51 protein-coding genes and 1 pseudogene are annotated in these 57,145 nt (G+C 61.4%); 30 read left to right on the forward strand and 22 right to left on the reverse strand.

The window, feature by feature from the left end:
* Positions 1 to 997 precede the first annotated feature (997 nt).
* Both JQ629_RS25540 and JQ629_RS25545 read right to left on the reverse strand, forming a co-directional pair.
* Entirely contained in the window at positions 998 to 1,804 is an 807-nt protein-coding gene (locus JQ629_RS25540; protein ID WP_212414976.1) for a lytic murein transglycosylase, read from the reverse strand.
* Between the two features lie 226 nt (positions 1,805 to 2,030).
* Positions 2,031 to 2,834, reverse strand: a complete 804-nt coding sequence (locus JQ629_RS25545) for a lytic murein transglycosylase (protein ID WP_212414977.1) — start codon at positions 2,832 to 2,834, stop codon at positions 2,031 to 2,033.
* Between the two features lie 149 nt (positions 2,835 to 2,983).
* Here JQ629_RS25545 and JQ629_RS25550 point away from each other — a divergent pair, with 149 nt between their 5' ends.
* Positions 2,984 to 3,904, forward strand: coding sequence for an OmpA family protein (locus JQ629_RS25550; RefSeq protein WP_502753319.1), 921 nt, complete (start codon positions 2,984 to 2,986; stop codon positions 3,902 to 3,904).
* Positions 3,905 to 4,058: 154 nt separating this feature from the next.
* Here JQ629_RS25550 and JQ629_RS25555 read toward each other — a convergent pair whose 3' ends face one another.
* On the reverse strand, positions 4,059 to 5,018 hold the full coding sequence (locus JQ629_RS25555) for a DUF817 domain-containing protein (RefSeq protein ID WP_212414979.1): 960 nt from the start codon (positions 5,016 to 5,018) through the stop codon (positions 4,059 to 4,061).
* Between the two features lie 129 nt (positions 5,019 to 5,147).
* Here JQ629_RS25555 and JQ629_RS25560 point away from each other — a divergent pair, with 129 nt between their 5' ends.
* Complete coding sequence (locus tag JQ629_RS25560; protein WP_192736715.1) at positions 5,148 to 5,384, forward strand: hypothetical protein; 237 nt, start codon at positions 5,148 to 5,150, stop codon at positions 5,382 to 5,384.
* A 327-nt stretch (positions 5,385 to 5,711) separates the two neighbouring features.
* On the opposite strand, the gene rpoD is transcribed toward JQ629_RS25560, so the two are convergent.
* The 3 genes and pseudogenes from rpoD to dnaG all read right to left on the reverse strand — a co-directional run bounded on the left by rpoD (position 5,712) and on the right by dnaG (position 10,475).
* Positions 5,712 to 7,841: an RNA polymerase sigma factor RpoD gene (gene rpoD, locus JQ629_RS25565; RefSeq protein ID WP_212207706.1), complete on the reverse strand. Its 2,130-nt coding sequence runs from the start codon at positions 7,839 to 7,841 to the stop codon at positions 5,712 to 5,714.
* A 255-nt stretch (positions 7,842 to 8,096) separates the two neighbouring features.
* Positions 8,097 to 8,441 (reverse strand): annotated as a pseudogene (locus JQ629_RS25570) (DNA primase); the annotation flags it as partial.
* Between the two features lie 39 nt (positions 8,442 to 8,480).
* Positions 8,481 to 10,475: a DNA primase gene (gene dnaG, locus JQ629_RS25575; protein WP_212414980.1), complete on the reverse strand. Its 1,995-nt coding sequence runs from the start codon at positions 10,473 to 10,475 to the stop codon at positions 8,481 to 8,483.
* A gap of 275 nt (positions 10,476 to 10,750) precedes the next feature.
* Between dnaG and JQ629_RS25580 the strand changes: the two genes are divergently transcribed.
* Complete coding sequence (locus JQ629_RS25580; protein WP_212414981.1) at positions 10,751 to 11,317, forward strand: chlorite dismutase family protein; 567 nt, start codon at positions 10,751 to 10,753, stop codon at positions 11,315 to 11,317.
* A gap of 53 nt (positions 11,318 to 11,370) precedes the next feature.
* On the opposite strand, the gene JQ629_RS25585 is transcribed toward JQ629_RS25580, so the two are convergent.
* From JQ629_RS25585 to JQ629_RS25595, 3 genes are all read right to left on the reverse strand, one after another.
* On the reverse strand, positions 11,371 to 11,769 hold the full coding sequence (locus JQ629_RS25585) for a gamma-glutamylcyclotransferase family protein (protein WP_212415020.1): 399 nt from the start codon (positions 11,767 to 11,769) through the stop codon (positions 11,371 to 11,373).
* Positions 11,770 to 11,874: 105 nt separating this feature from the next.
* Positions 11,875 to 12,687 (reverse strand): transglutaminase-like domain-containing protein, encoded by an 813-nt coding sequence (locus JQ629_RS25590; protein ID WP_212263102.1) that lies wholly within the window; start codon positions 12,685 to 12,687, stop codon positions 11,875 to 11,877.
* Positions 12,688 to 12,689: 2 nt separating this feature from the next.
* A complete protein-coding gene (locus JQ629_RS25595; RefSeq protein ID WP_212263103.1) occupies positions 12,690 to 13,589 on the reverse strand; it encodes a transglutaminase family protein in 900 nt (299 codons plus the stop codon).
* 99 nt (positions 13,590 to 13,688) lie between these two features.
* Here JQ629_RS25595 and JQ629_RS25600 point away from each other — a divergent pair, with 99 nt between their 5' ends.
* Entirely contained in the window at positions 13,689 to 14,492 is an 804-nt protein-coding gene (locus JQ629_RS25600; RefSeq protein ID WP_212414982.1) for an N-formylglutamate amidohydrolase, read from the forward strand.
* A gap of 240 nt (positions 14,493 to 14,732) precedes the next feature.
* Here JQ629_RS25600 and JQ629_RS25605 read toward each other — a convergent pair whose 3' ends face one another.
* From JQ629_RS25605 to JQ629_RS25615, 3 genes are all read right to left on the reverse strand, one after another.
* Positions 14,733 to 15,488 (reverse strand): tetratricopeptide repeat protein, encoded by a 756-nt coding sequence (locus JQ629_RS25605; protein WP_212414983.1) that lies wholly within the window; start codon positions 15,486 to 15,488, stop codon positions 14,733 to 14,735.
* Positions 15,489 to 15,571: 83 nt separating this feature from the next.
* Positions 15,572 to 16,546 (reverse strand): DUF3592 domain-containing protein, encoded by a 975-nt coding sequence (locus tag JQ629_RS25610; protein WP_349631323.1) that lies wholly within the window; start codon positions 16,544 to 16,546, stop codon positions 15,572 to 15,574.
* 67 nt (positions 16,547 to 16,613) lie between these two features.
* Positions 16,614 to 17,231: a LysE family translocator gene (locus JQ629_RS25615; protein ID WP_212414984.1), complete on the reverse strand. Its 618-nt coding sequence runs from the start codon at positions 17,229 to 17,231 to the stop codon at positions 16,614 to 16,616.
* 353 nt (positions 17,232 to 17,584) lie between these two features.
* Between JQ629_RS25615 and JQ629_RS25620 the strand changes: the two genes are divergently transcribed.
* The 3 genes from JQ629_RS25620 (at position 17,585) to JQ629_RS25630 (ending at position 21,106) form a co-directional block, all read left to right on the forward strand.
* On the forward strand, positions 17,585 to 17,899 hold the full coding sequence (locus JQ629_RS25620; protein WP_212415022.1) for an ArsR/SmtB family transcription factor: 315 nt from the start codon (positions 17,585 to 17,587) through the stop codon (positions 17,897 to 17,899).
* Positions 17,900 to 17,938: 39 nt separating this feature from the next.
* Entirely contained in the window at positions 17,939 to 18,451 is a 513-nt protein-coding gene (locus JQ629_RS25625; protein ID WP_212414985.1) for an SRPBCC family protein, read from the forward strand.
* Positions 18,452 to 18,880: 429 nt separating this feature from the next.
* Positions 18,881 to 21,106: an ATP-binding protein gene (locus JQ629_RS25630; protein WP_212414986.1), complete on the forward strand. Its 2,226-nt coding sequence runs from the start codon at positions 18,881 to 18,883 to the stop codon at positions 21,104 to 21,106.
* A gap of 130 nt (positions 21,107 to 21,236) precedes the next feature.
* Here the strand turns inward: JQ629_RS25630 and JQ629_RS25635 are convergent, their stop codons facing one another.
* The 6 genes from JQ629_RS25635 to JQ629_RS25660 form a co-directional block, all read right to left on the reverse strand.
* Positions 21,237 to 21,674: a hypothetical protein gene (locus tag JQ629_RS25635; RefSeq protein ID WP_212414987.1), complete on the reverse strand. Its 438-nt coding sequence runs from the start codon at positions 21,672 to 21,674 to the stop codon at positions 21,237 to 21,239.
* A gap of 19 nt (positions 21,675 to 21,693) precedes the next feature.
* Positions 21,694 to 22,047, reverse strand: coding sequence for a nuclear transport factor 2 family protein (locus JQ629_RS25640; protein ID WP_212415023.1), 354 nt, complete (start codon positions 22,045 to 22,047; stop codon positions 21,694 to 21,696).
* Between the two features lie 94 nt (positions 22,048 to 22,141).
* Complete coding sequence (locus tag JQ629_RS25645) at positions 22,142 to 22,612, reverse strand: MarR family winged helix-turn-helix transcriptional regulator (protein ID WP_212414988.1); 471 nt, start codon at positions 22,610 to 22,612, stop codon at positions 22,142 to 22,144.
* 32 nt (positions 22,613 to 22,644) lie between these two features.
* Positions 22,645 to 24,255: an acyl-CoA synthetase gene (locus JQ629_RS25650; protein WP_212414989.1), complete on the reverse strand. Its 1,611-nt coding sequence runs from the start codon at positions 24,253 to 24,255 to the stop codon at positions 22,645 to 22,647.
* Positions 24,256 to 24,413: 158 nt separating this feature from the next.
* A complete protein-coding gene (locus JQ629_RS25655; RefSeq protein WP_212414990.1) occupies positions 24,414 to 24,869 on the reverse strand; it encodes a GatB/YqeY domain-containing protein in 456 nt (151 codons plus the stop codon).
* Between the two features lie 57 nt (positions 24,870 to 24,926).
* A complete protein-coding gene (locus JQ629_RS25660; protein ID WP_212414991.1) occupies positions 24,927 to 25,628 on the reverse strand; it encodes an alpha/beta fold hydrolase in 702 nt (233 codons plus the stop codon).
* A 222-nt stretch (positions 25,629 to 25,850) separates the two neighbouring features.
* Here JQ629_RS25660 and carA point away from each other — a divergent pair, with 222 nt between their 5' ends.
* From carA to JQ629_RS25680, 4 genes are all read left to right on the forward strand, one after another.
* Positions 25,851 to 27,041 (forward strand): glutamine-hydrolyzing carbamoyl-phosphate synthase small subunit, encoded by a 1,191-nt coding sequence (gene carA / locus JQ629_RS25665; RefSeq protein WP_212414992.1) that lies wholly within the window; start codon positions 25,851 to 25,853, stop codon positions 27,039 to 27,041.
* A gap of 290 nt (positions 27,042 to 27,331) precedes the next feature.
* Entirely contained in the window at positions 27,332 to 27,826 is a 495-nt protein-coding gene (locus JQ629_RS25670; protein ID WP_212414993.1) for a PaaI family thioesterase, read from the forward strand.
* Positions 27,827 to 27,894: 68 nt separating this feature from the next.
* Positions 27,895 to 28,422, forward strand: a complete 528-nt coding sequence (locus JQ629_RS25675) for a hypothetical protein (RefSeq protein ID WP_212414994.1) — start codon at positions 27,895 to 27,897, stop codon at positions 28,420 to 28,422.
* Between the two features lie 533 nt (positions 28,423 to 28,955).
* A complete protein-coding gene (locus JQ629_RS25680) occupies positions 28,956 to 30,410 on the forward strand; it encodes a DUF1254 domain-containing protein (protein WP_212414995.1) in 1,455 nt (484 codons plus the stop codon).
* Positions 30,411 to 30,459: 49 nt separating this feature from the next.
* Here the strand turns inward: JQ629_RS25680 and JQ629_RS25685 are convergent, their stop codons facing one another.
* Positions 30,460 to 31,569, reverse strand: coding sequence for an HlyD family secretion protein (locus tag JQ629_RS25685; RefSeq protein ID WP_212414996.1), 1,110 nt, complete (start codon positions 31,567 to 31,569; stop codon positions 30,460 to 30,462).
* Positions 31,570 to 32,319: 750 nt separating this feature from the next.
* On the opposite strand from JQ629_RS25685, the gene JQ629_RS25690 reads away from it, so the two are divergent.
* From JQ629_RS25690 to JQ629_RS25720, 7 genes are all read left to right on the forward strand, one after another.
* On the forward strand, positions 32,320 to 33,021 hold the full coding sequence (locus tag JQ629_RS25690) for a hypothetical protein (RefSeq protein WP_212414997.1): 702 nt from the start codon (positions 32,320 to 32,322) through the stop codon (positions 33,019 to 33,021).
* 140 nt (positions 33,022 to 33,161) lie between these two features.
* Complete coding sequence (locus JQ629_RS25695; RefSeq protein WP_502753310.1) at positions 33,162 to 34,784, forward strand: DUF1254 domain-containing protein; 1,623 nt, start codon at positions 33,162 to 33,164, stop codon at positions 34,782 to 34,784.
* 103 nt (positions 34,785 to 34,887) lie between these two features.
* On the forward strand, positions 34,888 to 35,877 hold the full coding sequence (locus JQ629_RS25700; RefSeq protein ID WP_249135271.1) for a formylglycine-generating enzyme family protein: 990 nt from the start codon (positions 34,888 to 34,890) through the stop codon (positions 35,875 to 35,877).
* Positions 35,878 to 35,911: 34 nt separating this feature from the next.
* Positions 35,912 to 38,383, forward strand: a complete 2,472-nt coding sequence (locus JQ629_RS25705) for an arylsulfatase (RefSeq protein ID WP_212415026.1) — start codon at positions 35,912 to 35,914, stop codon at positions 38,381 to 38,383.
* 168 nt (positions 38,384 to 38,551) lie between these two features.
* Complete coding sequence (locus JQ629_RS25710; protein ID WP_212415027.1) at positions 38,552 to 40,123, forward strand: arylsulfatase; 1,572 nt, start codon at positions 38,552 to 38,554, stop codon at positions 40,121 to 40,123.
* Positions 40,124 to 40,213: 90 nt separating this feature from the next.
* A complete protein-coding gene (locus JQ629_RS25715; RefSeq protein WP_502753311.1) occupies positions 40,214 to 41,257 on the forward strand; it encodes an HAD family hydrolase in 1,044 nt (347 codons plus the stop codon).
* Between the two features lie 266 nt (positions 41,258 to 41,523).
* On the forward strand, positions 41,524 to 42,516 hold the full coding sequence (locus JQ629_RS25720; protein WP_249135273.1) for a SphA family protein: 993 nt from the start codon (positions 41,524 to 41,526) through the stop codon (positions 42,514 to 42,516).
* Between the two features lie 4 nt (positions 42,517 to 42,520).
* On the opposite strand, the gene JQ629_RS25725 is transcribed toward JQ629_RS25720, so the two are convergent.
* A complete protein-coding gene (locus tag JQ629_RS25725) occupies positions 42,521 to 42,823 on the reverse strand; it encodes a hypothetical protein (RefSeq protein ID WP_212414999.1) in 303 nt (100 codons plus the stop codon).
* Positions 42,824 to 43,103: 280 nt separating this feature from the next.
* On the opposite strand from JQ629_RS25725, the gene JQ629_RS25730 reads away from it, so the two are divergent.
* Positions 43,104 to 44,201 carry a mandelate racemase/muconate lactonizing enzyme family protein gene (locus tag JQ629_RS25730; protein ID WP_212415000.1) on the forward strand — a complete coding sequence of 366 codons (1,098 nt, stop codon included), beginning with the start codon at positions 43,104 to 43,106 and terminating at the stop codon, positions 44,199 to 44,201.
* A gap of 101 nt (positions 44,202 to 44,302) precedes the next feature.
* Here the strand turns inward: JQ629_RS25730 and JQ629_RS25735 are convergent, their stop codons facing one another.
* Positions 44,303 to 44,833, reverse strand: a complete 531-nt coding sequence (locus tag JQ629_RS25735; protein ID WP_212415001.1) for a Dps family protein — start codon at positions 44,831 to 44,833, stop codon at positions 44,303 to 44,305.
* A gap of 125 nt (positions 44,834 to 44,958) precedes the next feature.
* Between JQ629_RS25735 and JQ629_RS25740 the strand changes: the two genes are divergently transcribed.
* The 6 genes from JQ629_RS25740 to JQ629_RS25765 all read left to right on the forward strand — a co-directional run bounded on the left by JQ629_RS25740 (position 44,959) and on the right by JQ629_RS25765 (position 51,807).
* The gene (locus tag JQ629_RS25740; protein WP_212415029.1) at positions 44,959 to 45,660 is read left to right on the forward strand and encodes a class I SAM-dependent methyltransferase; all 702 of its coding nucleotides are present in this window, start codon (positions 44,959 to 44,961) and stop codon (positions 45,658 to 45,660) included.
* 460 nt (positions 45,661 to 46,120) lie between these two features.
* On the forward strand, positions 46,121 to 49,585 hold the full coding sequence (gene carB, locus JQ629_RS25745) for a carbamoyl-phosphate synthase large subunit (protein WP_212415002.1): 3,465 nt from the start codon (positions 46,121 to 46,123) through the stop codon (positions 49,583 to 49,585).
* A gap of 222 nt (positions 49,586 to 49,807) precedes the next feature.
* Positions 49,808 to 50,281, forward strand: coding sequence for a transcription elongation factor GreA (gene greA / locus JQ629_RS25750; protein ID WP_192736743.1), 474 nt, complete (start codon positions 49,808 to 49,810; stop codon positions 50,279 to 50,281).
* A 130-nt stretch (positions 50,282 to 50,411) separates the two neighbouring features.
* Positions 50,412 to 50,693 carry a hypothetical protein gene (locus tag JQ629_RS25755; RefSeq protein WP_212415003.1) on the forward strand — a complete coding sequence of 94 codons (282 nt, stop codon included), beginning with the start codon at positions 50,412 to 50,414 and terminating at the stop codon, positions 50,691 to 50,693.
* 299 nt (positions 50,694 to 50,992) lie between these two features.
* The gene (locus JQ629_RS25760) at positions 50,993 to 51,388 is read left to right on the forward strand and encodes a DoxX family protein (protein WP_212265653.1); all 396 of its coding nucleotides are present in this window, start codon (positions 50,993 to 50,995) and stop codon (positions 51,386 to 51,388) included.
* An 11-nt stretch (positions 51,389 to 51,399) separates the two neighbouring features.
* Positions 51,400 to 51,807: a DoxX family protein gene (locus JQ629_RS25765; protein ID WP_249133632.1), complete on the forward strand. Its 408-nt coding sequence runs from the start codon at positions 51,400 to 51,402 to the stop codon at positions 51,805 to 51,807.
* Positions 51,808 to 51,945: 138 nt separating this feature from the next.
* On the opposite strand, the gene JQ629_RS25770 is transcribed toward JQ629_RS25765, so the two are convergent.
* Positions 51,946 to 52,425 carry an Lrp/AsnC family transcriptional regulator gene (locus JQ629_RS25770; protein ID WP_192736745.1) on the reverse strand — a complete coding sequence of 160 codons (480 nt, stop codon included), beginning with the start codon at positions 52,423 to 52,425 and terminating at the stop codon, positions 51,946 to 51,948.
* 311 nt (positions 52,426 to 52,736) lie between these two features.
* On the opposite strand from JQ629_RS25770, the gene trxB reads away from it, so the two are divergent.
* The 5 genes from trxB to JQ629_RS37585 all read left to right on the forward strand — a co-directional run bounded on the left by trxB (position 52,737) and on the right by JQ629_RS37585 (position 57,052).
* Positions 52,737 to 53,702 (forward strand): thioredoxin-disulfide reductase, encoded by a 966-nt coding sequence (gene trxB / locus JQ629_RS25775; protein WP_212415004.1) that lies wholly within the window; start codon positions 52,737 to 52,739, stop codon positions 53,700 to 53,702.
* A gap of 32 nt (positions 53,703 to 53,734) precedes the next feature.
* Positions 53,735 to 54,628, forward strand: coding sequence for a LysR family transcriptional regulator (locus JQ629_RS25780; RefSeq protein ID WP_212032642.1), 894 nt, complete (start codon positions 53,735 to 53,737; stop codon positions 54,626 to 54,628).
* Between the two features lie 704 nt (positions 54,629 to 55,332).
* Positions 55,333 to 56,253, forward strand: coding sequence for a 4-hydroxy-tetrahydrodipicolinate synthase (gene dapA / locus JQ629_RS25785; RefSeq protein WP_212415005.1), 921 nt, complete (start codon positions 55,333 to 55,335; stop codon positions 56,251 to 56,253).
* A gap of 381 nt (positions 56,254 to 56,634) precedes the next feature.
* Positions 56,635 to 56,784 (forward strand): hypothetical protein, encoded by a 150-nt coding sequence (locus JQ629_RS25790; protein WP_212415006.1) that lies wholly within the window; start codon positions 56,635 to 56,637, stop codon positions 56,782 to 56,784.
* A 133-nt stretch (positions 56,785 to 56,917) separates the two neighbouring features.
* Complete coding sequence (locus JQ629_RS37585) at positions 56,918 to 57,052, forward strand: hypothetical protein (RefSeq protein WP_283813432.1); 135 nt, start codon at positions 56,918 to 56,920, stop codon at positions 57,050 to 57,052.
* The last annotated feature ends 93 nt before the right edge of the window (positions 57,053 to 57,145 follow it).

The raw sequence follows: 57,145 nt of genomic DNA on the forward strand, positions 1-57,145 counted from the left end.
CGCTCTCGCCGAGAGGCCGCGGCGTATGGGTCCCGGATCGCGCTTCGCTTGTCCGGGACGACGAAGACAATTTTGCGATTCGGTTTTCATCCTTGCTCCGCGTCGTCCCGGCGAAGGCCGGGACCCATACTCCGCGGCAGTTGTTGTTGCTCAAGGTCTCTAACGCCAGCGCTCTCACCGACGGGGCCGCGGCGTATGGGTCCCGGATCGCGCTTCGCTTGTCCGGGACGACGACTAAGAACACACCTTCGCGATCTCGCGGCGCGATGCGCCCGAGGTTTGCAAGAAACTCTTCCGCCCTCAAAAATCCAGAGGGCGCAGGGAATGCCGGATGCGCGCTGCACCCGCGGTCTCGCGTGCGATTGTGCATAAGAATGCTGCACACGAGCATACAGGGCAGCGGAGAACATCCGACATTCCCTGCGCAATGGCTTTACGGCTTATAACGCGCTCTCCCCGGTGAGACGGCCTCTATTGCCACCGTCGCCCCTCGAAAGCGTTAGCTCCCGAAAGACTTGACGCCGTTACGGGCGCCAGGACCACACGCTTTTGCCGTACGCTTCAGCCGCGACCGTCAATCGCAACGTCAACGTCCACCGCGACCCGCCCCTCGTCATGACGACGGCCGACGCCCCTCTGAGTGGGACGGGATGGGCATAGATGTGCAGGTGATTTGGGGTCGAAGGGAAGGAAAATATTTTTGATTTTCGGAAATTTTGGACTTGACATGATTTCTGGAAAGCGGAACTGATTTGCCCGTCGGGTTGTTTTGTCGCAGCCGCCGTCATTGCGAGCGGAGCGAAGCAATCCATGCCTCGGCTTGGCGCAATATGGATTGCTTCGCTGCGCTCGCAATGACGGGGAGAGGACGGCGTCCCACATCAAGCCGTCATTCCGGGGCGATGCGTAGCATCGAGCCCGGAATCCATTGGGCGGCAGCGCATGCGGGGTAATGGATTCCGGGTTCGCGCCGCGCGCGCCCCGGAATGACGGAGACCTACCGCCCCGCCAGCTGATCCGCAAAGTACCCGATCGTCTTGCGATAGATCGTGGCTCTGTTCCACTCGCGCATCGCTTCGAAATTCGGCGTGCCTTCGCTGTAGGGCGCGCCGGGCTTGAAGCCGGAGACGTGCAGCAGGTTGGCGGTGGAGGCGAGCACGTCGGGGACGCTGTGGCGCAGGTCGACGTGGCCGTTGCCGTCGAAATCGACGCCGTATTTGATGTAGGACGACGGCAAAAATTGCGTCTGGCCGATTTCGCCGGCGAAGGCGCCGATCATGTCGCGTAGCGGCAGGTCGCCGCGTTGCACGATCTTGAGCGCGGCGATCAGCTCACCCTGGAACAGTTCGGTGCGGCGGCAATCATGCGCCATGGTGGCGAGCGTGCGGACGACCGGCATCTTGCCGACGTCGCCCTTGCCGAAATCGGATTCCAGTCCCCAGATCGCGACGATGATCTCCGGCGGCACGCCGTACTGCTTCTCGATCCGCGACAGCAGCGAGGCGTGCTTCAGCAGCATCTGCCGTCCCATCTTGATCCGCCCGGGCCCGACGCGGGTCGAGACATATTGCTCGAAGGTTTTGTTGAAGGTGCCGCGCTGGCGCCGGTCGAAGGCCAGCACCGCCGGATCCTGCGTCACACCGGACAGCGCCTGCGAAATCACGCCCTGCGAAACGCCGGCGGCAGCGGCCTCCTGCGATATCGCCGCCACGAAGGCATTGAAATCGCCGCCGCAGCGGGCGGCGTGAGCGGGGCTGGCGGCGATGACGGCGCCGAACAATACGGCCAAACAAAGCTTGAGCATGCGAATCCCTTGTGACGTGCAGGTTGTGTCGATCATGCCATGAGATGGGGGTGCGGAGGAGATGTCTTATTGTCGTCCCGGCGAAGGCCGGGACCCATACGCCGCGGCCTTCGTTGTTAGTAAAGGAAGATAACGATCAGCGTGTAACCCAATTGCCGCCTGTGGTTATGGGTCCCGGCCTTCGCCGGGACGACAGCTTTATTTGTGGTTCACACCACGCCACCCCTCACTCACTCCCCCCATCAATCTGCCGGCCCATCAGCGCAATCGCCTTTTGATAGACGCCGGCGGCGTTCCAGGCCTGGATGGCGGCGAAGTTGGGTTCGCCGGGCTGGTAGCCGGCGCCGGCGCGCCAGCCATGGGCTTTGAGGAAATTCGCGGCCGAGCTCAGCGCGTTGGCGGAGTTTTCCAGATTACCGGTGCCGTAGGCCAGAATGGCTTTTGGCATGAACTGGGTCTGGCCGACTTCGCCGTGCATGGAGCCGCGCTGGTTTGGCGACAGCACGCCGCGATCGATCAATTGCAGCGCCGCGTAAAGGTGCTCGGTGAAGTAGGCCGTGCGCCGGCAGTCATAGGCCAGCGTCGTGATCGAGGAGAGCATGTTCTGGTTGCCGCGCACGGCGCCGAAACCGGTTTCCATGCCCCAGATCGCGAGCAGCGGCCCCGGCGGCACGCCGTAGCGCTGCTGAATGGAGGAAAACAGCGCGGCCTGCGAATTCTTCAACTGCCGTCCCTTGGCGACGATTGCGTTGGCGCCGCGCTTGGCGAGGAATTGATCGAGCGACAGCTGAAAACTGCGCTGGCCGCGATCGGCGTTGATGGTCGCCTGCGCGTAATTCGTCGCCATCATGGCCTGGATGGTCGCGGCGCTGATGCCCTTGGCACGTGCCTCGCCGGCGAACGACTGCTTCCAGGCGTCGAAGCCGGCGGCAGAGTTGCCGCATTGCGCGGCATTGGCCTGCGAGAGGGGCGCGAAGAAAACGGCGAGAACAAGGGAGCAGAAGGCAAAGGCATGGCGAAAGAAGTACATGGGGAAACCATCTTCAGTGTGGGTGCCGGAATATCAGGCCTGCTTCTAGCACGTCTGCCGCCGCGCTTCGAGCGTTGCGGCAGGGCCGCTTGGCCGGTATCTTTCCCAAAAATGCAGAGATTTTCCGAATGGCCCTTCCCCACGCGATCATGAAGCTGCTCCTCGTCTTGCTCGCCTTTTCGCTCGCGCCGGCCGCGGCCCTGGCACAGACCCGCGATGTCGCGGGCTCAAAGGATTTTCCCGGCATCGGCCGTTTCTCCGGCAGCGTGATCTCAGGACACCAAGTGAAGAATTTCGATGTCGCGCGGATGCAGGCAGCCGTCTTCAAGGACGGCAAGCCATCGGATACGCCGCGCCTCGAAGGCCGCATCACCCGCATCGCCTATCGCACCAGTCCCGGCCCCTCGATTGTAGAAGTCTCGCGGAATTTCGAGACGCAACTGACAAAAGCCGGATTCGAGACGCTGCTGAGCTGCGACACTGACGCCTGCGGCGGCATTCCCTTCACCGAGGCGATCGAGGCGCTGCCGATCCCGCAGATGTGGGTGGACGGCTTCAACTACCATTACTTTTCGGCGCGCAAGAGCGAGAACGGGCGCGAGACCTATGCCAGCGTCGTCGTCAGCGAGAACAACCGCGATATCTACGCGCAGCTCACGATCGCAGAACTCGGCGCGATCGAGAACAAGATGGTGGATGCCACCGTCATGGAAAAGGGCCTGCGCGAGACCGGCCGCGTCGCGCTCTACGGCATCTACTTCGACACCGACAAGGCGATCATCCGGCCCGAGAGCCGCCCCACCCTCGAACAGATCGCGAAGCTGATGGCTTCGCAAGTGGCGCTCAATGTCTTCATCGTCGGCCACACCGACAGCCAGGGCCCCTACACCTACAACCTCGACCTGTCGCGCCGCCGCGCCGAGGCAATCGCCGAAGAACTGGTGAAGACGTATCACATCGGCGCGCCGCGGCTGCGCACGGCGGGCGTCGCGCATCTGTCGCCGGTGGGGTCGAATGCGAGTGAGGCGGGACGGGCGTTGAATAGACGGGTGGAGTTGGTGGCGCCGTAGGGACGCCAGCGCCACGTTGAAGATCTTTGGTAACGAAAGTATCCGACCAACGAAACGCTCTGACCCGCACGATGGATTGGTGAGGAGGCCGGCGCGCGCTAGCTTTGCGCAAGGGCGCCGTAAAGCGGGACGTCAACAGGGCGAAGAGGAAGCGTCAGGCGGATGCCTTGATAACCGCACTTGCCGCACCTGTCTGACGTGAATCCACCTTGCTTTGAGTAGCGATCATCGCCCTTGGCGCATTGATCAAACTCACCAGCGTGTAGCTGATGATCAGCAGCAGGAACCAGGAGCCGAGCTTGTCGATGGAGACCATCGACCAGCCGTGCCGTTGCGACGGATAGAGCCAGATTTTCGTGAACGTCCCGATGTTTTCCGATAGCCAGATGAACACGGACACTAGCAGGAGGCCGAGCAGCAGCGGCATCGCGCGGCTGATGTGCCAGACCCTGAAATGGATCGTGGTGCGGCCGAACAGCCACGCGGATGCTGCGAACAACAGCCAACGCAGATCGACGATGAAATGATGGGTGAAGAAGTTGAGATAGGCGGCAATGCTGAGCGCGATCAGGCTGCGCGGCCGCGGGTGGTTCGAAAAGGTGAAATCGAACAGGCGCCAGGCGCGGCAGAGATAGCTGCCGATGCAGGAATACATGAAGCCGGTGAACAGCGGTACGCCACCCATGCGGAACAAACTCGGCTCCGGGTAAATCCAGGAGCCCACGGAAGTCTTGAAGACCTCCATCGCGGTGCCGACCACGTGATAGATCAGGATGATCTTTGCCTCGTCTGATGTCTCCAGCCGGCCTGCGAGCAGTGCTGCCTGGACGGCGATCATGCACAGAAGCAGGAAGTCGTAACGCGGAACTACTGCATCCGCCGGATAGTAGCGCCAGGTCGCGATCATCAGCGCCACCGCGATGCCGCCGAACAGGCAGGCCCAGCCCTGCTTCAGCCCGAAGCGCAGGAACTCGTAAAGCCATGCCGTCCACCGCCGCTGCGCCATGAAGCGGCCAAGGCGCCGCTCGCCCGAGATGAACGGACGAAGCGGCGGCCAGATCGCGGCGGCGCTCAGCTCTGGCGTGTCGGGGGTTTGATCGGGGTCGCGATGCATGCCATCGACGGTGGCGGCGGAAGGCGGTGCAAAGTAGGCGAATATTTGCAGATTTCGCTCAGTTTGCGCGCCGTCTATGCGTCCCTCATTTTTCTTTGACAGCGGCGTCCTTATCGAGGACAAGCCCGCATGGCCAAGAAACCCGGGACCAATCCCAAAGGCGAGTTTGCCTTTTTCAATGTCGTCTATGAGGACGACTCGCAGCGCTCCAACCGGCGCGTGCCTGCCGAATTGCTCGGCGGGCTCGACGGCGACGAGCCGGCGCGTGCTTTCATCCTCGAGCAGGACCGCGAAATCGCCGAGAAATCCGGCCGCACGCCGCTGGAGATCAAGAGCATCAGCCGGGTCGGGGCGAAGAAGAAGTAGGGTTTTCGTCATGGCCGGGCTTGTCCCGGCCATCCACGTCTTTCCTGATTATTTGAAGCCAAGACGTGGATGCCCGGGACAAGCCCGGGCATGACGATTGTGAATGCTGGACGATCCTCGCCCCTGTGACTCAGCGTGACTCGCGGCGGCACCCCCACCCCGCCCTCCCCCGCAAGCGGGAGAGGGAGCGCACCGGCGGCGTGGAGGCAGCGTGATCCGGTCTCATCGCGACGGCAGCTTAATGCAGGCTAGGCCAAGCAAAAACGGCGGGCTTTCGCCCGCCGCTTTGTTTCGATGGATTGCCGGGTCAAGCCCGGCAATGACAAGCTAGTTATCCAGGAAGCTCCGCAGCTTCCGCGACCGCGACGGATGCTTCAGCTTGCGCAGCGCCTTGGCTTCGATCTGACGGATGCGTTCGCGGGTGACCGAGAACTGCTGGCCGACTTCTTCCAGCGTGTGGTCGGTGTTCATGCCGATGCCAAAGCGCATGCGGAGCACGCGTTCTTCGCGGGGCGTCAGCGAGGCCAGCACGCGCGTGGTGGTTTCGCGCAGGTTGGACTGGATCGCTGCGTCGATGGGGAGGATCGCGTTCTTGTCCTCGATGAAATCGCCGAGATGCGAATCTTCCTCGTCGCCGACGGGGGTTTCGAGCGAGAGCGGCTCTTTCGCGATCTTCAGAACTTTCCGCACCTTCTCCAGGGGCATGCCGAGCTTTTCGGCGAGCTCTTCCGGGGTCGGTTCGCGGCCGATCTCGTTCAGCATCTGGCGGCTCGTGCGCACGATCTTGTTGATGGTCTCGATCATGTGCACGGGAATGCGGATGGTGCGCGCCTGGTCGGCGATCGAGCGCGTGATCGCCTGCCGGATCCACCATGTCGCATAGGTCGAGAACTTGTAGCCGCGGCGGTATTCGAACTTATCGACCGCCTTCATCAGGCCGATATTGCCTTCCTGGATCAGGTCGAGGAACTGCAGGCCGCGGTTGGTGTATTTCTTGGCGATCGAAATCACGAGACGCAGATTCGCCTCGACCATTTCCTTCTTGGCCTGGCGCGCTTCGCGCTCGCCCTTCTGCACGCCGTGCACGATCTTGCGGAATTCGCCGATCTCGAGCCCGGTCAATGCTGCCAGCGACTGGATCTCGTGGCGCAAATCCTTGATGCGGTCCTTTTCGTGATGGACGAAATTCTTCCAGCCTTTGGCCGAGAGTTTTGAGACACGGTTGAGCCAGCGCGGATCGAGCTCCGAGCCTTGATAATTGCGCAAAAAGTCTTCGCGCGCGACGCCGTGGCTGTCGCCGAGGCGCAGCAGGCGGCCCTCGAACGAGACCAGGCGCTTGTTGATGTCGTAGAGCTGCTCGACCAGTGAATCGATACGGGCCTGGTTGAGCCGCAGCGACTTCACCTCGACGATGATTTCGTCCTTCAGCTTCTTGTATTTGCGCTCCTGCGAGGGCGACAGCGTCTCGCTCTGCAGCTGGTTGGCGATGTCTTGTTCTTGAAGACGCCGCAGCTTCTTGTACTCGGAAGCGATCTTGTCGAAGGTTTCGACCACCTTCGGCTTCAGCTCGGCCTCGATGGCGGCGAGCGACATCTGGTTTTCGAACTCGTCGTCGTCCATGTCGCCTTCGGCGGCAGCTTCAGCCGGATCCTTTTCCTCGGTGTCGCCACCGGGCGCGGATGCTGGTGCTGCACGGAACGGCGTCGCCGACGGCGGGGCGGCCGGCGGCGCGACATGCGCGGGTGCGCCATTGCCGTTGGCAGCAGCGACCGGCTGGCCGTCGGGGCCAACGGGCGCCGCCAGCATCGCCGGGTTCATGTTGTTCTTGGCGTCGGGGCCGGCATAGGTGGCTTCGAGATCGATGATGTCGCGAAGGAAGATCTTTCCTTCGTTGAGCTCGTCGCGCCAGATGATGATGGCCTGGAAGGTCAGCGGGCTTTCGCAGAGGCCTGCGATCATCGCCTCGCGGCCGGCCTCGATGCGCTTTGCGATCGCGATTTCGCCCTCGCGCGACAGCAGCTCGACCGTGCCCATCTCGCGCAGATACATGCGGACGGGATCGTCGGTGCGCTCGCCGGGCTCGGATTTCTTGACCTCGGTGACGGCCTTCTGCGTGACCTCGACAAGCTCGTTGTCGGTCTCGTCGTCGGCCTCTTCCTTCTCGTCCTCAGAGTCGGCTTCTTCAGCCTCGGACACGTTGATGCCCATGTCCGACAGCATCGACATGATGTCTTCGATCTGTTCGGGCGAGGTGGTGTCGGAAGGCAAAACTTCGTTGAGCTGATCGAAGGTCACGAAGCCGCGCTTCTTGGCCTGCTTGATCATCTTCTTGACGGCGGCATCCGAAAGATCGAGCAACGGCGACGGGGCGTCCGGCGAGTCCTTCTCGGGGGCGTCCGCTGCCTTGTCGTCTTTTTCCTTGTCCTTAACCTGCAGCGTCTTTGCCTTGGTGGCCATTCATCAAGCTCCCGAAACGCGCTCATGCAGGATGCGGCCGCCGCACCTTGCAAAGAAAACAAAAGTTACTCGACGCGGAAAGGGCGGCGCAGACTATCGCCACCCCGAATCCCCGTTTCGCCGGTTATATGTCTACTAGCCGTAAGGCTCTTAAGCTTCGCTTAACCCTGTTTTTGCAGCCAAACCATGGGTTTGGCGAGTCTTTTAACGGCTCCGGCACGAACCGTCCGCATCATTTTTTCATCTGACGCTTAATCAGACGCTTTGCCGGAACCGGCCTGAAAGCTCGCCAAAACCCTCGATCAGGGCTTCGGTGCCGTCCAGCGACTCCAAACGGGCGCTGACGTCCTTTAGCCACGCCAGATGGGCCTCGCTGGGGTCCTCGCCCAGGGCCAGCTCGGCATCCTTCTTTTCCCTAAGTAAGGCGTGTGTTTTCTGATGCAAGGCAACGAGTTGCTGCCAGGTGGAAAGAACGTCTTCCCGGGCGGCGCCGATCTGCACGCCCCAGACCGCCCCGGTCGTGATCGCGCTGCCAACCCTTTGAAGAACTTGCGAAAATCCGCGCGCTTCGAGATCGGCGCGCATTTTTATCATCTGCTGCGATCCTTACGATTCGACCTATCGCGCCAAAAAACTCTGCTACCCAAGGACCACTTCAGCTAAATGCTGCGGTGCAGCAAGCGCGGTTTTCTTGTAATTGGGTACCGCGAATCTTCGAATCTCTGCTGCTTCTTCCGCTAGTTCGGCTCCCTCTACCTCGATGTTAGCATGTTCATTTTGGCGCTCTCGAATCAGGCTCAGCAAGAGATCGAACGCATTGTCGTTATCCCCAGCCGAAGTTTTGGCCCGCTGGATATCGTAATCCAATTCATCGAGATGAACTCTCCGGGCTAGGTGATCCATCGATTTCGAAACAAAATCCAGCGGAGGGGGTGGGGTAATGGCAAGCAGCGGAAACCGAGCAAAAAGCTTATGCCCCCAAGAGCGGCCATCCGGGCTCATACCGTGGATGTCGTGCAGAACATTATAAAAAACATCTCCAAGGCGACTGTAGATTTGCTGCACGGACAATTCCTTTTCCATGACAAGCAATTGATACAGCGCGCTGCAAAATCGGTCTAAATCCGCTGCGAATTTCAATCGCAGAATGGTGTCCTGTTTTTCGTCCAGGAATTGCGGATAGTGCACAAGCATGCCGAGCAAGACTTTTTGCCGACTGTGTTCTCGGTCTTCCAACCCGCTCTTCAACTCAATGGAAACGGGTTGGTCGATTTCAATCTTTGTCTTGCCATCTCTTCTAGCTCTAGCCTTGCCATCTCGCGCAGCGTACGAAACGAAGTCGCTCTTTGGCTTACCTCTCACTGCCTGCCAAAACAACTCCGCGAGTTGCAGGCGAGAAGTGCGGACGTACGCAGTTTGAACGGAAGAATCTCTAATTGTTCGAACAAGTGCGGTTAGTTTCTTTTCTAGTGAAGCCTGACTATCGGGACTCTTGACGTTGACGCCTTCCGTCTCGCGCGACCACAAGACGTCCCAGATAGGCAACGCCCCTGCGAGAACATCTTTGAATGCCTCAACGCCTCTCTCGCGAATAAGATCGTCAGGATCTTTCTCGCCCACCATGAAGGCAAATTGAAATGACTTCCCAACTGTCAACAACGGCAAAATCCGATCAATAGACCGATGAGCCGCCGCAATACCGGCCCGGTCCGCATCGAAACAGACCACCGGCTCAGACGAGAGCCTCCACAACGCCGTGACCTGCTCTTCCGTAAAGGCAGTTCCCATCGTTGCTACAACGCCCTTAATGCCCGCCTGATAGATGGCAATAGCATCCATGTATCCTTCAACGGCAACAACTGACCCTGCCTTGTGGGCAGGCTCGCGAGCGCGATGAAAATTAAAGACGACCGAGCCCTTGTGAAAAATCGACGTTTCAGGAGAGTTCAAATACTTCGGTTGAACCTCGCTCTTAAGCGCACGACCACCGAATCCGATTACACGACCTCGCTGATCGTGGATCGGAATCATCACTCGATCCCGGAAGCGATCGTAAGGAACCGGAATATCATCACCAGCGATGAGCAGACCAGTCTCGATCATGTCTCCGACGGATACTCCCTTCGATCCCAAGAATTCCTTTAGCCCGAACCGATTGGCCGTCGCATAGCCGAGTCGAAACTCAACAGTTGTCGATGGAGTAATTGCGCGATCCGACAAATATCCGCGAGCTTGCGCGCCTACGTTCGAAGCAAGATTCTGTTCGAAGTACTTCGTTGCTAGTTCCATTACGTCGAAGAGGGACTTTGCCCGCTCTTCTCTCTGCTCCTCCTCACGGGAGGTGCGCGGTATCGGGAGGCCTGCCAAAGATGCAAGGCGCTCGACAGCTTCAGGAAAGGAGACGCCCTCCGTCTCCATAACGAAGTCGAAAATGTTGCCGTGCTTGCCCGTTGAGAAGTCGTGATAGAATTGCTTCTGATCATTAACCGTGAAGGACGGCGACTTCTCTTGCTGAAATGGTGACAGGCCTTTCCATTCGCGTCCCGCCTTCTTCAGTTTAACGCGGCGTCCCACGACGTCTGAAACCTGCAGGCGTGCTTTTATCTCGTCTAGAAAACTAGGCGTGAAGCGCATGCGCTATCTCACTCACTTCACAATTTCACTACGATTCGCGGGGAGAGCGTGGCTACGCTCGCTAATCACGCTCGCGAATCGTGAGCAACAACGCCAGTGGGCGAGCGTAATGTTCATTATACGTTCTCGTCAATATCCCCGGACTTCGACTTATCCACAATACCACTTATCGATACCATTTGTTGAGATAATACTACGAATAGTATTGAGACTGTTAATACAAGGCTAATGCGTATCCGCTTGCCCCCCGCCCGGTTCCACGCTTCCATGTCCCGATGTTCACGACCTTCAGAGGCGGGCAAAGCGGGGCCTGGCAGGTGGTGTCGCAGGCCGCGGTCAAGGGCGCGGGGCTGTTGCGCACGCCGGCGCTGTCGATCGTCCATTCCTCCTCGATCGCGCTGCCGATCCTGCCCTCGCAGACCTCCTGGCGGCTCGCCGGGGTCGCGAGCCATGTGCGCTATACCGAGCGCGCCGAGAAAACCCAGCTGGTGGCGGTGCAGGCCGGGCTCGGGCGCCCCGAAGCGACCCGCGCGGCGCTGATCCCGATCAAGAAGAACGCCGCGTGGTGGGACCTGACGCAGGAAGAGCGGCGCGGGATTTTCGAGGACAAGTCGCAGCATATCGCCGCCAGCCTGAAATATCTCCCGGCGATCGCCCGCCAGCTCTATCACTGCCGCGACCTCGGCGAGCCCTTCGATTTCCTGACCTGGTTCGAATACGACCCGGCGAATGCCGCGCTGTTCGATGAACTGGTCGCGACGCTGCGCGCGACCGAGGAATGGACGTATGTCGAGCGTGAAGTAGATGTACGGCTGGAGCAGGAACGGCTGGATGCGGAGTAGCTGGTCCACTCCCTCTTCCGCAAGCGGGAGAGGGTAAGCGCAACACCGGTTGGCTACTGCTCCAGAAACTTCCCCGAAGCGATGCGCGGCAGGCCGCTGACCGGCCAGTTGTAGACATACGTCCACGCCTCGCTTGCGCTGCCGTCGGCGAGCGTGACGTTCAGCATCTGCCGCAAATATTCGGTCGGCGCCCGAAAGCCCGGGCCGCAGGCCTCGTACATGTCGAACTCGCCGAGCAACGCTTCGCGGTCGCGCAGGCGATACAATTCGCCGGACACGATGTCGGCAGGATCGTCCGACAGCACCAATCCCGGATAATGCTTGATGAGATAGAGCCGGCCGCGGCACGTGGCCTCGCCGATGAAATCGGCGCTGCGCGACAGCAGCTTCGCCATCGGATGGTCGAAGCCGCGCATCAGGGTGCCGTAGACGAACAGACGGTCGGAGATCATGGCGCTTTTTGTCATTGCGAGCGCAGCGAAGCAATCCATCTTGCCCTGAAAAAGGAAGAATGGATTGCTTCGCTGCGCTCGCAATGACGGCGGAGAGTGCGCGACCTAAGCCACCACCACCTCGTCGCTGACGACGACGAATTTCACAAGGTCCATCCGCCCAAAACTCGTGGTCAGCGCGACGTCGGCGGCGTCGCGGCCGGTGCCCATCAGGATGCGGCCGATCCGCGGGTGATTGTGCCGGGCGTCGAAGGTGTACCACTGGCCGGACAGGTAGACCTGAAACCAGCCGGAGAAATCCATCGGCGCGGGATCCGGCGGGATGCCGATGTCGCCCATATAACCGGTGCAATAGCGCGCCGGGATGTTCATGCAGCGGCAGAAGGTCAGCGCCAGATGGGCAAAATCGCGGCACACGCCGGCGCCCTGCTCGTAGACGTCGTGCGCCGACTTCATGTGATGCGCATGCTGGTAGCCGAACGTCACATGGTTGTGCACGAACTCGACGATCGCCTGCACCCGCGCCCAGCCCTCGGGCGTGTTGCCGAACAGCGACCAGGCGATATCGGTGAGCTTGTCGGTCTCGCAATAGCGGCTCGGCATCAGATATTGCAGCACCTCGTCCGGCAACTGGTCGATCGGAATCTGTTGCGCGGTCGGCATCACAATATCGGGCAATCCGGAATCGCGAACCAGCGCGCTGCCGCGCAAGGTCACGCCGCCGCTGGGGGCCACCAGCCGACCGCAGACATTGCCGAAGATGTCGCGATAAAAACCGATCGGCACGTCAGGCTCGGCGACAATGCTTTCCGTGCCGACGATGTCGGAAAAACGCGACGGATGGATCGAGAGCATGATCACCATCGGCGTCGGCTGCACGGCCGCATAGGCGATCTCGAAGCCGACCTTGATCTCCATGATCAGACCTTTTCCGCCTGCGCTTCGTCAATGACGGAGACGACGTTGATATTGACCTCCATGCCGACGAAGGCGTCCGCCGAGCCGAGATAGGCGCCGTGCAGCGGGATAGCCTGGCGCGGATCGCGCGCTACCGCGACACGAATGAGGTCGCGGGTGCCGATGATGCCATTGGTCGGATCGAATTCGATCCAGCCCGCGCTCGGCAGATAGACCTGCACCCATGCATGCGTCGAGCCGCCGCCGACATAACCATGCGCACTATCGCCGGGAATGAAGAGATAGCCGGACACGAATCGCGCGGCGATGCCGAGCCGCCGCAGCGCCTCGATCATGAACAGCGCATAGTCGCGGCAGGTGCCCGACTTCGTCTGCAGCGTATCGAGAGGATGCTGTGTGCCCTGCTCGTGACGCTTGCGATAGGTGAAAGCTTCGCGGATGCCATGGGTCATGCCGCTGAGAATGTTGTAGGTCCGCGTCGGCCCGTCGGATTCGAGAAATCCCCGCGCCCAGAACGACAGATCCCCGTTGGGATCGCCATATTGCGGCGTGATGAACTGCACCAGATCGGGAAACTCTTCGTCGTCGTACTGGAAGGGATAGAAGTAGGCCGGGTCATCCGCGGTCAGCGCGAATTCTTCCGCCGGGTTGTGCTCGATCGTAGCCATCGAAGTAAACGACAGCGTCTGCGCGCGCTCGTCGAAGGTCGCGATCGCGACGCTGTTGCCAAACACGTCATGGATCCAGCGCAGCTGCATCGGCTGCGGCTCGATCTCGAGGCTGCCGGACAGCACGCGCAGATCATGGCCGTCACGCGGACGCAGCATGATGCGGTGTTCGCCGAACGCCACCGGGTGCGTGTAGCGATATACGGTCTTGTGGTGAATCGTGAGTAACGGCATCGTCAAACAATCATCGTGATTTTGGGCCGGCTAATCTATACAAAAACCTGCTCATTTGTAGACCGATATGCCGCTTCGATAGGCAATACGTAAGGAAAAATGGCATTGAACCGCGTCGGCGACACATCATTACTCCTGGGGCCTGCGGATGTTCCCCCGGTCCGCGAATATAATGATTCGGGACGCTCGCCGTTTCTGCTCACTTGTGACCATTACGGACGGCTGATTCCGCAAGCGCTCGGCGATCTCGGATTGCCGGAACGCGAACTCGTGCGGCACATCGCCTGGGACATCGGCATCGCCGGGGTTGCCGAGATGCTGTCGAAGCATCTCGGCGCGCATCTGATCGTGCAGCGCTATTCGCGGCTGGTGATCGACTGCAACCGCCCGCCTGATGTCGCAAGCTCGATCCCGCTCATCAGCGAAACCACGACGATCCCCGGCAATGAAGGCATCGCGCGAGAAGCCGCGGAATTGCGCCGAACGCAGATCTTCGATCCCTATCACCGTCGCATCGGCGAGATCATCGACGCGCGCCGGCAACGGAAGATGCCGACGATACTGGTTTCGCTGCACAGCTTTACGCCGGTTTATGCCGGCATCGCGCGTCCCTGGCACATCGGCACGCTCTATCAGCGCGACAAGCTATTGCCGCCGCTGCTGCTGCAATTGCTGCGCGCGGAGCCTGATCTGGTGGTCGGCGACAACGAACCCTACGCGGTCAGCGACCAGACCGACTACACCATCCCCGTTCACGCCGAGGCGCGCGGCCTGATGAACACGGGAATCGAAATCCGGCAGGACCTGATTTCGGATCAGGCCGGCGAGAAAGCGTGGGCCGACCGGCTGGCGCGCATTCTTGGTGAGATCGAGACGATTTTTCGGTCGCGGCAGGTAATTTAGATTCACGGATCAATCGCATGGCAGGCGGGGTGGGGTGACAGTCTATCACCGACGGCAGTGCTTCATTGGCTCGCACTTATTCAGCGACGTTACGATGGACTGTTACCGGACTCATTTTCATCTCGTTCGCGGATGGATCACCCCACCCCGCTCGCTGCGCGAGCGACCCTCCCCCTCCAGCTGAGGGTGAAGCAGCGCTGCCGAACGGTGAATCGTTATGAGGCGGGTATCGAAGCCGACCTATGGCGTGCCCAATTTATCCAGCCGCTCGCGGGCTTCTTGCTGCCGCTGACGTTCGGTGTCGGTTTTCGCGGGCAGTTCGATACATTTTCGATAGTCCGCCGCGGCCCGTTTGGAGTTGCCCATCTCCTCGAACGATGCGGCACGGCCGAACCATGCCAAAGGCCAACCGGCATTGATATCTATCGTGCGATCGAAGGCAGCAATGGCTTCGCCGTGATGCCCGATAGCTCTCAACTGATTGCCTCGCTGCATATACAGCGCGGCCACCATCATTCGATCGAGGCGCATGGCACTGTCCATATCGACGGTCGAAAGTTCGCGTTGACCGACGGCTTGATGGGCCATTGCCCTGCCGAAATGCGCCTGCACCAGATCGGGGTCGCGTCCTATGGCTTCGTCGAAATCGCGTATCGCAAGCTGGTGTTCACCTTTGGCGTCATAGGCCAGGCCCCGTTCCAGATACAGCCCGGCAATATCGGGATCGATGCGGAGCGCGGCGTCGAGATCGGCGATGGCGCGGTCATACTCGCCGCTAACCCTGAGCCCGATGCCTCGGTTGGCGAGCGCATTGAAGTCTGCGGGATTTGACTGAAGGATTTGCGTGCATGAACCGATCCGGCCGGACTGGCAATCTTTTCTGATATCAGCCGCCACGCAGGTCGTTGCGCTGAAAAGGATCAGCAGAACTGTCAGGGATCGGCGGCTCGGGATCTGCAAAGGTCGCACCGGATTTTCTCTCATGATGAGCGGCAAGAGTACGACCGGGCAGGTGCGCTCACTGTGATTGCGCTCACAGATCCTGAGAGAGAAGCGACCTTGAGGGTTCTTCAGGCAACCTAGCCGTGGAGGGCGACGTAATAGGTCAGCCCCGCAAACCCCAGCACCAGCAGCCAAAGGAACCACACGAACGACGCGCGCGGCTCCAGCGTCGCTTCGGACGGATTGGCGGGATTGACCCAGACCTTGACCCTGGCGCCGTCCTGATAAGGCGGCGTGAGTTTTCGCGTCAGCCAGTCCGAGCTCGACGCGACGATGCTGGAAAAGGTTGCGTGCGTGCCGGTGTAGGACTGGTCGTTGTAGGTGTACGTGTAGAGCACCTTGCGCTGATACATGATTTGCCCGCGCGCCCCGTCGTCGGTTCGCGCGGCGCGGTATTGCTCGAGACCGGACAGCTTGATGATGCCGGATACCACCGGCCATTTCCTGACGAGCTGTGCCTGCCGGTGCATCGCGAGCGCGAACAGCGCGATGACGCTGCCGAACGCGCCGAAGGCAATGACCAATGGCGAAGCCGTCGGATGGGGCAGCATCGTAGCGACGAATTCGCTCAGTTTGTTGAGCCCGATCGCCGAGCCGAACACGATCACGAGCGTGATCGCGGTGCCGATGCCGAGACAGCCCCACAAACCCTTGGGCAGGTCGCGTTCCAGCACCGCTTCCTTTGGATGCCGCGGATTGTAATAGACTGTCACGCCGGCGCCGACCGGATATTTGGCGATGGTCTCGGCGACCTCGAAATTGCCGAGGTCCTCACCGATGCTGACGCGGTTGTTGCGCAGCGTTTTGCCGGCCACGGAATATTCGTAGATGACGTTGGCGAAGTTGCGCTGCTCGGTGCGATAGCCGCCTTCCCGGTTGCTATCGATCACCCTGACCTCGCGCACCTGGGCGTGCGAGGCCACGATCTTGCCGGCCGCCGACGGCCACTCCCGGGCAGCGCGCACCTGCAGCGTCTTGTAGACCGCGGCCGCGAGCAACAGCCCGAGCGGCGCGAGCAGCATCGCAAAGACGAACCAGGGCAGATCGGGCACGAAGATTTTTCCTCAGACGACGGCGCGTTGCATTAGACGCGCGATCGCCGCCCTCGGTTCAAGCGTGCTATTTTGCCCGCGTCAGCGCCAGCCAGATGCCGCCGCCGATCATGAAGCCGCCCGAGATCCGCGACACCAGCCGGGTGCGCTGTGCCGAAAAGAACAATCGGGCACGGCCGGCGAGCAGCGCATAGATCGCGTCGGTCACGGCGGCAGTCACCATGAACGTCGCGCCGAGCAGCGCCACTTGCGGGAAGTGGTCCTGCTTCATGTCCATGAACTGCGGGATGAAGGCGCCGAAGAACACCAGCACCTTGGGGTTCGAGAGCAGCACCAGAAAGCCCTGCAGGAAGAAGCCGCCGCGCGGCGGCGGTGGCGGTTCGTCTGATTTGATGCCCTCCACCGGTTCACGAACCAGCTTGATGCCGAGCCAGATCAGATAGGCCGCGCCCGCGAAACGCACCCAGTCGAACCAGTAGCCCATCGTCGCCATCAGCGAGGTCAGGCCGACCGCGACGATGCCGATCACGATGGCAAGGCCGACCTGGGCGCCGGCGACATTGATCAACGCCGCGCGGGTGCCGTGGCGCAGGCCGTTGGCGATGATGAGCGTGACCACCGGACCCGGCAGCAGCGCCAGCGCAATGCAGGCGGCGACGAAAGCAAGATAGACCTGGAGGGACATGGGGAACTCGGGGTGGGAGGGAGCTTACGCCATTTATGCACGTGAACGGGGGAGATGGAAGCGGTGCTCTATCTCCCGCTCCACCGCTTGCGAGAAGGGGTGGAGGAAAGAGGGATGACGGCATAGATATATTTCGTCGTCCCGGCGAAGGCCGGGACCCATACGCCGCGGCCGGCGTAGTTGGAAATGGACGATAACGACCAGTGTGCAAGGCAATTGCCGCCGGTGGTTATGGGTCCCGGCCTTCGCCGGGACGACGGAGCAAGAGCGCTTCTTCACCTTCCCTGCATCGCCGCGAACGCCCCAAAACCACGCCCTTGACATGCAACCATTTGGTTGCCTATTATCCCACCATGGATGAGGTCTTCCGAGCGCTGGCCGATGCCTCGCGACGCGCGCTGCTGGACAGGCTTCATGCCAGGAACGGACAGACACTGAGCGAACTGTGCGACGGCCTCGCCATGACGCGGCAGGCCGTGACCAAGCACCTCGGGATCCTCGAAGCGGCCAACCTCGTCACCACGCTCAGGCATGGCCGCGAGAAGCTGCACTATCTGAATCCGGTTCCGATCCATCAGATCGGCGAACGCTGGATCAAAAAATTCGAGCGCGGCAGGCTCACCGCGCTCAGCGAATTGAAACGGCAGCTGGAGAAGCGTGATGAGTAAGGTGGAATTCGCCGCCCGCCTCGGCATCGAGGGCGTGTCATGAACATCGACAAATTCAAACCCGCGATCGTCTACACCATCTACATCGCTGCCACGCCGGAGAAGGTTTGGCAGGCGCTGACATCGGCCGAGTTCAGCCGGCAGTATTTTTCCGGCTTTGCGATCGAGGCCGACCTGAAGATCGGCGGCGCTTTCATCGCCCGCGCGCCTGACGGTTCGGTGCATATCAGCGGCGAGGTGATCGAATGCGATCCGCCGCGGAAATTGACCGTAACCTGGAACGTCAACTGGCCGGCACTGGTGGAAAAACTCGGGCCCACGCTCGTGACCTACGAGATCGAGCTGTCGGGCGAGGTGGTGAAGCTGACGATGCTGCAATCGCACGACCGCGCCATCAGCGACGATATCCTCTCCGGCGGCCGCCAGGGCTGGCCGGCGATCCTCTCCAGCCTCAAGAGCGTGCTGGAGACCGGTCAGCCGCTCGCGATCAAGATGGCGCCGCCGCAGCGCATGCTGGACGCGCTGAAGGCGATGGGGATCGGGACGCCGTAGTGCCGGCACACAAGTCGTCGTCCCGGACAATTTCTTTCGTCGTCCCGGCGAACGCCGGGACCCATACGCCGCGGCGTTCGTTGTTGAGGAAGGTATCTAACGCCTGCGCTCTCACCGATGGGCCGCGGCGTATGGGTCCCCCGATGCGCAATTGCGCATCTGAGCTCAAGGCCGGGACGACGGCGGAAGTTGCCGCCATCCCAGCGCCACACGACGCCCATCCTCCCCATCACCCGCCCTGATTGCGATAGCCGAACAGAGTCTGTAGGGTCGCTCCGAGGGATTCCAATAGAAGCCATTTGAAAACTGCCGGCCCGCTTGTCGCAAGGGGCATTTGCCATCCCTCCGGCGGACGGAGCGGCACACGATTGCCGCACATTATTAGTTAAAAATGAAACTGCCTGATTCGAGCGCGAAAATTACGGACCGATGAGCCTGCGCACCCGGCTACTGATACTCGTTATCGCGGCCATGCTGGTGCCGGCTATCCTCGTGGGACTGCGCTTTGCTCAAAATCGCACCAGCGAAGTAAACGCGGCGCTCGCCAATTTGTCGGCAACGGCCGACGACATTTCCAAGGATCTGGACGAGAAAATTCAGGGCACGGCGCAGCTTCACTATGGCCTGGCCCGCGCGCGCGACCTCGACACGTCAGACAAGGTGGCGTGTTCGGCCTTCCTCTCCGCGGTGCGCGAGGAATACCCGCAATTCACCGGCATTCTGACCATCACGCCTGACGGCGCCCTGTTCTGCGACTCGCTGCGGACCAACCGCACCCTCGACTTGCGGGACCGTGCCTATTTCAAGCAGGCCCTGACGGCGCACGGCATCGTCACGCTGGAGCCGGTGTTCGGCCGGCTGACCGGCACCTCCGTGTTGCAGATCGCGTACCCCACCCGCACGGAATCCGGCGAGCTGAAATTCGTCCTGCTGGCGTCGTTCAACTTGCGCAAATTCGCCGAATACGACACGCGCCTCCTGAACGGCAAGGACGTGCTGCTGGTTGACAGGAAAGGCACCGTCCTGGTTGCCCCGCAGGGGAAGGGATGGACCGTGCCCGCCGGTGCATCGATCGCAAACTCGGATCTGTTCCGGTTTGCCGCCGCAGCTGACCGAGGGCCGTTCCACGAGATGAAGGACGCAGAGGGCCGGACGCATGTGTGGGCCATCGCCCGCTCGCCTTCGACCCGGGATGCCGGCCTCTATATCATGGTGGGATTACCCAAGGACGGCCTGTTTGCCGCCGCCAACCGCCGCCTCTACGAGGATCTGGCGATGCTTGCGGTGGCCTCGCTGCTGCTGCTTGCCGGCGTATTGCTGCTGGCGACTTTGGGCGTCGGCCGTCAGGTCGGACGGCTCGCCGGGATGGCGCGGAGGCTCGGACTTGGCGACTTGAGCGCGCGGATTCCCGAGCCGCATCCAGGCGGCGAACTGGGCGGGCTGATGACGCTGCTCAACGGCACCGCCGAGTCGCTCGAGCGGCAGCGCGCCGCCATCGACGAGCTCAATCAAAAGCTCAGCCAATCCCAGAAGATGGAGGCGATGGGTCAACTCACCGGCGGCGTCGCGCACGATTTCAACAATCTCCTGACCGTCATCCTGGGCAACGCGGAATACCTCGCCGAGAAGCTGGCCGCGAACCGGGAACTGCACAGCATCGCCGACAGCATCGCAACCGCCGCCGAGCGCGGCTCGGACCTCACAAGAAGCCTGCTTGCCTTCGCCCGCAAGCAGCCCTTGACGCCGCAGGACATCGACATCGGCCAGAAAATTCTCGGCATGGAACAATTGCTGCGGCGGACCCTGGGCGAACATATCGAATGCGAATTCCTGATCGATCGGGACTTGTGGCGCGCCAGCGTCGATCCCGGTCAGTTGGCGTCCGCGCTGCTCAATCTGGTGCTCAACGCGCGCGATGCGATGCCGCAGGGCGGCAAGCTGACGGTCGAGGTACGCAATATCGCGCTCGAGGAATCCGACCTCGACGTCAATGGCGAGGCCCGGCCCGGCGATTACGTCAAGGTGGCCGTGACCGATACCGGCAGCGGCATGATTGCCGAAGTGGCCAGCCGCGCCTTCGAGCCGTTCTTTACCACCAAGGAGGTGGGCAAAGGCACGGGCCTCGGCCTCAGCATGGTCTATGGGTTTGCAAAACAATCCGGCGGCGCGATGCAAATACGCTCCGAGCCGGGACGTGGCACCGCCGTCAGGCTTTTCTTCCCCCGCATCAATGCGCCGCACAGAGGCGCCGCGCCGCCCGCTGACCAGCCCGCCGCGCATGCCGGCACCGAGACCATTCTCGTTGTCGAGGACAATGATCTGGTGCGTGCTTATGTTGCAAAGGAGCTGAAGGAGCTTGGCTATCGCGTCATCGTGACACGCAACGGGCGCGAGGCGCTGGAGGTATTGCGCCAACGCAGCGAGATCGATCTGCTGTTTACGGATGTCGTGATGCCCGGCGGCATGTTCGGACCACAGCTTGCCAGGGAAGCATCGCGGCTGCGGCCCGAACTCAAGGTGCTCTTCACTTCCGGCTACACCGAACATCCGGTCCAGCCGCTCGACGGCCTCGACAGTGAAGCGAAAATTCTGAACAAGCCGTACCGGCGAAACGACCTGGCGCTGATGCTGAGGTTGGTGCTGAAGGGGGGTTGAGCGGCTAGAGCATGATCCGGAAAAGTGGGAACCGGTTTTCCCTCGCGACAAACGCGCAGCGTTTGCGCGGAGATCATGCTCAAACAAAAAGCTGGAGCGGGATGATGAAGCGAAGAAAAATCATCACGCTCTAGGAGGACAGCAGCAGGAAGACCACGACAAGATTTGCCACGAACAGTATCGCGTCGATGACAAAGATCCGGAGCATCGGGCCCTTCAACACGGGCCAGTATGCCACCCCGACGCGTCCCCCGCGCATCAGGACCGGAAGGTTATAGGCGAACTGGCTGAAGTGACACGCCGCAAAGAACAGGAATAACGCAAGCTGTGCGTCAGTGGCCCCGAAGAAGGGCGGCCGGGCCAGCAGATACAGCGACAAAAGGGCGATTGGCAGATTGATCCCGCCCAGGAACGCCACGCTGGCCGACAAGGTCGGCGCGATCGGGTTTCCGCGCTCCTCCCGGGGCAGCAGTATTTTCAGCGTATTGCTCTGGGCAATGCTGAACTGGATGAAGGCGCCGCCGAACCAGAGTGTGTTGAGAAGCAGAACGAAATCCGAAAATCGCATCGTTACTTTCCGTACATGGCTATTTTCCGTAGAAGGCCTCGCTGCGCACCACACGGCCCGCAGCGTCGAAGTCCATGAACTCGCTGGCGCGCGTGTCGCCCAGTTGCCACCAGACCGTCAGGCGCGCGATCGTGTCGTCCCAGCTCCAGCTCAGGATTTTAAGGTCCGCGCTCTCGATGTGTCCGTAGGCCTTGCGCCAGTAGTCACGAATATTTTCGGCGCCCGCGACCACAGGGGAATCCGTCAGTTTGATCGCCAAAGGGGAGCGCATCTCCGCGTTCTCGGCAAAATGCGACACGACAGCGTCGATATCAACCTTGCACCAGCTTGCGCACCACGCCTCGACAAAGCGTCCGGCGGCTGCCCGGTCCATCGTCTGTTTGCTCAAGCTCCCGCACCTCCCCGGCATCACTGCAGAGAAAGTTGTCACGGCACGGCTTTCAAGTCAACTATGTTGACCTTAGAAATCAATTGTTGTCAGCGATGGCCCCCATGACGGCCATCCACGCCGCAGCGCCACGGGGTCCGACACGATCAAACGCCTCGCTCACGACCTTGCGCTCGTAGTCTGATGCCCGTTGTTCCGTGCGTTTTCCTGCTTCCGTCAGCCGCAGCAATTTGGAGCGATGCTGCTCGGGCGACCGCCTCGATGTCAGCAGTTTGCGCTCCAGCAGCAGGTTGAGCGGCCGGTTCAAGGCTTGCTTGGATATGCCGAGAATCTCGATCAGCGAGCCGATCGAGACGTCGGGCTGCCTGGCCACCACATAGAGAATGCGGTGGTGCGGGCGCGACAGGCCAAGGGTCGCAAGATACTGATCGGCGGAAAGCGTCATCCCGCGCCAGCCGTAATACATCAGCTCCAGCGCCGCGTCCAAATCATGGAGCTTCTTGAGCGAGGCGCGGTGCAAGCCCGCGGCGTGAGGAACAGTTTTTTGCATTTTTCTAACCGCAAAGAATTGACCGAACAGATTTACCCCAGCGCCCGCAATTCGCGTCGCAGCACCTTGCCGGTCGCGGTCATGGGGAGGCTTTCCGCGAACTGCACGAAGCGCGGATATTCGTGGGCGGCGAGTTGAACTTTCACGAATTCCTGGATCTCACGCGCCAGCGCGTCGCTGGGCGCAAAGCCCGGACGCAGCACGATCCAGGCCTTGATCGACTCGGTTCGGATCGGATCGGGAATACCGACCACCGCCGACATCGCCACCGCCGGGTGCTTCATCAAGGTGTGCTCGATCTCCGACGGCCCGACGCGATAGCCGGCCGTGGTGATGACGTCGTCCTCGCGGCTGACATACCAGAAGTAACCGTCCTCATCCTGCACGCCGAGATCGCCGGTCAGCAGAAATTCGCCGGCGTATTTTTTCGCGGTCGCTTCCGGATTGCGCCAATATTCGATCATGGTGCAGGGACAAGGCTGGCGAACGCCGATGACGCCGCGGGTGCCACGCGGCAGCTCCTCGCCCTGGTCGTCGACGATGCGCACGTCAAAACCGGGGGTCGCCCGACCCATCGAACCCGGCCGGATCGGAAACAGTTTGGAATTGCTGCCGATCACGAGATTGCATTCGGTCTGGCCGAACACTTCATGGGCATCGACGCCGAAAGTCGCGCGCACCCAGTCGAGCAATTCGCCGCCGAGCGACTCGCCGCCGGTGAAGATGCTGCGAAGATTTACGCCCGAGTTGGTCACGCCGGCCTGCCGCATCAGTTTCAGCGCCGTCGGCGGCAGGAACACGTTGCGGATGCCGTGCTCGGCCATGATTTGCATCGCGGCCTGCGGCTCGAATTTGCGCGCGCGGTGCCCGACCAGCGGCACGCCGTGGTACCAGAACGCAAACAGGCCGTTGATCAGGCCGCCGATCCAGGCCCAGTCCGCCGGCGTCCACATCAGGTCGCCGGGTTTCGGAATGAAGTCGTGGCACATCTCGACATTGGGCAGATGGCCGAGCACGACGCGGTGCGCGTGCAGCGCGCCCTTGGGATTTCCTGTGGTGCCCGAGGTGTAGATGATCAGGCCGGGATCGTCGGCCGACGTATCGACGGTCGTAAAATCCGGTGATGCGGCGTTCAACGAAGACCAGAATGGCTTGGTGCCCGCGGGCGCGCGGTCGCCAATCACATAGATGGTCTTCAGCTCGGGCAGACGGTCGCGGATCTTTGCGAGCTTGTTCCAGCCGGCCTCGTCGGTGATGACAGCCTTGGCCTCGGAATTGGAGAGCCGAAACTCCAGCGCGTCCTCGCCGAACAGCGCGAACAGGGGAATCGAGATCAGGCCGGAGCGAAACGCCGCCAGATGGGCGATCGGCAATTCCAGCGATTGCGACAGGAACACCGCGACGCGGTCGCCGCGGATGAGGCCATCGGCGTCAAGCACATTGGCGAAGCGGCGCGACATGTCCGCGACCTCGTCGAACGAGGTCCGCGTCGCGGTGCCGTCCTCGTCGATATAGATCAGCGCAAGACGGCCAGAGCCATCGGCATGACGGTCGCAGCACGCGGTCGCGATGTTGAACCGCGCCGGAATGTCCCAGCGGAAGTTTTTGTAGAGCTCGTCGTAGGTCTTGGCTTCCGTGAGCATGGGGAAGAGGCCTTCGAATTATTTTGTCGTCCCGGCGAAGGCCGGGACCCATACTCCGCGGCTGACGTTGTTGGAAAAGGAAGACAACGACCAGCGCGCTAGAACAATCACCGCCGGTGGCTATGGGTCCCGGGTCAAGCCCGGGACGACAACATACCTCACCCCCCGAGCGCCGCCTTCACCAATCCGCTGGCTTTACCAAAATCCATCTGGCCGGCGTATTTCGCCTTCAGCACCGCGATCACCTTGCCCATGTCCTTCATGCCCGCGGCGCCGGTTTCAGTGACCGCGGCCGATATCGCCGCCTTGACGTCGTCCTCCGACATCTGCTTCGGCAAATAAGCGGAGATCACCGCGATCTCCTCGCGCTCCTGCGCGGCGAGTTCGGCGCGGCCACCCTTGTCGTAGAGTTCGACGGATTCCTGGCGCTGCTTGATCATCTTCTGGAACACGCCGAGCAGGTCGGCATCGCTGAGCGGCGGCTTGCCCTCCCCGCGTGCGGCGATGTCGGCGTTCTTGATGGTCGAGTTGACCATGCGCAGCGTGGAGAGCTTGCGCTCGTCCTTGGCCCGCATCGCGTCCTTGACCGCATTGTTGATGTCGTCGCGCAGCATTTTCGTATCCTTTGGCTTCAACGCCCTGATCTAGGCTGTTCGTGCTCTCGAAACAACCTAGCTCCGAAGCCATTCCGTCAGCGCGTCGGCGGTCTCCTGCGGCGCTTCCACCTGTGGCAGGTGACCGCAATTGGCCAGCACCACCAGTTTGGCTCCGGGAATGCCGCTTGCCATCTCCATCGAGAGCGAGTTCGGGATGGTGTTGTCCTGGTCGCCGGTCAGCACCAGCGTCGGACATCTGATCCACGCCAGCGTGGGGCGCGAATCCGGCCGCCCGATCACGGCGGTCTGCTGGCGGACGAACGCCTCCGGCCCGATATCGTCGCCCATGTCATGGACAAGCTGGCGCAACGCGGCATCGCCCTGCCGCGACGGGTGCACGAAGCCGGGAAACAGCTCGTCGAGCACGGCGCGGTATTCGCCGCCTTTTGCACGGGCGATCATGCCCTGGCGGCGGGTCGTCGCTTCACCGGAGTCGGGCCGCGCCTGGGTGTTGATCAGCGCCAGCTTCGCCACCCGCTCCGGCGCCTGCCGCATGATCTCAAAGGCGATATAGCCGCCCATGGAATGCCCGGCGAGCGCAAAGCGCGGTGGCGCCTCGGCCAGGATCCGCCGGGCGATCGCGCCCATATTGTCGTCGCGCATGTGGTTGGCGACCGTCACCGGCCCCAATTGCCACAGGGCCGGCACCACGGGCCCAAAGAGCCGCGGCGAGCACGCAAGACCCGGAACGAGCAGGATCGGCATCGTATTGTCCATGCGGACTCCTGATTGGGCGCTTTGGGGTGAAAAGCGGCCCTAGCTTCTTGTTTTGACGCGTTTTCTTGACGCGAACCGGCGTCCACTTCGCTCGAAAACGCTATGAAATGGGAACTCCAGATTAGGCTGGTGGCACAGCCTGTCAAATATGCAGTGAAACGCGTGTGAATCCGCGTTTTTGGGGGTTCACGCGGCGGGGTACGCCGACTATGTAATGCGCTCATGACAATCCCTGAAAACTCGTCAGCCTGGCCGGACCTCAAACCGACCGCGCTCCTCGTGCTCGCCGATGGCACCGTGCTGGAAGGCTTTGGCCTCGGCGCGGAAGGCCAGGCGGTCGGCGAAGTCTGCTTCAACACCGCGATGACCGGCTATGAGGAGATCCTCACCGATCCCTCCTATGCCGGGCAGCTCATCACCTTCACCTTCCCGCATATCGGCAACGTCGGCACCAACGACGAGGATATCGAGACGGTGAACATGGCGGCGACGCCGGGTGCGCGCGGCGTGATCCTGCGCTCCGCCATCACCGATCCCTCGAACTACCGCTCGGCAAAGCATCTCGACGGATGGCTGAGGGCGCGCGGCATCATCGGCCTTTCCGGCATCGACACCCGCGCGCTGACCGCGCTGATCCGCTCCAAGGGCATGCCGAATGCCGTGATCGCGCACGCCAAGGACGGCAAGTTCGACCTGCACGGCCTCAAGGAAGAAGCGCGCGAATGGCCCGGCCTAGAAGGCATGGATCTGGTGCCGATGGTGACCTCGGCCCAGCGCTTCACCTGGGACGAGACGCCGTGGGGCTGGGAAAAGGGCTTTGGCCGCCAGACCGCGCCCGAATTCAACGTGGTCGCGATCGACTACGGCATCAAGCGCAACATCCTACGGCTGCTCGCGGGCGAAGGCTGCAAGATCACCGTGGTGCCGGCAACGACATCAGCCGAAGACATTTTGGCGATGAAGCCGGACGGCGTGTTTCTCTCTAACGGCCCCGGCGATCCCGCCGAGACCGGCAAATACGCGGTGCCTGTGATCAAGCAGGTGATCGATTCGGGCACGCCGACCTTCGGCATCTGCCTCGGCCATCAGATGCTGGGCCTCGCCGTCGGCGCCAGGACCAAGAAGATGCACCAGGGCCATCACGGCGCCAATCATCCAGTGAAAGACGAAACCACCGGCAAGGTGGAAATCACGTCCATGAACCACGGCTTCGCGGTGGACGAAAAGACGCTGCCGAAGGGCGCCACGCAGACCCACATCTCGCTGTTCGACGGCTCCAATTGCGGCATCCAGCTCGACGGCAAGCCGGTATTCTCGGTGCAGTACCACCCGGAAGCCTCACCCGGGCCGCGGGATTCGCATTACCTGTTCAAGCGGTTCGCGGATCTGATGCGGGCGAACAAGAAGGCGTAAAACCGACGCCGCTCTTACCGTCATCCTGAGGTGCGAGCGCTTGCGAGCCTCGAAGGATGAGGATGCCCGTGGCCCATCCTTCGAGGCGCGCAAGAGCGCGCACCTCCCGAGCGAACGCAGCTGCGTTCGTCCGGGGATGACGTTGGCGCTTGCGGCAATACTTCATTAAAAAATACCATCCATGACCGGATCGACGCCGGGGCATGACGAGAATTCATGTGACGAATGACCTGTTGCCGCGCTATTCGCTATAGTATGATACTAAACATCTAAAGCACAGGAACCGCCCCATGAACAGCTCCACCACCCCCAAGGTCGAATACGGCGTGACGCCGACCAGCGTGATGGCGTCGATGACGGGTCTTGAGTTCGTCCGCGCGATCTTCGAGGGCAAACTGCCGGCGCCACCGATCATGGAGAATGTCGAGCCGTTCGATTCCACCGCCGAGAACGGCGTCGTGACCTTTCACAGCGTGCCGGGCTTCCGGCACTACAATCCGATCGGCTCGGTGCATGGCGGCTACGCCGCGATCCTGCTGGATTCCGCGATGGGGCTGGCGGTCCACACCACGCTGCCGGCCGGCACCGGCTACACCACGCTGGAATTCAAGATCTCCTTCATCAAGGGCATGACCAAGGATACCGGCCCTGTGAAGTCGGAAGGCCGCACGCTCAGCGTCGGCCGCCGCGCCGCCACCGCGGAAGCGCGCATCACCGATTCCAAGGGCCGCCTGCTTGCCCACGCCACCACGACCTGCCTGGTGTTTGAAATCCCGAAAGCATGAGCCAAGGGAACGCGAGGCCCTGACAGCGGTTGAATCCCGACGTATGGTTTGTACGTGGGAGAACGATCATGTCCGTCGTCAGCGAAGACCTTCAGCCGCTCACCTTCGACTTCGTCGATGACGGCCTGGTGCCGAACAGCAAGATGCCGCTCCTGGTCTACAAGCGCGCGATCGACGTCGATAACGATCACCCCGAAAAAACCATCGAGGGCCTGTTCGGCGCCAATGGCTGGGGCGCGATGTGGCGCAACGGCGTCTATGATTATTTGCACTACCACGCCACCGTGCACGAAGTGCTCGGGGTCGCCCGCGGCAACGCCATCGTGCGGTTCGGCGGCGACAATGGCACGGAGCTTGCGATCGCGGCCGGCGACGTCGCGATCCTGCCCGCCGGCACCGGGCATCAATGCCTGTCGTCGAGCGCTGATTTTTCCGTCGTCGGCGCCTATCCGCCCGGCCCGCCGGCCGAAATCACGCGCGCGACGCCGGAGAATCACGCCAAGGCGTTGAAGACGATTCCGAACGTGAAACTGCCAAAGGCCGATCCGGTGATGGGGGCGAATGGACCGCTCGTGAAACTGTGGAAGCGTGGCTGACAGTTCGGTTCGCGTAGGCTTGCGACGATTTGTCCTGTCACGTTTGGGCGTCGCTTCCTCCGCACTTCTATCTGGCACAAAGTGCATAGACGGCGCGCGATCATTCAAAACTGCGAAGAATCTCGCGGGAACAATCGCGCTAACGACACAGCGACGGTCGCAAACAACCAACCGGTTGGACGAGGCGGAATTTGAAAACATCACCTGCAACGCCGGCATGCAAAGCACGGAGCAGCGACCGCGACTGTTCCAGATGATCCGTCCGTGATAAAGTGCTCTTCGTAGAAGGCCCGCGTGACAGGCAGGCGAAGCGGCCCTTCAAGCGATACCGCAAGCGACATCCGTACGTCAGCCTAATCGCATCTACCTTTATCGACCCTGTTTCGATTCTGCATGCGCCTCGGGGCGCCTTATGCGGCCTGCGCGGCATGTTCTCACGGCAGCAGAAATATACCGCAGGAGGACACGGCATAAACGCAAGGGGCCGCGGCAAACATCAAGAGACTGCACACATCAGACGAGGAGGATTCGACATGCTTCGAGGAATTCTGACGCTGACATTGTCTCTCTGCCTTGGCGCAGCCGCTGCGCCACCTGCGCTGGCCCAAGCGGCGGCGCCCGTTACCGAACAGGAGGCGCACGCCATCGCGGTGGACGCCTATGTGTATTTTTACTCCATCATGTCGATGGACATATCCCGCAAGCAATTCACCAACGGCACCACCGATTTCAGGGGCCCGATGAACACCTTCGTCAACGTGGCGGAATACCCGCCGGCGGATTTCAAGGGTGTCGTACGCTCCAACTTCGACACGCTGTATTCCGTCTCCTGGCTCGACATGACCAAGGAGCCTGTCGTCATCTCGGCGCCCGATACTGATGGACGCTACTATTTGCTGCCGATGCTCGACATGTGGACCGATGTTTTTGCGTCGCCGGGCTGGCGAACCACCGGCACCAAGGCCGGGACATTCCTGGTGGCGCCGGCGGGCTGGCGGCCGGATCTGCGCGACAGGTTCGCCGAGGAGTTCAAGCTTCCAAAGGACACCCAACGCATCGACGCGCCAACGCCTTACGTCTGGCTGATCGGCCGGACCAAGACCGACGGACCGCCGGACTATGACGCCGTCCGCAAAATCCAGGCCGGCTACAAGGTCGCGCTGCTTTCCGAGTATGGCAAAACGCCAAAGCCGGTCGAATTCAAACCGGACCCCAGCGTCGACATGAAGACGCCGCCGAAGACGCAGGTCGATACGATGTCGGCCGGCGTGTATTTCGCCAATGCAGCCGAGTTGCTCAAGCTGCATCCGCCGCACATAACCGACGAACCGATCATCGCGCAGATGAAGAAAATCGGCATCGAACCTGGCAAGAGCTTTGACGTCGGCAAGCTCGATCCTGCCCTGCAACGGGCGCTGGAAACCGCGCCGCAGGACGCGCAGAAACTGATGGCCTGGAAACTGCCGACACTGGCGCGGGTTGCCAACGGCTGGTCGATGAACACCGACACGGTGGGCGTCTACGGCAATTACTACTTGAAGCGAGCCATTCTCGCGCAGCAAGGTCTTGGCGCGAATGTGGTCGAGGATGCGATCTATCCGCTCAATCTCGCCGACGAATCCGGCAAGCCGCTGGACGGCGCCAACAAATACACCATCACCTTCGAGAAGGGCGCCACGCCGCCCGTCAATGCGTTCTGGTCGATCACGCTCTACGACCAGGACGGATTCCAGGTCGGCAACCCGCTGAATCGCTTTGCGGTGAGCAGCTGGATGCCGTTCAAAACCAATGCGGATGGCTCGCTCGACCTTTACTTCCAGAACGCGAGCCCGGGCAAGGAGCTCGAAGCCAACTGGCTTCCCGCACCGAAGGCGCCGTTCAATCTGACGATGCGGCTGTACGCGCCGAAGTCGGAGGCGCTGACCGGAAAATGGAATCCGCCGCCGGTCGTGAAGACGCAGACAACGGTGGGGATATCAGCTCAGTGAAAGCTGACGGAACGCCGGCGCTTCGGCGCCGGCGTTCGACCGCGTACGGCTAAAGATACGCCGTATAGGAACTGATCCACCCCAGGATCGACGCCAGAAGGCCGATCACGCCCGCCTTCTCGGAAAATGCAGTGGCGCTGCCGGACATCCCCAGACGCAGCGACTCCCGGCTCATCCCGTCAGGTATCGCGATCTCCGCCGGAAACACCGTCGCCCCGCCGAACGTATTGGTGCGCGCCAGCGTTCCCGACACGGCGATCTGCCCCTGGCCGATGCCCTTCGGAATGGCGGTAATCTTCGCGTGATAGATCCGTCCCGGGACGTTGTCGAAAACGATATCGACAGCGGTGCCTTCCTTGATGGTCTGAAAGCCGTTCTGAGAAAACATTCCAACCAGCGTGATCTCCTTCTCGACGATGAACGACATCGCCGAGCGCGCCTGCAGCGCACGATCGCCGACAGTCAATGCAACGACGGTGACATAGCCGTCGGCCGGCGCACGAATGCTCGTCTGCGACAATTCCCAGTTGGCGTTGTCGAGTTGCGCCTGTAGCTGCGCGACTGATGTGTTGACGCCGCCGATCTCGGAATCCATCGCGAGCTTGGCGCTCTGCTGTGCGGCCTTGGCCGCGCCGAGCTGTGCCGACACGGTTTCATACTGGACCTGCTTGTCCTGCGCCTGAAACTGCGAGTTGGCATCGTCAGCGGCGAGCGTCTGAATATCGTCGAGCCGCTTCTTGTTGTAGGCGACCTGCGTGGTGAGCCCGCTGACATTCGCCGTTGCCTGCTCGTAATTCGATTTCAGGATTTCAGTCTGCTGCTTTGCAGCAGCGAGCGACGCCTGCAACTGCGTGACCTTGTACTGGAACGGAGCCGGGTCGATTTGAAACAGCACATCGTTGGCCTTCACCGGCACGTTCGGCCTGACCGGGATCGCCACAATTTGCCCGGTCACATTCGGCGTCACCTCAACCACGCGGCCGGTGACCGTCACCCGCCCCGACGGCGTGAGATAATTGAAAAGCGCGAGAAATGTTGCGAGAATGAATATTCCAACAGCGATCGAAATCGCTCCGGACACCCAGCCCCAACGCACCAGTTTGAATTTCGAGAACAAGGCCCACAGCGCGACGAGGTAAAGGCACAAAATAATGACCATGGCTGGCCCTCATTGTTGGTTTGTGCGCGCGGAGGTAGCTGAAGACGCCTCAACCGTTAGCTACATTGCTCCTGCTTTTCCAGCACGTTGTTTCGACCCTGCAAACGCCTGAGGCGTTTCGTGTAGTCACGCTGCGCGTTCTCCGGGATACGCGATCTCTTGCGTACGCAGTCTCTCTCGCTCCGGAGCTAGATTTGCTTTGGAAGATTTCGGAAGTGAAGTTTCCGAAGTTGCATGCGGTGCTGGGAGAAGATGTCGGCTCACGAAACTATGGAAGCGTGGCTGACACTTCGGCTCACTCGGGATTGCGGCACCTCCTCCCTCATTCGGGTGTGGCTCCACCGCACCGCAGTATGGCACAAAGCGCATAGTCGGCAACGCGATCGATCAAAGACCTCGCGAAATGTTGCGAGAACAAACGTGCCGACGACAGCGCGACGATCGCAACAGCAGCGCGTTGCGCGCGACGGAATTGAAGACGCTACGAGCAACGTGAGTGTCCGAAGCGCGCCGTAGCGAACACGGCTGGTCGCAATTATTTTTTGCTGCTAGTATTTTCACTGAGGAGTTGAAGACGCCTTTCAACCGTTAGCGCGACAACACCCGTTATTTCCAAATCCATGTTTCGATTCTGCGCACGCCGTGAGGCGTTTTATGCAGCCACGTCGCACGTTCTCTCCCCTCTGCGCGCATCACGCCCGAGCGAAAATGCTCATTCGTTCCGGCGATCCCATAGAAGGAATGAATGTCATGCGTATCGCCAAATTGAATCCTATCTTCGGAATGTTCGCCGTGGCCGCGATCCTTTGCGGCGCCGGAGCAGCAATTGCCCAGACCGCGGCAGTCCCACCATCCATGAAATCAATCGGCACACCTGCTGCCGCTGCCAAACCGGAGATCGTGCCCTCGCTGTTCGTGCTCAATTCGCGTGGCGCGACGTTGCAGGGCGACACGCTCACTTTGACCGGCGTGACACCCAGCTCGATCATATTTGCCGACCGTCCGGTACGGTCCGCAGGCCACCAGCCCACCGCCGACGTGATTGCGGAATGGGGATCGGGCGACGACAGCTTCGCCAAGAACCCGCCGAACGCGACCTTGTCCGTCTTCGGCAAGGACGGTGTGGTGAAGGACGCCGTCGTGGTGCTGAAAAATCCGAAGCTCGAAGGCGACAAACTGACGTTCAACGTCCAGACCCTCGAGGGAGATATCGCCGGCGCGGATGGCGGCGCCGCGCTCTTCATCGATATCATCGGCCGGCCGTTCACACCGATGTCGTTTGCCGGCGTTGCGCGACGCAGCGCGTTCCGCGGCGCCATGTATGCCGGCGCGGTTGGCGCGGCTGCGTACGGTGCGGCTGCGTATGCCGCGCCTTATGGCTACGCGCCGCCTCCGCCATACCCGTACGGCCGCCCGGCTTGCGGCTATTATCCCTATCCGCCCTGCTATTGAGAAAGAATGAAACGAGGAAGCGCGCGCTTGCTCGGGAGCACAGTCCCGTCGACGGAGCTTTCGAGCAGCTGGCAACCAGGAAGACACGTTGAACGGAGCCACGCGAACGCAGACATCCTGAAATCAATGGGAGCGACGAAATGAAACGGTCTACCCAGTTCCTGGCTGCAACGCTTTTTTGCGCGATACCCGCACTGCCCCATATGGCCACCGCCCAGACGGTTACGGCACCTGCTCAGGGGGTCGCTACACCGGACAGAATTGAAACCCGAATCGGGACGCTAGAATTCAAGGACGGTGCCCCCAGCGCTGCCACCGCCGAGAAGGTTCTCGACAGCCTGGACTTCGTGCGCGGCGTCGATGCCTTTACGAACACCTACCAGGGTGGATCGGCGTACGCGATCCGGAAGGGTTTCCAGAGCATCGGGGCCGAAGACAATACGGTGATCATCTTCTCCGAATTGATGGACTGGAAGTCGGTCTTCCTCACCGCCAATGTCGACACCATCTATACCGTGGCGACCATCGACCTGACCAAGGGACCGATGGTGGCGGACGTGCCGCCCAAGGCGCTCGGCACCATCAATGATATGTGGTTCGGATGGATCATTGACGTTGGCAACCCCGGCCCCGACCGCGGCCAGGGCGGCAAGTATCTGCTCGTGCCGCCGGACTATGACGGCCCACTTCCCGATAACGGTTTCTTTGTCGGCCGGTCGAAAACCAACCATGTGCTCTACGCCGTTCGCGCCAACCTGGAGAACAACGATCCAAAGCCGGTCGTCGCGTTGATCAAGGAAAGGCTGAAAATCTACCCGTACACGCCGGGGGGATACGGCACCAGCATCGCCACGGCACTCGAGGGCAAGGTCCGGCTTGAGAAGGAGCCGCCGATACCGCCGACGAAATTCATCGAAGGCAGCGGCAAGGCATTCAACACCGTTCCTCCGAGCGACTTCTCGTATTTCGAGATGATCAACGAGCTGGTGCAGTTGGAACCAGCTAGCGCCACCAGTCCAGAGTTGCTGGGCCAACTCGCGGCGATCGGCATCGTGAAGGGCAAGCCTTTCAATCCGGACGCCCGGATGAAGAAGATTCTCACGGACGCAGCCGCCGTGGGCAGTGCCGCCGGTCGGGTGCTCAACTGGCGTGCCACCGAAATTCCTGGCTGGTCCGTCTACCCGAATTCCATGTGGGCCAACATGCTGTGGGAGGGTGGTTTCAATTTCGAGACACCGCCGCCGATGATCACCAAAGAGGGCTATTTCAAGCCGCTCCCGGCCACCGGTGCACGAACCCTCAACTCCCGCATGGCGTTCTACTATGGTTACACCATGGACACGCCGGCCATGATCATGCGGCTGCCCGGCATCGGCTCGCAGTACCTGATGGGCTTCGTGGACAGCGACAAGAATCCCTATGATGGTGCCAAGACATACAAGGCGACGCTGCCGAAAGACATTCCGGCGGCCGCATTCTGGTCGTTCACGCTTTATGACAACCAGACCCGCTCATTGCTCGCAACACCGCAACGTTATCCGCGTGCGGGAAGCCAGTCCTACCCGACACCCGCCGCCGTTGCGGATGCGGATGGCTCGACGACGGTCTATTTCGGGCCGACCAAGCCGGCCGACGTCAAGGACGGCAACTGGATCCAGACCGATCCGAAAAAAGGCTGGTTCATGCTCCTTCGCCTCTACAGCCCGCTCGAACCGTTCTTCAACAAGACCTGGCGGCCGGGGGAAGTCGCATTGGTGAAGTGAGTCTGAGCCGATCAGCGTCCGGCCGCCGTCACCAACATAGAGGGGATGGTGGCCGTAGGAGAACTCCTCACGCGTTTGAGAAATATTCCTTGGGAAGCGCAGTATGAGCACGGTTCAGTTCGATAACGACGCCGTGGACACCAAAGCGGAAGCTCATCCGGGGATGGTCCTGATTCCCGGCGGCACGTTCCGTATGGGTTCGGACAAGCATTATCCCGAAGAGGCGCCGGTCCATCGCGTCACCGTCGATTCCTTCTTTATCGACCGCACGCCGGTCACGAACCGGCAATTCAAGGAATTCGTCAAGGCAACCGGTCACATTACGTTCGCTCAAATCCCTCCCGATCCGAACGACTATCCCGGCGCGCTGCCGCACATGCTCTACGCAGGCTCGCTGGTGTTCACGCCTCCTTCGCGTCCGGTCGATCTGCGCAACTGGGGAGAATGGTGGACCTTTCTGAAGGGCGCCGACTGGCGGCACCCCTATGGACCGAAGAGCAGCATCAACAATCTCGATCATCATCCGGTGGTTCACGTCTCGTTCGCGGATGCGCTGGCCTATGCGCGCTGGGCCGGCAAGGACTTGCCGACCGAGGCGGAATGGGAGTTCGCCGCGCGTGGCGGGCTCGACGGCGCCGAATATGCCTGGGGTGACGAGTTCACGCCCGCCGGCAAGCATCAGGCCAATACCTGGCAGGGCGATTTTCCGCGGCAAAATCTGAACGACGACGGTTACGAACGAACTTCGCCGGTCACCGCCTTCGCGCCGAACGGCTACGGCGTTCACGACATGATCGGCAATGTCTGGGAGTGGACCTCAGACTGGTACACGCAGAAGCACGAGGCCGATGCGCCGAAAGCCTGCTGCATTCCCACGAATCCGCGCGGCGGCGCCGAAGCCGCGAGCTACGACCCCCGTCAGCCCAGCATCAAAATACCCCGCAAGGTAATCAAGGGCGGTTCGCATCTCTGCGCGCCGAACTACTGCCGTCGTTACCGCCCCGCCGCGCGCCACGCCGAGGCGGTCGATACATCAACAAGCCACGTTGGATTCCGCTGCATCAAACGGGAGGGAGAACGCCATGATCGATGAAAAAAACAGTCTCCGGCGGAAGCAAAGATGGCTGATGGCCACCGGTCTTGCGGGTTTGCTCGTCACGTTACCTGGTCTTCTTGCGGTGCCGGTGACCGCCCAACAAATCACGGGCACGCCGGGTACGCCAAGCGCCACGATGACACTTGATGGCAAGCAGATTCCGCCCGAGCCTCCGAAGTTCGGCGGTGAGATCAAGGAGACCGCCAAGGATTCCAAGCCTTACTGGCCGCCGTCCGTGGTGCCGCCGAAGGGCGCGCCCAACGTTCTTCTGATCATGACCGACGACCAGGGTTACGGCGTATCTGGCACCTTCGGCGGTGTCATCCCGACCCCGAACATGGACCGCATTGCCAAGTCGGGACTGCGCTACACCCAATTCAACTCGACAGCGCTATGCTCGCCGACGCGGGCGGCGCTGATCACCGGCCGCAACCATCATTCGGTTGGCTTCGGTGTGATCGGTGAATTGTCCACCGGCTATCCCGGTTATGACTCCATCATCGGGCCCGAGAGCGCCACGGTCGGAACGATTCTCCGGGATAACGGCTTTGCCACCTCGTGGTTCGGCAAGAACCACAACACCCCGACCTATCTGTACAGTGCGGCCGGCCCGTTCGACCAATGGCCGATCGGCATGGGATTTCAATATTTTTACGGGTTCATGGGCGGCGAGACCGACCAGTGGACGCCTTATCTGTTCAAGAACACGACCCAGGTTTTTCCCTGGATCGGCAAGACCGGCTACAATCTCACCACCGATATGGCTGATGAAGCCATTAACTACATGAACAGCCTGAACGCGGCCGCTCCTGACAAGCCGTTCTTCGTTTATTACGTGCCCGGCGGTACCCACTCCCCTCATCAGCCGAAGAAGGAATGGATCGAAAAGTTCAAGGGCAAGTTCGACATGGGCTGGGAGAAGCTGCGCGAGCAGATCTTCGCCAACCAGAAACGGCTAGGCGTGATCCCGGCGAACACCGAGCTCACCCCGTGGCCGAACAGCCTGCCGAAATGGGACTCGCTTTCATTCGTGCAAAAGAAGCTCTACGCGCGGGAAGCAGAGGTTTATGCCGGCTACGCGGCCTATACCGACTATGAGATTGGCCGCGTTATCCAGCAGGTCCAGGACATGGGCAAGCTCGACAACACGCTGATCATCTACATCAGCGGCGACAATGGTACCAGCGCCGAGGGCACGCTTGAGGGCACGCCGAACCAGATGACCGCCTACAACGGCGTTCTGAAGCTCCCTGAAGCCGAGTTGATGCTGCATTACGAGAATTGGGGCTCTGACAAGACCTACCCGCATATGTCGGTGGCGTGGTCATGGGCGTTCGATACGCCGTTCAAATGGACCAAGCAGGTGGCATCGCACTTCGGCGGCACAAGGCAAGGAATGGTCATGTCGTGGCCGGACCGCATCAAGGATGCCGGCGGCATCCGCACCCAGTTCCACCACATCATCGATATCGTGCCGACCATCCTCGAGGCCACCGGCATCCAGGCGCCGGCTACGGTCAATGGCATCGCGCAAAAGCCGATCGAAGGCGTGAGCATGGCCTATACCTTCGACAAGGCCAATGCCAATGCGCCGTCGACGCGCAAGACTCAGTATTTCGAGATGTTCGCCAACCGCGGCATCTACAGCGATGGCTGGTACGCCTGCACGACGCCGCCCGAAGCGCCCTGGCTTATGGGCACGGCGAAGATGCCTGACATCAACGAATACAAGTGGGAACTCTACAACATCACCGAAGACTTCTCGCAGAACAACGATCTCGCGGCCAAAAATCCTGACAAGTTAAAGGAGTTGCAAGCGCTCTTCCTGAGCGAGGCGGCGAAATACCAGGTCTTGCCGCTCGACAACTCCGTCCTGCCGCGTCTCGTCACGCCGCGGCCGAGCGCGACCGCCGGAAAAACTGTTTTCACCTACACGGGAGCAAACCCCGGCATTCCCGCCGAGAATGCGCCCAGCATCATGAACAAGGACTACAAGATCACCGCCGAGATAACGGTCCCGCCGGGCGGAGCTGAGGGAATGATCGTCACGCTCGGCGGCCGGTTCAGCGGCTATGGCCTCTATCTCCTCAAGGGCAAGCCGGTATTCGTCTACAACATGCTGGATCTGAAACGGTACCGCTGGGAAGCCGGCGTCGGCGCAAAGGACTGGCTGGGCTCTGCGCTCAAGCCGGGCAAGCACACCATCGTGTTTGATTTCAAATATGATGGGCCCGGCCCGGCCAAGGGCGGCACCGGGGTGCTCTCGGTGGATGGCAAGGAGTATGCCCGTCGGTCGATCCCCCACTCGATTGGATTCCTGATGGCCATCGACGAGTCCTTCGACATCGGCGTCGATAGCCGCACCGGGGTGGATGACAGCTACAAGCTGCCGTTCCAGTTCACCGGGAAGATTGACAAGCTGACTTTCAATCTCGGACCGACGCAAATGACGAGCAGCGAACAGAAGTCGATGCGGCACGCGCTTGAACGAGCGAGGGACTAACGCAACAGAAAAGGCACGCCACGAATCGTAAGCATTCGAAAACAAGGGAGTTGACACATGATTGATTACACCAATGCGGTCCCGCCGGCAGCTCACGATGGTGAGCGGCCATCGCCGGGGAACTGGCTGGCAAGATCGCGCGCCGCTCTGATTGGAGCGACGGCACTGATGTCGGCCGCCATGTTCAATCCTGCCCACGCCCAAACGCCGCAGCAGCGGCCCAACATCGTCGTCATCATGGGCGACGACATTGGCATCTGGAACATCGGCGCCTACCACCGCGGCATGATGGCAGGCCGCACGCCGAACCTCGACAAGATCGCCGCCGAGGGCATGCTGTTCACTGACTACTACGCCGAGGCGAGCTGCACGGCGGGACGCGCCAACTTCATCACCGGCCAGCTGCCAATCCGCACCGGCATGACCACCGTCGGTCAGGCCGGCTCGCCGATTGGATTGCCTGCGGAGGCGCCAACCATCGCCACCGCGCTCAAATCAATGGGTTATGCCACCGGGCAATTCGGCAAGAACCACTTGGGCGACTTGAACCAGTTCCTGCCGACGGTGAACGGCTTCGACCAGTTCTTCGGCTATCTCTATCACCTCGACGCGATGGAAGATCCTTGCCATCCGAACTATCCGCAGAACTTGCGGGCGCAGGTCGGTCCGCGCAACATGGTGCGCGCGGTGGCGACTAACATTGACGACGCCACCGTCGATCCGCGCTGGGGCAAGGTTGGCAAGCAGAAGATCGAGGATGCCGGCGAACTGTGCCCGAAGCGCATGGAGACCGTGGACGACGAAATCCGCGACGAGGCGCTCAAGTTCCTCGACAAGGCCAAGGCGGACAACAAGCCATTCTTCCTGTGGCTGAACCCGACGCGCATGCACATCGTCACTCACCTGTCGGACAAGTATCAGAAGCTGCGCGACTCGACAAACGGGTGGTCCATCCATGAAGCCGGCATGGCGCAGATGGATGACGACATCGGCATCGTGATGAAGAAGCTCACGGACATGGGTGTTGATAACAACACCATCGTGGTCTTCACCACAGACAACGGCACCGAGGTCTTCACATGGCCGGACGGCGGGCAGACACCATTCGCGGGGACCAAGGGCACAGTCATGGAGGGCGGCTTCCGCGCGCCGGCCATGATCCGCTGGCCGGGCCGGGTGCCCGCGGGCAAGGTCGAGAACGGCATCATCTCCGGGCTCGACTGGCTCCCGACGTTCGTTGCGGCGGCAGGCAATCCCAACATTGTCGAGGAGCTTAAAAAAGGAAAGCAACTCGGCGACCGCACATACAAGGTGCATCTGGACGGCTACAACCAGATGGACATGATCACCGGCAAAGGGCCGTCGAATCGCCAGGAGATTTTCTACTTCGGGGAGAGCGAGCTCGGCGCCGTGCGCTTCGGCGATTACAAGTATCGTTTCATCGACCAGCCCGAAGGCTGGTTCGGTGCCAAGACCCATGCGGACGTGCCCTATCTGACCAACCTTCGCCTCGATCCGTTCGAGCGTACGGGCTGGTCCGAGAGTGGGGTGAAACGCGGCTCGCTGGAGTACTTCCAGTGGTTCAAGTTTGAATTCTGGCGCTTCGTGTTCGTCCAGGAGCAGGTGGCGAAGCTCGCCATGACAGCGGTCGAGTTCCCGCCGATGCAGAAGGGCGCGAGCTTCAACCTCGATGCGGTCAAAGCGAAGATCGAGGCCGCGAGAGCCGCGATGGGCAAGTAAGGATTTGATTGTCATGGCGGACGGCCTGCGTATGGGCCGCCCGCTAAACTCTCCTGATCGTTGCGTTCTTTACCGTGAAAGGAACCAACTATGTCAATGCCGCAAGTTTCCTACGGCGTCAGCCGCCGCATCCTGCTCTTGGCCTTGGCTTTGCTCGCGGCGCTGATCGGACCGCTGCCTCCCATATCCGCGCTGGCGCAAACTCCCGCGACCGATCCGCTGCCGTCATGGAATGATACGGGGACCAAAAGGTCCATCGTCACGTTCGTCGAGCGCGTGACGAAGCAAGGCTCGCCAGACCTCGTGCCGCCTGCCGAGAGAATTGCCACCTTCGACAATGACGGCACGCTGTGGGCGGAGCAGCCGATCTATTTCCAGCTTGCCTTCGCACTCGACCGCGTCAAGGCGCTCGCCCCGCTGCATCCGGAGTGGAAGGACAAGGAGCCGTTTGCCTCGCTGCTCAAGGGCGACCTTAAAGGCGCGCTCGCCGGCGGCGAGGCTGCTATTTTCGAAATCCTCACCGTCACGCATTCCGGAATGACCACGGATGAATTCGAGAAGATCGTGAGCGACTGGATCACTACGGCGAAGCATCCAGTCACCAAGCGGCTCTACACCGAGATGGTCTATCAGCCGATGCTGGAGTTGCTCGCCTATCTGCGCGGCAACGGCTTCAAGACGTTCATCGTCTCCGGCGGCGGCATCGACTTCATGCGCGTCTTTGCCGACAGGGTCTATGGCGTTCCGCCCGAGCAAGTGGTGGGCAGCAGCGGCAAGCTGAGCTTCGAGCTACGCGACGGCAAACCGGTCCTCGTAAAACTGCCGGAGCTTAATTTCAACGACGACAAGACTGGCAAGCCCATCGGCATCCAGATGCATATCGGCCGGCAACCGATCGCGGCATTCGGCAATTCCGACGGCGACCTGCAAATGCTCGAATGGGCCAAGGGAGGCGGCGGCGTCCGCTTCGCCCTCCTCGTGCACCATACTGACGCCGAGCGGGAATGGGCCTACGACCGCAATTCTTCCATTGGCCGCCTCGACAAGGCGCTCGACGCTGCCCAGGCGATGGGCTGGACCGTTGTCGACATGAAGAACGACTGGAAGAAGATATTTCCGTTTGGCAGCAAATGAACATCATGGACGCGGGTGATTTTCGCAATGCCCGTTGAGGTGAATAGCGCGCGATTGTCTCGTGGCTTTGACGCCACAGTCGCGACGGATTTTCGATTTGGACCTTGTTTCAGAGCCATGGCTTACGACGAGACATTCAATCTATGTCAATCTCGGATTGATCACTGTGATCTCAAGCCATTGGGAGCAAGCGGATGACGCACAACATTCCCAGGCGAAATTCCAAGCGTCGGCGCACGTGCCGCGGCATCGGCGCGGCGCTGCTGATGTTCGTATCCATGTCGGAAGCCGCCTATGCCGACGAGAACGGCATTTCGTTCTGGCTTCCCGGACAGTTTGGCAGCCTCGCGGCGGCCCCGGCGGTGCCGGGCTGGTCCGCAGCCGTGATCTATTATCATACCACCGTGGGTGCGTCGGGCGCCGTAGCGGCCTCAAGACAGATTCAGATTGGCAGAATTCCGGCGAACATTGCCGTCAGCCTGAATGCAAATTTGAACGCACAGGCAGACCTCGCGTTTATCAACTCTACCTACACATTCGCGACCCCCGTGCTCGGTGGTCAACTGGCCATTGGCATGACCGGGCTGTTTGGGCGGTCGAGCGCCAACATTGACGGGACGCTGACAGGGCCGCTGGGGATAACCCGCACGGGGTTCATCGGAGATTCGATCACTTCCGTTGGCGACCTGTACCCGATGGCAACGCTGAAGTGGAACGCGGGCGTACACAATTTCATGACCTATGTGACGGGCGACATTCCTGTCGGCGCTTACGATCCCACCCGCATCGCCAATCTCGGCATCGGCCATGCCGCGATCGACGGCGGCGGCGGCTACACCTATTTCAATCCGGCGGCCGGGCACGAATTTTCTGCGGTTGCGGGCTTTACCTACAATTTCAAGAATCACGACACGAATTATCAGAACGGCATCGATTTTCACGTCGACTGGGGGATGTCGAAATTCCTCTCCAAGCAGGTTTTCGTCGGCCTCGTCGGATACGGATATCAACAGATCACCGACGACTTTGGTCAACATCCCCAGCTCGGCGGATTCCGCTCCCGGGTCTTCGGCATTGGTCCGCAGATCGGATTCCTGTTTCCGGTCGGCGATTTACAGGGATACGTCAACCTGAAAGGCTATGGCGAGTTCGAGGCGCAGAACCGGCCATCGGGATGGAATGCCTGGCTGACGTTCTCGATCTCGCCGACGGCGCCCACCAGCACGGTGACGCCGACGCGCCGGACCATCACGAAGTGACGGATCAACGCGCCCACTGACCCATCTGGAGGCATGTCTGCAGGCTGACGTAACTTGGCGTGCCGCCAATGCTCTCTTGCGACGTGCAGCTCACCCGGCTTGGCGCAGGGAATTTCGACCACTGGCTTCCGAGTTGTTGCCGCGCTTTCTTTTCGTCATTGATGCAGCTCTTGAGCGACTGCTCGTCGGAGAGGCCGGCCGTGGCCGCAACGTCGAGCTTGCAGCTTCGCGCGATATCGAACTTCGGCACTCCGTCAGCGACGGGCATAACCAGTTGCGAACCCAACACGATCATAGAGACGGACATAGGCATTTCCGGCCTCCTGCTACCATGGCTCGCTTGCATCGTAGCGCAAGCCGGCCGGACCGCTAGTCTTATTTAGCGGCGGCAGACATCCCTTCCCTTCTCGCACAAGGGGAGAGGGGGAAGGAGAACGGCCTTCATGCCGCAAAACCATCTCAAGACAATCGAGTCCCCGCATTGGAGGCATGACGCACGGCGCTGGATCAGCGCCGGCGTTATGTGATTGACTTTCCCCTGTCCGAGATCAGGCCAACATGATCCGGCCAGCACAGGGAAACATCCGATGACAGCCAACCCAGACATGACCATCCGCGACATCAGGGTGACGATGCTGCGCCTGCCCTGGGCCGACGATCCCTGGCTCAAGGGGCATGCGCTGGGCCCGACGCGCGATATTCTGATCTGCGAGGTCGAGACCGCAGGCGGCGTCACCGGCATGGGCTATCTTTTCGTGTTCCGCCCGGGCATGAAGTCGATCGCCGCCTGTCTCGACGAGTGCATCATCCCGCGCGTGAAGGGCAAGGATGCCACCGCGATCGAGGCGATCTGGCGCGATCTGTGGACCGCGACGATGACCTATGGCCGCGGCGGCATCGCCGCGATGGCGATGTCGGCGATCGACATCGCGCTGTGGGATGCGGTGGGCAAGCGCGCCGGCCTGCCGCTGCACCGGCTGTGGGGCCATTATCGCTCGGAAATCCCGATCTACGGCTCGGGCTGCTTCCGCGGCGCCGGCGGCGACGGCATGATCGAGAAGGCGCTGCATTTCGTGAAGCAGGGCTACAAGGCGATCAAGATGCAGGTCGCGCATGTTCACACGCCTGCGCAGGACCTCGACAATGTACGCCGCATGCGCGAGGCGCTCGGGCCTGACATCGACATCATGATCGACGTCAATATGGGCTGGAGCGCCGATGTGGCTATCGAGATGGGACGCAAGTTCGAAAAGTACGATATCTACTGGCTTGAGGAGCCGGTGCCGGCCGACGATTTTGCCGGCTACCAGCGTATCGCCGCAGCACTCGACATGCGTGTGGTCGGCGGCGAGACCCATTTCACGCGCTACGATCTGCGGCCGTTCTTTATCAATCCCTGCCTGCCGATCCTGCAGCCCGACCCGATGCGTGGCGGCATGACGGACCTTCGCAAAATTTCCGCACTGGCGGACACGTTTGGCATCACCATCGCGCCGCATCTGTTTCCCGAACTCAACGTGCACCTCTTGGCCTCGATCCCGAACGGCATCTGGTGCGAGAACATGGGGCTGATCGACGACCTCTGGGTCGATCCGCCTGACATTGCCAACGGCATGATCACGGCGCCGGAGCGGCCCGGACACGGGCTCCGGTTCAAGGACGAGGTGCTGAAGTTCAGGATTTAGCTGCTACGTCATTGCGAGCGAAGCGAAGCAATCCATAGCGCCGCCGGGAAAGGCATGGATTGCTTCGTCGCTTACGCTCCTCGCAATGACGCAAAAAACCACTACGCCGCGTTGGCGCTTTCCTGACGGCTGGCTTCGAACAGGAACCAGGTGCGGCGCTCGGTCTCGTCGACGAACAATTCGAGCAACTGCGCGGTGCCGGTGTCTTCGTGGTCGTCGGCAAGCTTGTGGGCTTTGCGCAGGGCGGCCGCCATGTGCTTGTTGTCTTCCATCAGTTCGCGCAGCATTTCGCGCGGCGGGACGTAAGCCTCGTTGTTGTCCTGAATGGTCTGCAGCTTTGCGATCTGCCCGATCGAGCGCAGCGTGACGCCGCCAAGCTTGCGCACCCGCTCGGCGAGTTGGTCGGTGGTACCGAAGATCGCCTCCGCCTGCTCGTCCAGCATTAGATGGTAGTCGCGAAAATGCCGGCCGGAGACGTGCCAGTGGAAATTCTTGGTCTTCATGTAGAGCGCGAAGGCGTCAGCCAGCAGCACGTTGAGCGACGCCGAAATCTTGTCCACCGCGGCCTGCGGCAGATCGGTCGGCGTATCGAGATCGGGGGACACTTTTTCGGATTTGTTGGCTTTGCTCACGTTGAACCTTCCTGTTAGGAAACCGGACAGCGGTGGCCATTGGACATTGGCCGCCGAACACCCTAACGCATCACTTTCCCGGCGGTTCCTTGCCGGAAACCCCTGTTTTGCCGGACGCAGCCCCGATGGACGAATGGATCGACTATTACGATTCCACGCATACGATCTATGCAAGCAAGCTGCACCGGGACCTGCATTTCCAGATCATCGCGCGCGACATCATCGGCTACATCTCATCGCCTGACGCGGTCGTGCTGGACTATGCCTGCGGCGAGGCGCTGTCGGCGGCCAAGGTGGCGGACGCCTGCGCAAAACTCTATCTCGCCGAACCCGCCCCCGGCGTGCGCGGACGGCTGATCGCGCGGTTTGCGCCGAACACCAAAATTCGCGTCCGTTCGCTCGATGAGCTCCGGAGTATGGAAGAGAAGTCGATCGATCTCGTCGTCATGAACTCGGTGGCGCAATACATGACGCAGCAAGAGCTGGATTCCGCATTCTCAATCATTCGCCGGCTGTTGAAGCCGAGCGGGCGGCTGGTGCTGGGCGATGTCCTGCGGCCCGAGGTCGGCATGGCCAGAGACGTACTGGCGCTGTTGAAATTCGCAAGCGCCCACGGCTTCCTGACGGACGCGCTCTACGGCCTCGCCTCTACCGCGCTGTCGGACTACCGGCAATTGCGCACCCGCGTCGGCCTGCAACGCTACAGCGAAAGCGAGATGATCGAAAAACTCGGCCGCGCCGGCTTCGCCGCTTCGCGGGCGCCCGACAATATCGGCCACAATCCCTGGCGGATGACCTTCGTGGCGCGGCCCCCCGTGGCCAGGTGACGCGTTTTTTAACGCCCCTTTTTCGCGGCCGCCCGGCCGTTAGGGTTAATGAAAGGTAAACATGGCTCACCGGCCCGTGATCGGTAATGATCGCCTTGGCCCGGTGGCGGAAGCGACAACGCGAGAACGGTGCATCGTTCTTTATCCTGGTTCAAATCCAGGCCGGGCCTCCAGCCTTCGCTGCTAACGCAGCTTCGGCTCGGCAAGCCCTTTCGTAGCGAAGGCTGCCGCGACGTAGCCCGAAGGGCGAAGTCGGGCCTCGGCCACCCACTCGCATCTCGTCGGGCTGGCAGCCCAAAATAGCCAATTTGCCGGTTGATGGCCCGTTTTTGGGGGTTTCGCGGGTGCGGAATCTGGTCTAAAGACCACCCGCGCGCGAGGGTAACCCGCGCTCTTGGCTTAGGGGACGCGCAGCATGCGCGCCCTTTTTTTGTGCCCAAAATCCAGTCCGCGAGACCTGATGCCCAAAAGAACCGACATCTCCACCATCCTGATCATCGGCGCCGGCCCCATCGTGATCGGCCAGGCCTGCGAATTCGACTATTCAGGCACCCAGGCGGTGAAGGCGCTGAAGGAAGAGGGCTACCGCGTCGTGCTGGTCAATTCCAATCCGGCCACCATTATGACCGATCCGGAACTGGCCGATGCCACCTATATCGAGCCAATCACGCCGGAAATCGTCGGCAAGATCATCGAAAAGGAACGCCACGTCATTCCCGGCGGCTTTGCGCTGCTGCCGACCATGGGCGGCCAGACCGCGCTGAACTGCGCGCTGTCGCTCCGCCGTCAGGGCACACTCGACAAATTCGACGTCGAAATGATCGGCGCCACGGCCGACGCCATCGACAAGGCCGAGGACCGCCAGCTGTTCCGCGAGGCCATGACCAAGATCGGGCTGGAGACGCCAAAATCGCGGCTCGCCAACGCCTCGGCGCTGAAGAAGTCGTTTCGCGACAAGTACCTTGCGGAGCGGGAGAAAGCGTCCGGCGCAGCACTTGAAGAACTGGAACGGCAGTGGACCCTCGGCGAGAACGACCGCCGCAAGCGCTATCAGGAGCACGCGTTCGGCGAGGCGCTGATGGCGCTGTCCGAAATCGGTTTGCCTGCGATTATCCGGCCCTCCTTCACCATGGGCGGCACCGGCGGCGGCATCGCCTACAACAAGGAGGAGTTCCTCGACATCATCGAGCGCGGGCTCGACGCCTCTCCGACCAACGAGGTGCTGATCGAGGAAAGCGTGCTCGGCTGGAAAGAGTACGAGATGGAGGTGGTGCGCGATAAAAAGGACAATTGCATCATCATCTGCTCGATCGAGAACCTCGATCCGATGGGCGTGCATACCGGCGATTCCATCACCATCGCGCCGGCGCTGACGCTGACCGACAAGGAATACCAGATCATGCGCGACGCCTCGCTGGCGGTGCTGCGCGAGATCGGGGTCGAGACCGGCGGCTCCAACGTGCAGTTCGGCATCAACCCGGCCGACGGCCGCATGGTCGTGATCGAGATGAACCCACGCGTGTCGCGCTCTTCTGCCCTTGCTTCGAAGGCCACCGGCTTTCCGATTGCAAAGGTCGCGGCCAAGCTCGCGGTCGGCTACACGCTGGACGAGATCGCCAACGACATCACCGGCGGCGCCACGCCGGCCTCGTTCGAGCCGACCATCGACTACGTCGTCGTCAAGATACCGCGCTTTGCGTTCGAGAAATTCCCCGGCGCCTCCCACACGTTGACCACGTCGATGAAATCGGTCGGCGAAGTGATGGCGATCGGCCGCACCTTCCAGGAGAGCCTGCAGAAGGCGCTGCGCGGGCTCGAGACCGGGCTCACCGGCCTCGATGAAATCGAGATCGAGGACCTCGGCCGCGGCGACGACAAGAACGCGGTCCGCGCCGCCTTGGGCACGCCGACACCGAACCGCATCCTGCAGGTAGCCCAGGCGATGCGGCTCGGCTGGTCCAACGAAGAGATCTTCAATTCCTGCAAGATCGATCCCTGGTTCCTCGCCGAGATGCGCGGCATCGTCGACATGGAAGCCAAGATCAAGGCGAACGGCCTGCCCGGCAACGCGTTCGGCATGCGGACGCTGAAAGCGATGGGCTTTTCCGACGCACGGCTCGCCGTGCTTGCAGAAGCCACCGAGGCCGAGGTGACCGCCAAGCGTCACGCGCTCGGGGTTCGTCCGGTGTTCAAGCGCATCGACACCTGTGCGGCGGAGTTCGCCTCGCCGACCGCGTACATGTACTCAACCTATGAATCGCCTTTTGCCGGAAATCTTGCCGACGAGAGCGCGCCGTCCGACAAGAAGAAGGTCATCATCCTCGGCGGCGGGCCGAACCGGATCGGCCAGGGCATCGAGTTCGACTATTGCTGCTGCCACGCCTGCTTTGCGCTGCATGACGCCGGCTACGAGACCATCATGGTCAACTGCAATCCGGAAACCGTGTCGACCGACTACGACACCGCTGATAGACTCTACTTCGAGCCGCTCACCGCCGAGGACGTGCTGGAAATCATCGCCACCGAACGGACCAACGGCACGCTGCACGGCGTGATCGTGCAGTTCGGCGGCCAGACCCCGCTGAAACTGGCGCGCGCGCTGGAAGCCGCCGACGTGCCGATCCTCGGCACCTCGCCCGACGCCATCGACCTTGCCGAAGACCGCGACCGCTTCAAGCGCGTGCTCGACAAGCTGCGGCTGAAGCAGCCCAAGAACGGCATCGCCTATTCGGTCGAGCAGGCGCGGCTGGTGGCGGCCGATCTCGGCCTGCCGCTGGTGGTGCGTCCGTCCTATGTGCTGGGCGGCCGCGCGATGCAGATCATCCGCGAGGAAGAGCAGCTCAACAATTATCTGCTCGGCACGCTGCCCGAGCTGGTGCCGGCCGACGTCAAGGCGCGCTATCCCAACGACAAGACCGGGCAGATCAACACCGTGCTCGGCAAGAACCCGCTATTGTTCGACCGCTATCTTTCCGACGCCACCGAGATCGACGTCGACTGCCTGTGCGACGGCAAGGACACGTTCGTCGTCGGCATCATGGAGCATATCGAGGAAGCCGGCATTCACTCCGGCGATTCCGCCTGTTCGCTGCCGCCGCATTCGCTGGATGGTGCGATGATCACCGAGCTCGAACGGCAGACCCGCGAACTCGCGCTCGGCCTCGACGTGGTCGGCCTGATGAACGTGCAATACGCCATCAAGGACGGCGACATCTACGTGCTCGAGGTCAACCCGCGGGCGTCGCGCACCGTGCCGTTCGTCGCCAAGGTGGTCGGCACACCGGTGGCGAAGATCGCGGCCAGGATCATGGCCGGCGAGAAGCTTGCGGACTTCAATCTGAAGAAGCGCAAGCTCGGCCATGTCGGCGTCAAGGAATCGGTATTCCCGTTCGCGCGCTTCCCCGGCGTCGATACCGTGCTCGGTCCGGAGATGCGCTCGACCGGCGAGGTGATGGGCATCGACCGTTCGTTCGAGGTCGCCTTCGCCAAGAGCCAGCTCGGCGGCGGCACCCGCGTGCCACGCAAGGGCACCGTGTTCGTCTCGGTGCGCGAGAGCGACAAGACCCGCATCGCGGACGCCGTGCGGCTGCTGCATTCGCTCGGCTTCAGGGTGATGGCCACATCGGGCACCCAGCGCTTCCTCACCGATTCCGGCATACCCACCGAAAAAGTGAACAAGGTGCTGGAGGGCCGGCCGCATATCGTCGACGCCATCACCAATGGCGACATCCAGCTCGTCTTCAACACCACCGAGGGGCCGCAGGCGCTGGCCGACAGCCGTTCGTTGCGACGGGCTGCCCTCTTGCATAAAGTGCCATATTACACCACTCTTTCGGGTGCTGTGGCGGCCGCACAGGGCATCCGCGCCTATCTGGGCGGAGACCTTGAGGTCCGCACGCTGCAGAGTTACTTTTCCGAAAACTGATCGTTCGCCGGGCCAAATTGCCCGCTAAACGATTGGCAACAAGGCCGTATGGCTGGAACCCACCGCTCGTTTGGTAGTTGTATCGGCCCTTGACGGGGCCGAAAATTAATAGGCTGGCGGGCTCGCGTTTCGGGCCCGAATGGCCCCGAATCGAAATCGAAAGACTGCTTCGTGCGCGCAACTTCTAGGAGCGGCTCGCACGGGCGAAGGACGGAAGAGATGATGGAAAAGGTTCCGATGACCGCCGGCGGCTATGCCGCCCTCGAGGTCGAGTTGAAGAAGCGCCAGTCGGAGGACCGGCCGCGCATCATCGAGCACATCGCCGAGGCGCGCTCGCATGGCGACCTTTCGGAAAACGCGGAATATCACGCCGCCAAGGAAGAGCAGTCGCATAATGAAGGCCGCATCGCCGAGATCGAAGACAAGCTCGCGCGCGCCGACATCATCGATATTTCAAAGCTCTCCGGCGACACCATCATGTTCGGCGCCACCGTCACGCTGGTCGACGAGGACACCGAGAAGAAAGCGGTGTGGCAGATCGTCGGTGAGCCGGAGGCCGATGCCAAGAAGGGCCGCATCTCCATCACCTCGCCGCTGGCCCGCGCGTTGATCGGCAAGAAGAAGGGCACGACCGTCGAGGTCATGGCGCCCGGCGGCGCCAAGGCCTACGAGATCACCAAGGTCGAGTGGCGCTAGGCTGGAGCCAGGTTTGCCCCGGCGGGCACTGCCCGCCGGCCCGGGACCGGAACGTGCCTTCGCCGCACTTTGGGATTTCGCCGCACTGGGAAACCCAAAATTGGGGAAAGCCGCACTTGGGGAAGACGGCATGCAACGAACTCATATTGTCGTTGCGCTTGCAGCTCTCACGCTGATGCTTTTCATTGGCGGTTGTCACACTGCCGCGGCAGCCGAGCTTTCGATCCCGCCGCGCATCGCTCCCAAGGAAAACCCCAAGCAAATCTCGATCCGGAGCGGTCCGCCGAACTGCAGCCGCTGGACCGATAACTGCGTCAACTGCACGCGCGGCGCCAAGGATGAGCCCGCGACCTGCTCCAACATCGGCTTTGCCTGTCAGCCCAAAGCCATCCGCTGCCTCGGCGCGCAGTGATTCCAGTGCTTGCTTCCCGCTTGGGTTGGACGGCCTCGCGGTTCGCGACGCACGCCTCGCCGTCCCCCCACCATGAGGGTCTCAGACCTCAGGTCGCTGAACCGGATCACGCTCTAGCGGCAGAGTGCCGCAGCGAAGTCACCTGCAAGTAACCTCGCGCGAGCCGGGGCAAACACGCAGCGCGCCGCATAATTCCTTTTCTGCTCGCCAAAACGTCATCGAATTCCGGCCGCCGCGCGCTTTTCCCCCAGGCCGCGACGCGATACCAAGTGGAACTCGATCCAACTTGGGGGACTCTCATGACAGAAGCACTCGCGGCGTGGACGCCGCGCGTATTGAGCCTATTGCGCATCATCACTGGCCTTTTGATCATCCAGCACGGCATGGGCAAGATCATCGGCTTCCCGGTCTATCCGATGTACGCCAATGTGCAGCCGTTCTCGCTGGTCGGCGCCGCCGGCTTCATTGAGCTGATCGGCGGTGCGCTGCTGATCATCGGCCTGTGCACACGCCCGGTCGCCTTCATTCTTTCCGGCATGATGGCCTTCGCCTATTTCATCGGCCACTTCCCGAAGGGCTTTCATCCCTTGATCAACGGCGGCACGCTGGCGGCCCTGTACTGCTTCACCTGCCTCTATCTGTCGACCGCGGGCGCAGGTCCGTGGAGCGTCGACGCAGCAACCAAGCGGGCTTGAGGGAGCGGACAATGGACAAGTTCAACAAGATGCTCGCAAGCGGCGAGCCGATGGTTCTCAGCGTCTTCCGTTTCATCATCGGATTGCTGCTGTTTCAGTATGGCGTCGCCAAGCTGTTCAAATATCCGCCGGTGCCCATGTTCGCCAAGGTCGAGCTGATGTCGCTGTACGGCGCGGCCGGTTCGCTCGAACTGGTCCTCGGCGGCCTTCTGATGATCGGTCTTCTGACCCGGCCCGTGGCCTTCATACTGTCAGGTGAAATGGCGTTCGCCTATTTCATGGGACACTATCCCAAGGGCTTCATCCCGCTGATCAATGGCGGCAACGCCTCGATCCTGTTCTGCTTCGCCTGCCTCTATCTGTTCTTTGCCGGCGGCGGACCGTTCAGCGTGGATGCGATGATGGGAAAGAAGCGGTAGGGAGCGACGCTACATTTACTAACACTGTCATTCCGGGGCGCGTCGAAGACGCGAACCCGGAATCTCGAGATCCCGGGTTCGCTTCGCGCCCTCAGATGCGCAATCGCGCATCGGGGGATGACGGGATAACGCGTCGCGTTATCCCGTCACCTTCAAATCGAGCGGCACCGCCGCCTCGTATTTCGAATTGTGCAGCACCAGCGACGTCCTGACATTGCGCACATGGGGCGCCGACGTCAGATGGGTGACGAAATCCTGAAACGTCGCCATGTCGGGCGCCACGCATTTCAGGATGAAATCCACCTCCCCCGACAGCATCCAGCATTCGCGCACCAGGGGCTCGGCGCGGACAAATTCCTCGAATGCGCGCAAGTCCGCTTCGGCCTGGCTCGACAGGTGCACGGAGGCAAACACGGTGACGTCGAAGCCGAGCCGGCGCGGATCCAGCATGCCGCGGTAGCCCTGGATGTAGCCCTCTTCCTCCAGCGTCCTGACCCGGCGCAGGCAAGGCGGTGGCGAGATGCCGACCCGTTTGGCCAGTTCGACGTTGGTGATTCGGCCATCGGCCTGGATTTCGGAAAGAATTCTAAGGTCGATCTCGTCGAGATTCTTCGACACGCGGTCCGGTTCCTTTGGGTTCCCTAGGTTCTTTGGGGCTGGCTGGGCTTAGGAAGGTGTTTACCGGCAACACTCTTAGCGCAGCTGCCATCGATTGCGCAATTTTATTGCGCGTGCACTGCGCCATTTTGCGTGAATCGGGAGAAAATACCGCAGTTCCGGGGAAAATTCGCTTATTTGAATTGCAAATCTTGCATGGCTACCCAGATATCATAGACTTGGATTTGACACTTTTAGCGCCGCGCGACGCATTTCCCGGCGCTTCCCGCACAAGTCCTCATCAAAATCCTCCAAAGAGAGGGAATCTGCCGATGCCCGCGCCTATCCATGCCAAGGTCGTCATTATCGGTTCCGGCCCTGCCGGGTACACCGCAGCGATCTACGCCGCGCGGGCGATGCTTGAGCCGGTGCTGATCCAGGGCATCCAGCCCGGCGGCCAGCTCACCATCACAACCGACGTGGAAAACTATCCGGGCTTTGCGGATGTCATCCAGGGTCCGTGGCTGATGGAGCAGATGGAAAAACAGGCGGCCCATGTCGGCACCAAGCTCGTCACCGATCTCGTCACCAAACTCGACACCACGCAGCGGCCGTTCCGCCTGACCTGCGACAGTGGCGACGTTTATCTCGCCGAAACCGTGATCCTCGCCACCGGCGCGCAGGCGCGCTGGCTCGGCATGCCGTCGGAAGAGAAGTTCAAGGGCTTTGGCGTTTCGGCCTGCGCGACCTGCGACGGCTTCTTCTATCGCGGCAAAGAAGTCATGGTGGTCGGCGGCGGCAACACCGCGGTCGAGGAAGCGCTGTTCCTCACCAACTTCGCCTCGCAAGTCACCATCGTGCACCGCCGCGATCATTTCCGCGCCGAGCGTATCCTGCAGGATCGCCTGTTCAAGAACCCGAAGATCAAGGTGGTCTGGGACAGTGCAATCGACGAAATCTGCGGCACCGACAATCCGGGCAAGGTCACCCATGTGCGCCTGAAGAACGTCAAGAGCGGCGCGCTGACGGAGGTGCCCGCTGACGGCGTCTTCATCGCCATCGGCCACGCGCCGGCAACCGAACTCGTCGCCGGCCAGGTCAAACTGAAACCGTCCGGCTATGTCGAGGTGGCGCCGAACTCGACGGCGACGTCGGTGCCCGGCCTGTTCGCCGCCGGCGACGTCGCGGACGAAACCTGGCGGCAGGCGGTCACGGCCGCGGGCCTTGGCTGTATGGCGGCCCTCGAGGCCGAGCGCTTTCTCGCTGTGCGTGCGAGTGATCGGGCGGCGGCAGAATGATTACGCGTCGAACACGGGACGGATTCACGGACATGGATTGGGACAAGCTGAAGGTGTTTCACGCGGCGGCGGAAGCGGGCAGCTTCACCCATGCCGGCGAGCAACTCGGGCTTTCGCAATCGGCGGTATCGCGGCAAGTCTCGGCGCTGGAGCAGGAGCTTGCGGTATCGCTGTTCCATCGCCATGCGCGCGGGCTGATCCTCACCGAACAGGGCGACCTCTTGTTCCGCACCGCGCATGACGTGTTCATGCAGCTGCAGGCGGCGCGCGCCAAGCTCACCGACAGCCGCGAGCGGCCGTCAGGCGACCTCAAGATCACCACGCCGCCGGCGCTCGGCATCAACTGGCTGATTCCGCGGCTGGACGAGTTCACCAGCCTCTATCCGGATATCCGCATCTCGCTGATCGTGACCGACGAGGATCTCGATCTGTCGATGCGCGAGGCCGACGTCGCGATCCGGACCCGCAAGCCGACCCAGCCGGACCTGATCCAGCGCAAGCTGTTCTCGATCGGATTCCACGCCTATTGCTCACCGGAATACATCAAGCGCTTCGGCACGCCGCGCACGCTCGACGACCTCGACTCGCATCGCATCATCATGCTCGGCGATTCCCAGGTGCCGCCGCATCTGCAGAACCGCAGCTGGCTGATCGACGCCGGCCGCAACGGCTCGGGTCCGCGCGAGGCTTATTTCAAGGTCAACAACATCCTTGGTCTTGTCAGGGCCTGTCAGCAGGGGCTCGGCATCGCCGCCCTGCCCGACTACCTCGTCGAGGAGAACAACCGTCTGGTGCAGCTGTTCGGCGAGACCGACTCGATCCAGATCGACACCTATTTCGTCTATCCCGAAGAGTTGAAGACGGTGGCGCGGGTGCAGGTGTTCCGCGATTTCGTGGTGAGCAAGGCGCAGCGCTGGCCCTCCTAGCATTTCGATTGTGACTGGAATTTCGGTTCTGATTGAATCAGAACCGGAGCTCCAGATTCTTGTTTTGACGCATTTTCTTGACGCGAGCCGGTATCGATCCCGCATCACGTGCGGCACCGGCTTCGCTCGAAACGCTTTCGCAGCAGCTGACGTTTCCCGCCTTCCGGATTAGCGGCTCTTATAAAGCCCCCGGTCTCCGCATGTCAGACATGCGGCTTAACCGGTTTACGCAAGCCGCATATGGGGATCATAGTGCTTACACGCTGAGCGATCGTGTCGCGCATATGTCCCCCTCCTCCAGTGGCGCGGGCGCTCAGTAATCCCTCTTGGAAGGTGATTGTGTCGGCCTCACGTGGCCAATACCTTAAGCCGGGCTCTTTTGGGCCCGGCTTTTTTTCTTCTCCGGATCGCTTCCTCTGCAGATGATTTGAGCTGAACCTTCCTCGTCTCCAGATCTTTTCTTCTCCCGTAAAACAAACGTCATCGAGCGTGTGCGGATTGACAGCGCGCCGTTGCGCCATCATCATCGAGACATGATCACGAATTCGTGCGCCGCTCTGTCGTCGAAAAAAGGTCCCCACCCGGGGACCCGAGATCGACGCGCGCGATAGATCAACCGCCAAGCCGATCCCGAAACCCCGCCGTCTGGACGGGTTTTTTTTATGTGTCCCGTCTCCGGCAAAAGCCTTCAAGGAGATGGAACCATGTCTACCGATCCGCAAAACCGATTGCAGGGCCTGTGGCTGCCCCTCGTTACGCCGTTTCGCAACGGCGAACTCGATGAGCCGTCGCTGCGCCGCATGATCAGGCACTACGCCAATAGCCCGGTCGACGGCTTGATCCTCGCTGCCACCTCGGGCGAGGGCATGACGCTCGACCAGGGCGAGCTCGAGCAGCTGGTGTCGGTGGCCCGGAGCGAGATCTCGGGCAGCGGACGCTATATCCCGATCTGTCTCGGCCTGTCCGGCGCCAGCACGCGCAAGATGCTGGATACGCTCGACGAGACCGCCGCCTGGCCGATCGACTTCTATTTGATCGCCAGCCCCTATTACACGCGGCCGTCGCAGCGCGGCCTGCTGCGACATTTCACTGTTCTCGCCGATCACGCCTCATGGCCGATCGTGCTCTACAACATCCCCTACCGGACCGCGGTCAATCTCACCAACGAGACCCTGCTGCAGCTCGCCGGACATCGCAACATCGTCGGCATCAAGGATTGCTCTGCCGACCGCGCCCAGTCGATCGAGTTCCTCGCGCGGCGGCCGAAAGGCTTTCGCGTGCTGACCGGCGAGGACGCGCACTATCACGAGGCGCTGGTCGACGGCGCCGACGGCGCCATCCTGTTGTCGGCGCATCTGGAGACCGAAGCATTCGCCTCGGTGCGGACGCTGATGCAGCAGGGCGACCACCAGGGCGCACAGGCGTGCTGGGACAATCTTTCCGAACTGACGCGGCTGTTGTTCGCCGAACCCAGCCCGGCGCCTGCAAAATACTGGCTGGCGCAGAGCGGGCTGATCGACAGTGCCGAGGTCCGGCTGCCGATGGTGGAAGTCAGCGCGGAGCTCGCGGCGCGGCTCGACGCGGAGCGGGAACGGCGCGCGCCGGCCCTGTTGCGGCGGGCGTAGAGGGGCGTCGCAGCCGGGACCCTCCCGCTTGCGGGAGCGTTGCGCACAAAAAAGCCGCCGCACGCGGAAGACCGCGGCGACGGCTTTTCTGTCGCTCCACACCGGCTCGGATGATGCGGAGACGCATAAGGTGACCGGAATATCTTCCAATGGCGTGGACGCCGGCCAGAAAAATTGCCTGACCGCGTTGGCGCAATGTTAACCGCATTCGCCCGCGGTCGCCTCAGCCGATCGCCGCGTCACCTTTGCAAACGCGGCGGCCTTCCGGAACGCTGGTTAACGGTTGGTGAGGGCGGCGCTTCAAAATCGTCCAAAGCCTTGCCGTCAACTTTAAAATCTCGGGCGTATTGATGTCCTCATTGAGAAAACGGGGGACATCACATGATCGAGCACACCAGTGACAATTGGAAATTTCCGACCTGCGAACGCGTCCAGCGAATGCAGGACGTTCTGCTGGTTTCGTCCTTTGCCTTGTGGGCGACGCTGATCGGTTTCGCGCCGGTCGTGACCTGGCGCCTGCTGATGGCTTGAAGGAAAACGCGGCGCCTGCCGTGGTTAATCGGCGGTAGCACCTGCGGTCAAATGCGAGCGAAATTGCGACCGGGATTTTAAAAGCGGTCGCGTATCAAGCTCGTCACAACGGAAAAAAACGCGGGGGCGCGTCGTGGAAATCGAAAACAATACTCTCCCTGATCAACAGGGCTTTACGACCGAGGACGTTCTTTGGGCGGTCGGCATCTGGTCGGTGATCCTGACCATGTCGCCGGTCGTCGTGTTCTACATGCTGATGGTGGCGTGAGCAGACTTGCTCCGTCTGTCATTCCGGGGCGCATCGAAGATGCGAACCTCAGATGTGCAATTGCACATCGTAGTTCGATGCTGCGCATCGCCC

The sequence above is a fragment of the Bradyrhizobium sp. AUGA SZCCT0222 genome, assembly GCF_018130205.1.
Lineage (GTDB): Bacteria > Pseudomonadota > Alphaproteobacteria > Rhizobiales > Xanthobacteraceae > Bradyrhizobium.

Excerpts from the sequence above, each read along its gene's own strand:
- JQ629_RS25540 (WP_212414976.1), bottom strand. The coding sequence starts at position 1,804 with ATGCTCAAGCTTTGTTTGGCCGTATTGTTCGGCGCCGTCATCGCCGCC.
- JQ629_RS25545 (WP_212414977.1), bottom strand. The coding sequence starts at position 2,834 with ATGTACTTCTTTCGCCATGCCTTTGCCTTCTGCTCCCTTGTTCTCGCC.
- JQ629_RS25550 (WP_502753319.1), top strand. The coding sequence starts at position 2,984 with ATGAAGCTGCTCCTCGTCTTGCTCGCCTTTTCGCTCGCGCCGGCCGCG.
- JQ629_RS25555 (WP_212414979.1), bottom strand. The coding sequence starts at position 5,018 with ATGCATCGCGACCCCGATCAAACCCCCGACACGCCAGAGCTGAGCGCC.
- JQ629_RS25560 (WP_192736715.1), top strand. The coding sequence starts at position 5,148 with ATGGCCAAGAAACCCGGGACCAATCCCAAAGGCGAGTTTGCCTTTTTC.
- rpoD (WP_212207706.1), bottom strand. The coding sequence starts at position 7,841 with ATGGCCACCAAGGCAAAGACGCTGCAGGTTAAGGACAAGGAAAAAGAC.
- dnaG (WP_212414980.1), bottom strand. The coding sequence starts at position 10,475 with ATGCGCTTCACGCCTAGTTTTCTAGACGAGATAAAAGCACGCCTGCAG.
- JQ629_RS25580 (WP_212414981.1), top strand. The coding sequence starts at position 10,751 with ATGTTCACGACCTTCAGAGGCGGGCAAAGCGGGGCCTGGCAGGTGGTG.
- JQ629_RS25585 (WP_212415020.1), bottom strand. The coding sequence starts at position 11,769 with ATGATCTCCGACCGTCTGTTCGTCTACGGCACCCTGATGCGCGGCTTC.
- JQ629_RS25590 (WP_212263102.1), bottom strand. The coding sequence starts at position 12,687 with ATGGAGATCAAGGTCGGCTTCGAGATCGCCTATGCGGCCGTGCAGCCG.
- JQ629_RS25595 (WP_212263103.1), bottom strand. The coding sequence starts at position 13,589 with ATGCCGTTACTCACGATTCACCACAAGACCGTATATCGCTACACGCAC.
- JQ629_RS25600 (WP_212414982.1), top strand. The coding sequence starts at position 13,689 with ATGGCATTGAACCGCGTCGGCGACACATCATTACTCCTGGGGCCTGCG.
- JQ629_RS25615 (WP_212414984.1), bottom strand. The coding sequence starts at position 17,231 with ATGTCCCTCCAGGTCTATCTTGCTTTCGTCGCCGCCTGCATTGCGCTG.
- JQ629_RS25620 (WP_212415022.1), top strand. The coding sequence starts at position 17,585 with ATGGATGAGGTCTTCCGAGCGCTGGCCGATGCCTCGCGACGCGCGCTG.
- JQ629_RS25625 (WP_212414985.1), top strand. The coding sequence starts at position 17,939 with ATGAACATCGACAAATTCAAACCCGCGATCGTCTACACCATCTACATC.
- JQ629_RS25630 (WP_212414986.1), top strand. The coding sequence starts at position 18,881 with ATGAGCCTGCGCACCCGGCTACTGATACTCGTTATCGCGGCCATGCTG.
- JQ629_RS25635 (WP_212414987.1), bottom strand. The coding sequence starts at position 21,674 with ATGCGATTTTCGGATTTCGTTCTGCTTCTCAACACACTCTGGTTCGGC.
- JQ629_RS25640 (WP_212415023.1), bottom strand. The coding sequence starts at position 22,047 with ATGGACCGGGCAGCCGCCGGACGCTTTGTCGAGGCGTGGTGCGCAAGC.
- JQ629_RS25645 (WP_212414988.1), bottom strand. The coding sequence starts at position 22,612 with ATGCAAAAAACTGTTCCTCACGCCGCGGGCTTGCACCGCGCCTCGCTC.
- JQ629_RS25650 (WP_212414989.1), bottom strand. The coding sequence starts at position 24,255 with ATGCTCACGGAAGCCAAGACCTACGACGAGCTCTACAAAAACTTCCGC.
- JQ629_RS25655 (WP_212414990.1), bottom strand. The coding sequence starts at position 24,869 with ATGCTGCGCGACGACATCAACAATGCGGTCAAGGACGCGATGCGGGCC.
- JQ629_RS25660 (WP_212414991.1), bottom strand. The coding sequence starts at position 25,628 with ATGGACAATACGATGCCGATCCTGCTCGTTCCGGGTCTTGCGTGCTCG.
- carA (WP_212414992.1), top strand. The coding sequence starts at position 25,851 with ATGACAATCCCTGAAAACTCGTCAGCCTGGCCGGACCTCAAACCGACC.
- JQ629_RS25670 (WP_212414993.1), top strand. The coding sequence starts at position 27,332 with ATGAACAGCTCCACCACCCCCAAGGTCGAATACGGCGTGACGCCGACC.
- JQ629_RS25675 (WP_212414994.1), top strand. The coding sequence starts at position 27,895 with ATGTCCGTCGTCAGCGAAGACCTTCAGCCGCTCACCTTCGACTTCGTC.
- JQ629_RS25680 (WP_212414995.1), top strand. The coding sequence starts at position 28,956 with ATGCTTCGAGGAATTCTGACGCTGACATTGTCTCTCTGCCTTGGCGCA.
- JQ629_RS25685 (WP_212414996.1), bottom strand. The coding sequence starts at position 31,569 with ATGGTCATTATTTTGTGCCTTTACCTCGTCGCGCTGTGGGCCTTGTTC.
- JQ629_RS25690 (WP_212414997.1), top strand. The coding sequence starts at position 32,320 with ATGCGTATCGCCAAATTGAATCCTATCTTCGGAATGTTCGCCGTGGCC.
- JQ629_RS25695 (WP_502753310.1), top strand. The coding sequence starts at position 33,162 with ATGAAACGGTCTACCCAGTTCCTGGCTGCAACGCTTTTTTGCGCGATA.
- JQ629_RS25700 (WP_249135271.1), top strand. The coding sequence starts at position 34,888 with ATGAGCACGGTTCAGTTCGATAACGACGCCGTGGACACCAAAGCGGAA.
- JQ629_RS25705 (WP_212415026.1), top strand. The coding sequence starts at position 35,912 with ATGGCCACCGGTCTTGCGGGTTTGCTCGTCACGTTACCTGGTCTTCTT.
- JQ629_RS25710 (WP_212415027.1), top strand. The coding sequence starts at position 38,552 with ATGTCGGCCGCCATGTTCAATCCTGCCCACGCCCAAACGCCGCAGCAG.
- JQ629_RS25715 (WP_502753311.1), top strand. The coding sequence starts at position 40,214 with ATGTCAATGCCGCAAGTTTCCTACGGCGTCAGCCGCCGCATCCTGCTC.
- JQ629_RS25720 (WP_249135273.1), top strand. The coding sequence starts at position 41,524 with ATGTTCGTATCCATGTCGGAAGCCGCCTATGCCGACGAGAACGGCATT.
- JQ629_RS25725 (WP_212414999.1), bottom strand. The coding sequence starts at position 42,823 with ATGTCCGTCTCTATGATCGTGTTGGGTTCGCAACTGGTTATGCCCGTC.
- JQ629_RS25730 (WP_212415000.1), top strand. The coding sequence starts at position 43,104 with ATGACAGCCAACCCAGACATGACCATCCGCGACATCAGGGTGACGATG.
- JQ629_RS25740 (WP_212415029.1), top strand. The coding sequence starts at position 44,959 with ATGGACGAATGGATCGACTATTACGATTCCACGCATACGATCTATGCA.
- carB (WP_212415002.1), top strand. The coding sequence starts at position 46,121 with ATGCCCAAAAGAACCGACATCTCCACCATCCTGATCATCGGCGCCGGC.
- greA (WP_192736743.1), top strand. The coding sequence starts at position 49,808 with ATGGAAAAGGTTCCGATGACCGCCGGCGGCTATGCCGCCCTCGAGGTC.
- JQ629_RS25755 (WP_212415003.1), top strand. The coding sequence starts at position 50,412 with ATGCAACGAACTCATATTGTCGTTGCGCTTGCAGCTCTCACGCTGATG.
- JQ629_RS25760 (WP_212265653.1), top strand. The coding sequence starts at position 50,993 with ATGACAGAAGCACTCGCGGCGTGGACGCCGCGCGTATTGAGCCTATTG.
- JQ629_RS25765 (WP_249133632.1), top strand. The coding sequence starts at position 51,400 with ATGGACAAGTTCAACAAGATGCTCGCAAGCGGCGAGCCGATGGTTCTC.
- trxB (WP_212415004.1), top strand. The coding sequence starts at position 52,737 with ATGCCCGCGCCTATCCATGCCAAGGTCGTCATTATCGGTTCCGGCCCT.
- JQ629_RS25780 (WP_212032642.1), top strand. The coding sequence starts at position 53,735 with ATGGATTGGGACAAGCTGAAGGTGTTTCACGCGGCGGCGGAAGCGGGC.
- dapA (WP_212415005.1), top strand. The coding sequence starts at position 55,333 with ATGTCTACCGATCCGCAAAACCGATTGCAGGGCCTGTGGCTGCCCCTC.
- JQ629_RS25790 (WP_212415006.1), top strand. The coding sequence starts at position 56,635 with ATGATCGAGCACACCAGTGACAATTGGAAATTTCCGACCTGCGAACGC.